Source organism: Thioalkalivibrio sp. ARh3, from assembly GCF_000377265.1.
Classification (GTDB): domain Bacteria; phylum Pseudomonadota; class Gammaproteobacteria; order Ectothiorhodospirales; family Ectothiorhodospiraceae; genus Thioalkalivibrio; species Thioalkalivibrio thiocyanoxidans.
Map to the genome: position 1 here is coordinate 721,619 of NZ_KB897947.1, position 52,722 is coordinate 774,340.

At 67.1% G+C, this 52,722-nt stretch carries 48 protein-coding genes and 1 riboswitch; of the genes, 27 read left to right on the forward strand and 21 right to left on the reverse strand.

All coding sequences use genetic code 11. The features are described 5' to 3' along the window. Window positions 1–470: 470 nt before the first annotated feature. Entirely contained in the window at window positions 471–1,154 is a 684-nt protein-coding gene (locus C995_RS0103425; RefSeq protein WP_018863602.1) for an HAD family hydrolase, read from the reverse strand. An 80-nt stretch (window positions 1,155–1,234) separates the two neighbouring features. Between C995_RS0103425 and C995_RS0103430 the strand changes: the two genes are divergently transcribed. Genes C995_RS0103430 through cysQ form a run of 3 tightly spaced genes read left to right on the forward strand, consistent with a single transcriptional unit; the run spans window position 1,235 to window position 3,401 of the window. Beyond that, on the forward strand, window positions 1,235–1,957 hold the full coding sequence (locus C995_RS0103430) for a hypothetical protein (protein ID WP_038080584.1): 723 nt from the start codon (window positions 1,235–1,237) through the stop codon (window positions 1,955–1,957). A gap of 7 nt (window positions 1,958–1,964) precedes the next feature. Next, a complete protein-coding gene (gene nudE / locus C995_RS0103435; protein ID WP_018863604.1) occupies window positions 1,965–2,510 on the forward strand; it encodes an ADP compounds hydrolase NudE in 546 nt (181 codons plus the stop codon). 57 nt (window positions 2,511–2,567) lie between these two features. Further along, entirely contained in the window at window positions 2,568–3,401 is an 834-nt protein-coding gene (gene cysQ / locus C995_RS0103440; RefSeq protein WP_018863605.1) for a 3'(2'),5'-bisphosphate nucleotidase CysQ, read from the forward strand. A 642-nt stretch (window positions 3,402–4,043) separates the two neighbouring features. On the opposite strand, the gene proC is transcribed toward cysQ, so the two are convergent. Continuing rightward, the gene (gene proC / locus C995_RS0103445) at window positions 4,044–4,862 is read right to left on the reverse strand and encodes a pyrroline-5-carboxylate reductase (protein WP_018863606.1); all 819 of its coding nucleotides are present in this window, start codon (window positions 4,860–4,862) and stop codon (window positions 4,044–4,046) included. Between the two features lie 14 nt (window positions 4,863–4,876). Further along, window positions 4,877–5,590 carry a YggS family pyridoxal phosphate-dependent enzyme gene (locus C995_RS0103450; protein WP_018863607.1) on the reverse strand — a complete coding sequence of 238 codons (714 nt, stop codon included), beginning with the start codon at window positions 5,588–5,590 and terminating at the stop codon, window positions 4,877–4,879. A gap of 143 nt (window positions 5,591–5,733) precedes the next feature. Between C995_RS0103450 and C995_RS0103455 the strand changes: the two genes are divergently transcribed. The 3 genes from C995_RS0103455 to C995_RS0103465 are packed head-to-tail and all read left to right on the forward strand — an operon-like array spanning window position 5,734 to window position 9,130. Beyond that, window positions 5,734–6,768, forward strand: a complete 1,035-nt coding sequence (locus tag C995_RS0103455) for a type IV pilus twitching motility protein PilT (RefSeq protein WP_018863608.1) — start codon at window positions 5,734–5,736, stop codon at window positions 6,766–6,768. A gap of 43 nt (window positions 6,769–6,811) precedes the next feature. Then, complete coding sequence (locus tag C995_RS0103460) at window positions 6,812–7,984, forward strand: PilT/PilU family type 4a pilus ATPase (protein WP_018863609.1); 1,173 nt, start codon at window positions 6,812–6,814, stop codon at window positions 7,982–7,984. 27 nt (window positions 7,985–8,011) lie between these two features. Further along, complete coding sequence (locus tag C995_RS0103465) at window positions 8,012–9,130, forward strand: PilT/PilU family type 4a pilus ATPase (protein ID WP_018863610.1); 1,119 nt, start codon at window positions 8,012–8,014, stop codon at window positions 9,128–9,130. Between the two features lie 106 nt (window positions 9,131–9,236). On the opposite strand, the gene C995_RS0103470 is transcribed toward C995_RS0103465, so the two are convergent. The 11 genes from C995_RS0103470 to gshB form a co-directional block, all read right to left on the reverse strand. Beyond that, window positions 9,237–10,136 carry a dihydroorotate dehydrogenase electron transfer subunit gene (locus C995_RS0103470; RefSeq protein WP_018863611.1) on the reverse strand — a complete coding sequence of 300 codons (900 nt, stop codon included), beginning with the start codon at window positions 10,134–10,136 and terminating at the stop codon, window positions 9,237–9,239. A 277-nt stretch (window positions 10,137–10,413) separates the two neighbouring features. Next, on the reverse strand, window positions 10,414–11,709 hold the full coding sequence (locus C995_RS0103475; protein ID WP_018863612.1) for a dihydroorotase: 1,296 nt from the start codon (window positions 11,707–11,709) through the stop codon (window positions 10,414–10,416). Continuing rightward, window positions 11,706–12,728 carry an aspartate carbamoyltransferase catalytic subunit gene (locus tag C995_RS0103480; protein ID WP_018863613.1) on the reverse strand — a complete coding sequence of 341 codons (1,023 nt, stop codon included), beginning with the start codon at window positions 12,726–12,728 and terminating at the stop codon, window positions 11,706–11,708. Before C995_RS0103480 ends, C995_RS0103475 begins: the two co-directional genes overlap by 4 nt. Further along, window positions 12,725–13,249, reverse strand: coding sequence for a bifunctional pyr operon transcriptional regulator/uracil phosphoribosyltransferase PyrR (gene pyrR / locus C995_RS0103485; protein ID WP_018863614.1), 525 nt, complete (start codon window positions 13,247–13,249; stop codon window positions 12,725–12,727). Before pyrR ends, C995_RS0103480 begins: the two co-directional genes overlap by 4 nt. Then, window positions 13,246–13,638: a Holliday junction resolvase RuvX gene (gene ruvX / locus C995_RS0103490; RefSeq protein WP_018863615.1), complete on the reverse strand. Its 393-nt coding sequence runs from the start codon at window positions 13,636–13,638 to the stop codon at window positions 13,246–13,248. Before ruvX ends, pyrR begins: the two co-directional genes overlap by 4 nt. 18 nt (window positions 13,639–13,656) lie before the next feature. Further along, the gene (locus tag C995_RS0103495) at window positions 13,657–14,235 is read right to left on the reverse strand and encodes a YqgE/AlgH family protein (RefSeq protein WP_018863616.1); all 579 of its coding nucleotides are present in this window, start codon (window positions 14,233–14,235) and stop codon (window positions 13,657–13,659) included. A gap of 58 nt (window positions 14,236–14,293) precedes the next feature. Further along, on the reverse strand, window positions 14,294–15,226 hold the full coding sequence (locus C995_RS0103500) for an energy transducer TonB (RefSeq protein WP_018863617.1): 933 nt from the start codon (window positions 15,224–15,226) through the stop codon (window positions 14,294–14,296). After that, complete coding sequence (locus tag C995_RS0103505) at window positions 15,201–15,746, reverse strand: Gx transporter family protein (RefSeq protein ID WP_018863618.1); 546 nt, start codon at window positions 15,744–15,746, stop codon at window positions 15,201–15,203. The genes C995_RS0103500 and C995_RS0103505 overlap by 26 nt, the downstream gene beginning before the upstream one ends. Before the next feature lie 95 nt (window positions 15,747–15,841). Further along, window positions 15,842–16,216 (reverse strand): NusG domain II-containing protein, encoded by a 375-nt coding sequence (locus C995_RS0103510; protein ID WP_018863619.1) that lies wholly within the window; start codon window positions 16,214–16,216, stop codon window positions 15,842–15,844. Further along, window positions 16,213–17,268, reverse strand: coding sequence for an FAD:protein FMN transferase (locus C995_RS0103515; RefSeq protein WP_026278922.1), 1,056 nt, complete (start codon window positions 17,266–17,268; stop codon window positions 16,213–16,215). The genes C995_RS0103510 and C995_RS0103515 overlap by 4 nt, the downstream gene beginning before the upstream one ends. A 12-nt stretch (window positions 17,269–17,280) precedes the next feature. After that, a complete protein-coding gene (gshB, locus tag C995_RS0103520; protein ID WP_026278923.1) occupies window positions 17,281–18,222 on the reverse strand; it encodes a glutathione synthase in 942 nt (313 codons plus the stop codon). A 203-nt stretch (window positions 18,223–18,425) separates the two neighbouring features. Between gshB and C995_RS0103525 the strand changes: the two genes are divergently transcribed. The 6 genes from C995_RS0103525 to C995_RS0103550 are packed head-to-tail and all read left to right on the forward strand — an operon-like array spanning window position 18,426 to window position 28,096. Then, window positions 18,426–18,845, forward strand: a complete 420-nt coding sequence (locus C995_RS0103525) for a PleD family two-component system response regulator (RefSeq protein WP_019623996.1) — start codon at window positions 18,426–18,428, stop codon at window positions 18,843–18,845. Window positions 18,846–18,883: 38 nt separating this feature from the next. Further along, window positions 18,884–19,249 (forward strand): twitching motility response regulator PilH, encoded by a 366-nt coding sequence (gene pilH, locus C995_RS0103530; protein WP_018863623.1) that lies wholly within the window; start codon window positions 18,884–18,886, stop codon window positions 19,247–19,249. After that, complete coding sequence (locus C995_RS0103535; protein WP_018863624.1) at window positions 19,246–19,824, forward strand: chemotaxis protein CheW; 579 nt, start codon at window positions 19,246–19,248, stop codon at window positions 19,822–19,824. The genes pilH and C995_RS0103535 overlap by 4 nt, the downstream gene beginning before the upstream one ends. 35 nt (window positions 19,825–19,859) lie before the next feature. Beyond that, on the forward strand, window positions 19,860–21,938 hold the full coding sequence (locus C995_RS0103540; RefSeq protein ID WP_038080597.1) for a methyl-accepting chemotaxis protein: 2,079 nt from the start codon (window positions 19,860–19,862) through the stop codon (window positions 21,936–21,938). A 15-nt stretch (window positions 21,939–21,953) separates the two neighbouring features. Next, on the forward strand, window positions 21,954–27,608 hold the full coding sequence (locus tag C995_RS0103545) for an Hpt domain-containing protein (protein ID WP_018863626.1): 5,655 nt from the start codon (window positions 21,954–21,956) through the stop codon (window positions 27,606–27,608). Then, entirely contained in the window at window positions 27,605–28,096 is a 492-nt protein-coding gene (locus C995_RS0103550; RefSeq protein WP_018863627.1) for a hypothetical protein, read from the forward strand. Before C995_RS0103545 ends, C995_RS0103550 begins: the two co-directional genes overlap by 4 nt. A 46-nt stretch (window positions 28,097–28,142) precedes the next feature. On the opposite strand, the gene C995_RS0103555 is transcribed toward C995_RS0103550, so the two are convergent. The 4 genes from C995_RS0103555 to metK all read right to left on the reverse strand — a co-directional run bounded on the left by C995_RS0103555 (window position 28,143) and on the right by metK (window position 32,586). Continuing rightward, window positions 28,143–28,910 (reverse strand): 16S rRNA (uracil(1498)-N(3))-methyltransferase, encoded by a 768-nt coding sequence (locus tag C995_RS0103555; RefSeq protein WP_018863628.1) that lies wholly within the window; start codon window positions 28,908–28,910, stop codon window positions 28,143–28,145. 6 nt (window positions 28,911–28,916) lie between these two features. Then, on the reverse strand, window positions 28,917–29,771 hold the full coding sequence (gene metF, locus C995_RS0103560; RefSeq protein WP_018863629.1) for a methylenetetrahydrofolate reductase [NAD(P)H]: 855 nt from the start codon (window positions 29,769–29,771) through the stop codon (window positions 28,917–28,919). A gap of 95 nt (window positions 29,772–29,866) precedes the next feature. After that, on the reverse strand, window positions 29,867–31,279 hold the full coding sequence (ahcY, locus tag C995_RS0103565) for an adenosylhomocysteinase (RefSeq protein WP_018863630.1): 1,413 nt from the start codon (window positions 31,277–31,279) through the stop codon (window positions 29,867–29,869). Window positions 31,280–31,298: 19 nt separating this feature from the next. Further along, window positions 31,299–31,380: riboswitch (S-adenosyl-L-homocysteine riboswitch) on the reverse strand. 33 nt (window positions 31,381–31,413) lie between these two features. Further along, window positions 31,414–32,586, reverse strand: a complete 1,173-nt coding sequence (metK, locus tag C995_RS0103570) for a methionine adenosyltransferase (protein ID WP_018863631.1) — start codon at window positions 32,584–32,586, stop codon at window positions 31,414–31,416. A 356-nt stretch (window positions 32,587–32,942) separates the two neighbouring features. Between metK and tkt the strand changes: the two genes are divergently transcribed. The 6 genes from tkt (at window position 32,943) to C995_RS0103600 (ending at window position 40,795) form a co-directional block, all read left to right on the forward strand. Next, window positions 32,943–34,943 (forward strand): transketolase, encoded by a 2,001-nt coding sequence (gene tkt / locus C995_RS0103575; protein ID WP_018863632.1) that lies wholly within the window; start codon window positions 32,943–32,945, stop codon window positions 34,941–34,943. A 50-nt stretch (window positions 34,944–34,993) separates the two neighbouring features. Further along, window positions 34,994–35,992 (forward strand): type I glyceraldehyde-3-phosphate dehydrogenase, encoded by a 999-nt coding sequence (gap, locus tag C995_RS0103580; RefSeq protein WP_018862624.1) that lies wholly within the window; start codon window positions 34,994–34,996, stop codon window positions 35,990–35,992. Window positions 35,993–36,121: 129 nt separating this feature from the next. Continuing rightward, window positions 36,122–37,300 carry a phosphoglycerate kinase gene (locus tag C995_RS0103585; protein ID WP_018863633.1) on the forward strand — a complete coding sequence of 393 codons (1,179 nt, stop codon included), beginning with the start codon at window positions 36,122–36,124 and terminating at the stop codon, window positions 37,298–37,300. Window positions 37,301–37,337: 37 nt separating this feature from the next. Next, window positions 37,338–38,768: a pyruvate kinase gene (gene pyk, locus C995_RS0103590; RefSeq protein WP_018863634.1), complete on the forward strand. Its 1,431-nt coding sequence runs from the start codon at window positions 37,338–37,340 to the stop codon at window positions 38,766–38,768. A gap of 69 nt (window positions 38,769–38,837) precedes the next feature. Beyond that, window positions 38,838–39,902 (forward strand): class II fructose-bisphosphate aldolase, encoded by a 1,065-nt coding sequence (gene fba, locus C995_RS0103595; protein ID WP_018863635.1) that lies wholly within the window; start codon window positions 38,838–38,840, stop codon window positions 39,900–39,902. Window positions 39,903–39,991: 89 nt separating this feature from the next. Next, window positions 39,992–40,795: a lipid-binding SYLF domain-containing protein gene (locus C995_RS0103600; protein ID WP_018863636.1), complete on the forward strand. Its 804-nt coding sequence runs from the start codon at window positions 39,992–39,994 to the stop codon at window positions 40,793–40,795. On the opposite strand, the gene bioD is transcribed toward C995_RS0103600, so the two are convergent. The 3 genes from bioD to rimO are packed head-to-tail and all read right to left on the reverse strand — an operon-like array spanning window position 40,723 to window position 43,721. After that, complete coding sequence (gene bioD, locus C995_RS0103605; RefSeq protein ID WP_018863637.1) at window positions 40,723–41,439, reverse strand: dethiobiotin synthase; 717 nt, start codon at window positions 41,437–41,439, stop codon at window positions 40,723–40,725. The genes C995_RS0103600 and bioD overlap by 73 nt on opposite strands. Next, window positions 41,436–42,332, reverse strand: coding sequence for a phosphoribosylaminoimidazolesuccinocarboxamide synthase (locus C995_RS0103610; RefSeq protein ID WP_018863638.1), 897 nt, complete (start codon window positions 42,330–42,332; stop codon window positions 41,436–41,438). Before C995_RS0103610 ends, bioD begins: the two co-directional genes overlap by 4 nt. A gap of 27 nt (window positions 42,333–42,359) precedes the next feature. Beyond that, window positions 42,360–43,721: a 30S ribosomal protein S12 methylthiotransferase RimO gene (gene rimO, locus C995_RS0103615; protein WP_018863639.1), complete on the reverse strand. Its 1,362-nt coding sequence runs from the start codon at window positions 43,719–43,721 to the stop codon at window positions 42,360–42,362. A 337-nt stretch (window positions 43,722–44,058) separates the two neighbouring features. Between rimO and rpmE the strand changes: the two genes are divergently transcribed. The 9 genes from rpmE (at window position 44,059) to C995_RS0103660 (ending at window position 52,612) form a co-directional block, all read left to right on the forward strand. Then, window positions 44,059–44,262 (forward strand): 50S ribosomal protein L31, encoded by a 204-nt coding sequence (gene rpmE, locus C995_RS0103620; protein WP_018138118.1) that lies wholly within the window; start codon window positions 44,059–44,061, stop codon window positions 44,260–44,262. 100 nt (window positions 44,263–44,362) lie between these two features. Then, window positions 44,363–45,139 carry a thermonuclease family protein gene (locus C995_RS0103625; protein WP_018863640.1) on the forward strand — a complete coding sequence of 259 codons (777 nt, stop codon included), beginning with the start codon at window positions 44,363–44,365 and terminating at the stop codon, window positions 45,137–45,139. Continuing rightward, window positions 45,136–45,993: a M48 family metallopeptidase gene (locus C995_RS0103630; RefSeq protein ID WP_018863641.1), complete on the forward strand. Its 858-nt coding sequence runs from the start codon at window positions 45,136–45,138 to the stop codon at window positions 45,991–45,993. The genes C995_RS0103625 and C995_RS0103630 overlap by 4 nt, the downstream gene beginning before the upstream one ends. Before the next feature lie 79 nt (window positions 45,994–46,072). Then, window positions 46,073–47,293 (forward strand): malic enzyme-like NAD(P)-binding protein, encoded by a 1,221-nt coding sequence (locus tag C995_RS0103635; protein ID WP_018863642.1) that lies wholly within the window; start codon window positions 46,073–46,075, stop codon window positions 47,291–47,293. A gap of 57 nt (window positions 47,294–47,350) precedes the next feature. Continuing rightward, window positions 47,351–48,274 carry a malate dehydrogenase gene (gene mdh / locus C995_RS0103640; RefSeq protein ID WP_018138114.1) on the forward strand — a complete coding sequence of 308 codons (924 nt, stop codon included), beginning with the start codon at window positions 47,351–47,353 and terminating at the stop codon, window positions 48,272–48,274. Continuing rightward, a complete protein-coding gene (locus C995_RS0103645; RefSeq protein WP_018863643.1) occupies window positions 48,258–49,205 on the forward strand; it encodes a 5'-3' exonuclease H3TH domain-containing protein in 948 nt (315 codons plus the stop codon). The genes mdh and C995_RS0103645 overlap by 17 nt, the downstream gene beginning before the upstream one ends. Beyond that, window positions 49,202–49,867 (forward strand): DUF1007 family protein, encoded by a 666-nt coding sequence (locus tag C995_RS0103650; RefSeq protein ID WP_018863644.1) that lies wholly within the window; start codon window positions 49,202–49,204, stop codon window positions 49,865–49,867. The genes C995_RS0103645 and C995_RS0103650 overlap by 4 nt, the downstream gene beginning before the upstream one ends. Continuing rightward, window positions 49,867–50,409 (forward strand): pseudouridine synthase, encoded by a 543-nt coding sequence (locus C995_RS0103655; RefSeq protein WP_026278924.1) that lies wholly within the window; start codon window positions 49,867–49,869, stop codon window positions 50,407–50,409. Before C995_RS0103650 ends, C995_RS0103655 begins: the two co-directional genes overlap by 1 nt. Window positions 50,410–50,551: 142 nt before the next feature. After that, window positions 50,552–52,612, forward strand: coding sequence for a transglycosylase SLT domain-containing protein (locus C995_RS0103660; RefSeq protein WP_018863646.1), 2,061 nt, complete (start codon window positions 50,552–50,554; stop codon window positions 52,610–52,612). The last annotated feature ends 110 nt before the right edge of the window (window positions 52,613–52,722 follow it).

Consider the following 52,722-nt stretch of genomic DNA (forward strand, 5'->3'; position numbering starts at 1 on the left):
CGAGCGCCTGGAGATCGCCATTTTCACGGGCGAGACCCTGCAGCTGAACTGGGCCGAGCCTGACTCCAGTCAGGCCGAGGGAAACACTGATCAATGTGCACACTCGCGCTCGAGTCGCTTTTGCGTGCGAACAAGGCGCGGTGACTGCCGTGCAGTCACTCTGCACAAAGGAGCCGCAACGCCGTGCGCGCGCAAAAGCGGCCGAGCCCCTTCGGGGTTGGCACCCCAGGTTCCCCGATCCTGCGTTGCGGCCCTTGCCGGTAGAACCACTACCGGCTGCGCACCGCGCCTTGTCTCGGAAAACCTGGGGTGCCAACGCGAGTGTGCGCATTGATCAGTGTTTCCCTAGCGGGGCAAGGTGACCCCGCGCGAGGTGCGCGAGGCGGACGGGTATCACTGGCTGGACGGCGAGTGCGAGGGGCGTGACGTACGGATCCGCCTGGATCTGATCCGCAACCTGCCGACCCCGGTCAAGTAGCGGGGCGTTGCCCGCCCGGCAGCCCGGGTAGCAGGTCGGCCAGTGATTCCAGCAGCAGGAAATCCCGCGAGTCCATCGGCTCCCCGCGTTCGTCCGGGTAGCGCATGCCGCGCAGCTCGGTCAGCCCCTGCCGGGCTGCGCTGGCCAGGGCCAGCAGGTTGTCGTCGACCAGCAGGGTGCGGGCCGGATCGTAGGGAGCGACACGCTGCAGGCGCTCCCAGAAGTCGGTGTCTTCCTTCGCGCACTCGAGATCGTGCGCGGAGACGATCGTGTCCAGGTGGTCCCCGATTCGCGTGAGCTGGTGCTTGAAGTTGTAGACCTTCGGATGGGCGTTGGTCACCAGGACACGCCGGCGGCCGGCGCGGGAGAGTGTGTCCAGCAGCGCCTCGGCATGCGGCTTGACCGTGACGTGGTGCGCCAGTTCACGCTTCAGTCCCAGTACGTCCAGGCCGGTGAACCGGGTCCAGTGGTCCACGCAGTACCATTCGAGCTTGCCGCGCACGCGCTGCATCTCGTCTTCCAGACGCCGGCGGGCGCATTCCGGGTCATCCGGCTGGCAGCGGATGTACTCGGCAGGGATCAGCTCGCGCCAGAAGCGGTTGTCGAAGTGCAGATCCAGCAGTGTGCCGTCCATGTCGAACAGCACCGTATCGATGCGCGACCAGTCGACATGCACCGAAGATTCCTGCGGATTCGGATTTTTTTCGGGGTTTTTGGGGTCCACAGCGAACGGAACCTCAAAGGAGGTGAATTGCGATGGCTTCCATAGTACCTGATTCCCGTATGGCCCCCGGTCCCCTGCTTCTGGCGCTGGTCTCCCTGGCGCTGTTGCCGCTCTCGGCGCAGGCAATGGACCCGGACGACCCCGATTACGATCCGCTCGAGGATGACAGCCTGTGGGGCGATACGGTATCGCCGGACGATACCCAGACGACCAGTCCGGAAATCAAGTTTTTGACCGAGGAGCCGGAGCAGGTGCCTCATCATCATCAGAATCAGATCACGCTGAGCCAGTCTTCGCTCGAGGACGGCTGGGTCGAGTTGCGCCAGTGCCACAACGACATCGCACCGATCCGGCGCATGGTCATTGCCTACAACGAACAGCGAATCGAGGACCTTCAGGTCGAATCCACCACCAACATCGACCAGGCCGAGGCGCGGGGCGACCGTGTCGATCTGCGTGGTGTACACAAGGACTCCGAAGTCTGTGTCACTGCGCGCATGCGCGTGATCGAGCACGAGGGTGATGGTGTCTACAAGATGGAGAACGGGCCTTTCGTGCGACGTTTCCTCGACGGCTACTTCCCCATGCGGGTCACCATAGCCTTAAACTGGGGGGATCTGGACCTGCGTCTCGAAGATACCGAGCCCGAGGCCCAGGAGGGTTTCGAGGTCGTCGAGTCCGACCATGGCATCATCCTGGACACCCTGTTCGAGGGCGAGCTGAGAACCCAGGTACGCCTGCGCAACGCTGAATGAACTGCCGATGAGCCGAGACAAACCGGATGTCCAGGGCCGCCGCACGGTGGCCCGCAGTCGGCTGTTCGAGGTCGAGGAGCTGGATCTTGAGTTCAGCAACGGGGCGCGCACCTGCTTCGAGCGCCTGATCAGCCGGGGTAACGGCGCGGTCATCGTCGCCCCGGTCCAGCCGGATCGCACCGTGCTGCTGATCCGCGAATACGCGGCCGGTACCCACCGCTACGAGCTCGGCCTGCCCAAGGGCCGGATCGAGGCCCGCGAGGACATCCTGGTGGCCGCGAACCGCGAGATCATGGAGGAGGTCGGGTATGGCGGTCACCGCCTGACCCACCTCGGCGCGCTGACCGTCGCGCCCGGCTACATGTCGCACGAGACCCACCTGATTGTGGCGGAGGAGCTCTACCCCCAGCGTGCGGAGGGCGACGAGCCGGAAGCCATCGAAGTGGTCCCCTGGTCGCTCGACCGGCTGGGCGAGCTGGTCGCCCGCGAGGATTGCACCGAGGCGCGCTCCATCGCGGCGCTCTACATGGTGCGTGATTTTCTCGACGCCTGAGCCGGGTTCTGCCAAGGTACGCGCATCCGGTACCAGTAGAACCACAAGGACGCCCCGATGAACGAACCGCCCAGGGATGCGGCCCTGACCGCCCTGATGCAGGAAGTGGGTGGCCTGGCCGAGGATGCCGGCCACGCCATTCTCGAGATCTACGAGACCCGCTTTGCGGTCACCGAAAAGGACGACCGCTCCCCGCTGACGGAGGCCGACCTGGCCGCGCATCGCGTGATTGCACAGGGCCTGCGCGACATTGCGCCGGAGTGGCCCGTCCTGTCCGAAGAGGGGCAGGATGTCCCGTTCGAGCGCCGCAAGCAGTGGCGGACCTACTGGCTGATTGACCCCCTCGACGGTACCCGCGAGTTCGTCAAGCGCACGGGCGAGTTCACGGTGAACATTGCCCTGATCCATGACCACGAGCCGCTGATGGGTGTGGTCTGGAGCCCGGTCCTGCAGCGTCTTTATGCGGGGCACGCGGGTGGTGGCGCCATCCGGCGCGATGGCATGGAGGCCCCGCGCACCATCGAGGTGGCGCGCGACCGTATCGACAGCGAACGGCCGCTGGTGGCCGGCAGCCGTTCGCACGGGGCCGAGCGACTCAAGGCTGTCCTGGAACGCCTGGGGCCGCACGACCTGGTGAGCCTGGGCAGTTCGATGAAGCTCTGCATGGTGGCCGAGGGGGCCGCGGACATTTATCCGCGGCTGGGGCCGACCAGCGAGTGGGATACCGCCGCCGCGCACGCGGTCGTGAGGGCCGCGGGCGGGCATGTGACGGATCTCCATGGGCAGGAGCTTCGCTACAACACGAAGGAGAGCATGCTCAACCCCGAGTTTCTGGTCTGCGCTCGTGACCCGGCGCGCTGGCTGCGCCGCCTCGGCCTCCCCGACGACTAGCCTTCTCCCGCGCGCCAGCTAGCGGGTGCTGATGTGCGCTGGTTGGCCCTCGGCGTCGTTGAGGCTGGGCCTGGTTCGGCCTCTGGAGTTTACGTGCCTTCGGCCTGCCGCCTGCCTGCGCTGTCTCGCCAGCGCGCCGCGAGGTACTTTCTTGCTTGCCCAAGAAAGTACCCAAAGAAGGGCACCCGGATTCCGCCCGGGGACCTTGCTCCAGGGCCCTCGGGCCGGCGGCGCTGAAACTCGCTACGCCTTCGGCTTCGCTCAGACAGTCAGCGCCTCTCTTCCGTCCCGAGGACCCTTCCGCAAGGGGCTTCATACGGGGGGATGAAGGTCAAGACAACGGCGGTTCTGACGTTCGCGCCAGTGGATGGAGGCTGGGTATTCGGACATCTTGGCACGCGCGGCCTACGGCCCTGGCGTGCCGCGCCCGCAAGCGGGCGCCAGACCCATCGTAGGATGCCGATGAGCGCAGCGAATCGCATCAGGGTTTCCCCCGGCGTCGGAACGGTGCGTTTCGCTACGCTCAACAGCACCCTACCAACAGCACCCTACAGCGCGGGACTTTTGGCAGGCGGTGGACCGAAGGCACGTAAACTCCAGATGCCGAACCAGGCCCAGCCTGAAACGCGGCGGACGAAGCCCCTACTGTCCGAGTTCGCGCGAGCGTTCGGCCGCCGCCGCCATCGCGCGGCGCATGAGACCGCGCAGGTCGCCGTCCTCCAGCACCTGCAGGGCGCGCTCTGTCGTGCCGCCCGGCGATGTCACGCGGTGGCGCAGTTCCGCCGGCGGCTCGTCGCTCTCGGCGGCCAGCCGGGTTGCACCCGCCAAGGTACCGAGGGTCAGTTCCAGCGCGGTGTCCGGTGGCAGCCCGAGCGACTGCGCGGCCTCCTGCATCGCCTCGATCATCAGAAAGACATAGGCCGGGCCGCTGCCCGAGGTCGCCGTGACCGCGTGCATCAGTTCCTCGTCCGCCACAGGGATCGCTCGTCCCACCGACTCCAGCAGGCGGGTGGCGGTGTCGCGGTCCTCGGGGGTGGCGGTGGGGGCGGCAAACAGACCGGTCACGCCGGCGCCGACCAGGGCCGGCGTGTTGGGCATTGCGCGGACGAGACGCGTGCCGTCACCCAGCCAGCTGGCCAGCTGGGCCGTGGTGATGCCGGCTGCCACCGAAATCACCAGAGGCTGCCCGCGGGTGACGGCCTCGCGCAGCGTGGGAGCCAGGTCCGGCAGTGTCTGCGGCTTGACCGCGAGCACCAGCGTGTCGCTGTCCTCGGCGAGCGCCTCGGGACTGGCGGCCTGCAGCCCGGGGTAGCGGGCCTGGAGATCGCGCACGCGCTCGGCACTCTTGTCCGCGATGGCGATGCGCTCGGCGTCGTGGCCGGACTGGATCAGGCCCTGCAGCAGGGCTTCGCCCATGTTGCCGGCGCCGATAAAGCCGACTTCGAAGCGGTGTTCCGTCATGCGGACTCCTGTTCTTACTGGTTTGTTGCGGGTTTGTTGCGGGGCCCGAACAGCGCGGTGCCGATGCGTACCAGGGTGGCACCCTCGAGGATCGCGGCCTCGAGATCGCCGGACATGCCCATGGACAGCGTATCCAGGTCATGTCCCCGCGCATTGAGCTCGTCCTTCAGCTGCCGCAGACGGGCAAACGGCTGGCGTTGGCGCTCGTGATCGCTCTCGGCGGCCGGCAGGGTCATCAGGCCGCGCAGCGTCAGCCCGGGCAGATTCGCGACGGTGTCGGCCAGCGCGGCGGCGGCCTCCGGCGGGACACCCGCCTTCTGGCTCTCGCCCGAGACATTGATCTGCAGGCAGACCTGCAACGGCGGCCGGTGTTCCGGACGCTGTTGTGACAGGCGGCGAGCAATGCGCTCGCGGTCGATGGTGTGGACCCAGTGGGCGCGTTCGGCCACGGGGCGCGTCTTGTTGCTCTGCAGTGCGCCGATGTAGTGCCACTCGAGCCGCAGGGGGTTCGGGCCGGTTTCGAGGGCATCGAACTTGTCGATGAGTTCCTGCACGTAGTTCTCGCCGAACGCCGTTTGCCCGAGGGTGTGCAGCGCGCGGATCTCGTCGGCCGTACGTGTCTTGGATACGGCCAGAAGGCGCACGCTGCAGGGATCGCGTCCGGCCTGTTCGCAGGCGCGAACGATGCGTTCGCGAACGGCCCTGAATGCGTGGTCTGGTGCGCTCATGGCCCTATGATATAGTCCGGTGAAACGTAAGGGCACCGCCGCCAGGCGGGTGGTGTCCGCCACACGCAGCGGGGCCCGGCAGGGCGTCGCCCGGGGCGGGGCGCTGGGGCTGGCGGCCCGTTCCCGGTTGTACAGGGGGATGCATGGATATCACGCAGCTGCTGGCCTTTGCGGTCAAGAACGGGGCCTCGGATCTGCACATCTCGGCGGGCATGCCGCCGATGGTGCGCATCGATGGCGATATGCGTCGCGTGAATGTGCCGGTCATGGACCACAAGGAGGTCCAGGGCCTGATCTACGACATCATGAACGACCGCCAGCGCAAGGACTACGAGGAGTTCCTGGAGACGGACTTCTCGTTCGAGGTCACGGGGCTGGCGCGTTTTCGTGTCAATGCGTTCAACCAGGACCGGGGCGCGGCCGCGGTTTTCCGTACCATCCCCTCCAAGGTGCTCACGCTGGAAGAACTGGCGGCGCCGCGCATCTTCGAGGAGATCTCCAACTATCCGCGCGGGATCGTGCTGGTCACCGGCCCGACCGGCTCGGGCAAGTCGACCACGCTGGCGGGCATGGTCAACCACCGCAACGAGAACGACTACGGCCACATCCTGACGATCGAGGACCCGATCGAGTTCGTGCACGAGTCGAAGAAGTCGCTGGTCAACCAGCGCGAGGTCCACCGCGACACCCACGGCTTTTCCGAGGCCTTGCGTTCCGCACTGCGCGAGGACCCGGACACCATCCTGGTCGGCGAGCTGCGTGACCTCGAGACCATCCGCCTGGCGCTGACCGCGGCCGAGACGGGTCACCTCGTCTTCGGCACCCTGCATACCAGCTCCGCCGCCAAGACGATCGACCGTATCGTCGATGTGTTCCCGGCGGCCGAGAAGGACATGGTGCGGGCGATGCTGTCCGAGTCGCTGCGCGCGGTGATCGCGCAGACCCTGATGAAGAAGATCGGCGGCGGGCGAATCGCCGCGCACGAGATCATGCTCGGCACGCCGGCGATCCGGAACCTGATCCGCGAGAACAAGATCGCGCAGATGTATTCGACCATCCAGACCAGCGCTGGCACCGGTATGCAGACGCTGGACCAGTGCCTGAAGGACATGCTGGCCCAGGGCGTGATCAGCCGCGAGGACGCCAAGCGCAAGGCCTCCAACCCGGATTCGTTCTGAGCCCGCGCCCCGTCCTGGGGGCCTCGGCAAGGGGAGAAGCACCATGGATCGTGACAAGGCGATCAAGTACATGCACGACCTGCTCCGCGCCCTGGTGGACCGCGGCGGTTCGGACCTGTTCATTACGGTGGGCATGCCGCCGGCGGCCAAGATCGATGGCCGCGTGGTACCGATGACCGAGCAGAAGCTCACCGCCTCGCATACCCAGGCGCTGGTGCGCGCACTGATGAACGACAAGCAGTCCGCGGAATACGAGCGCCATCAGGAGTGCAATTTCGCAATCGGTCTGCAGGGCGTGTCGCGCTTTCGCGTGAACGTGTTCACCCAGCGCGGCAGCCCCGGAATGGTGCTGCGCACGATCAACTCGGTGATCCCGAAGTTCGAGGACATCCAGATGCCGCCGCAGCTGGAGAAGATCACCATGGAGCGCCGCGGGCTGGTGATCTTCGTGGGGGGGACCGGCTCGGGCAAGTCGACCTCGCTGGCCGCGATGATTGGCCATCGCAATCGCAATGCCCCCGATCACATCGTGACCATCGAGGACCCGATCGAATTCGTCCACGAGCACGAAAAGAGCATCATCACCCAGCGCGAGGTGGGCGTGGATACCGAGGGCTACGAGATCGCGCTGAAGAACACCCTGCGTCAGGCACCGGATGTGATCCTGATCGGCGAGATCCGCGATCGGGAGACGATGGACTACGCGATCGCCTTTGCCGAGACCGGTCACCTGTGCCTGTCCACCCTGCATGCCAACAGCACTAACCAGGCGCTGGACCGTATCATCAACTTCTTCCCCGAGGACCGGCGCGAGCAGCTCCTGATGGACCTGTCGCTGAACCTCAAGGCAGTGATCTCGCAGCGCCTGGTGCGGCAGGAGAACGGCGAGGGCCGCGTGCCGGCGGTGGAGATCCTGATCAACTCCCCGCTGATGGCCGACCTGATGCTGAAGGGCGCGGTGCACGAGATGAAGGAGCTGATGTCGCGTTCCCGCGAGCAGGGCATGCAGACCTTTGACCAGGCCCTGTTCGACCTCTACGAGACCCGCAAGATCAGCTACGAAGAGGCCCTGCGCAACGCCGATTCGGTGAACGACCTGCGGCTGCGTATCAAGCTCGATTCGCAGCGTGCACAGGAGGACGGCGCACCGGCGGTGGCCGACGAGGGCGAGGGCCTGTCCGTGGACGACCGTCCCGAGGACTACAGTGTCCGCTAGCGGTCCGCACCCATCGGGAGACCAGCGATGAGCCAGCTGCAGATCGAACCGTACCTGAGCCTGATGGCGCAGAAGGCCGCCTCGGATCTGTTCTTCCTGACCGGCGCGCCCGCGAGCATCAAGGTCGATGGGGTCCTGCAGCCGATCTCGCGCAAGGCCCTCGCCCCCGGTCAGGCCGAGACCATCGCGCGCGAGATGATGAACGCGCATCAGGCCGAGATCTTCGAGCGCGAGACTGCGGTCAACTTTGGTATCTCGCGCGAGGGTCTGGGACGCTTCCGCGTGAACGTCTATCGCCAGCGCGGCGAGGTCGCGATGGTGATCCGCTTCATCCGCATGTCCATCCCGACCATCGAACAGCTCGGTCTGCCTCCGGTACTGCAGGATTTTGTCGCGCACCAGGACGGGCTGGTGCTGATTGTTGGCGCCACCGGGACCGGGAAGTCCACTACGCTGGCCTCGATGATCGACCATCGCAATACGCACTCCAGCGGACACATCCTCACGGTCGAGGACCCGATCGAATTTCTCTTTACCCACAAGCGCTCGATCGTCGGGCAGCGCGAGGTCGGGATTGACACGCCGAGCTATGATCACGCCCTCCAGGAAGGCATGCGCGAGGCCCCGGACGTGATCATGATCGGCGAGGTGCGTTCCCGCGAGACCATGCGCGCGGCGCTGACCTATGCGGATACAGGCCACCTGGTGCTGACGACCCTGCACGCGACCAATGCCAGCCAGGCCCTGGATCGCGTGATCAATCTCTTTCCCGAAGACAATCGTTCGCAGATCCTTTCCGATCTGTCACTGAACCTGCGCGCGATCATCGCCCAGCGCCTGTTGCAGACCAAGGACGGCCAGCGTGTGGCTGCGCTGGAGATCATGGTGAACACGCCGTATATCTCCGAACTGATCCGCGATGAGAAGATCAGCGAGATCAAGGAGATTATGGCCAAGGGCAGCTCGGTGGGGATGCAGACCTTCGATCAGGCCATCGTCAAGCTGTTCAAGGGTGGCCGAGTGATGCTGGACGAGGCCCTGAACAAGGCGGACTCGCGTGCCGATCTCGAATGGCGCCTGAACTTCGGCGGTGGTGTCGCCGCGGCCGACGAGGCCGAGGAAGACCTTGAACTCCCCGACAAGTAGGATGCGCTGAGCGAAGCGAACCGCATCACCTTCCGTCCTGCAACTCAGACTCCGGGTCGTCGCCGCGAGCTTTACGGGGTGAAGGCCTCGGTCCGGGTTTCGCTCCTCAGGCCGGTTCCGGGAACACGTCGGCGGCGGTGAAGACCGGGCCGTCCACGCAGACTCGCTTCATCGCGACCCCGTCGGGCGTGCGCACCGGTACCGTGCAGCCGGCGCAGCCACCCACCGCACAGGCCATGAATTCCTCCAGAGAAACCTGACAAGGCAGGTCGAACTCCGCTGCCAGTTCCGCGCAGGCCTCGAGCATCGGGTGCGGGCCGCAGGCGTAGAGCTCGACCTGGTCACGTTCCGCGGGCGAGAGCGTGTTGAGCCAGGCCCGGGCGAGATCGGTCACGAAGCCGTCATGGGCGCCGGGGATGCCGGCCTTCGAGGTCAGGCGGCAGGCCACACCCCAGTCCTCCAGCAGCGGCAGGGTCGCGATCGCGCCATCCGGCAGCCCTGGCCAGAGGATCTCCGAGGGCTTGGCGCGAAACGGGAACGGCACCTCGGAGCCGAGGATCGCGCGGGTCTGGCCCGCCTCGTCCTGGCGGCGCAGGTGATCGGCCAGAAAGATCATCGGCGGGATCCCGACGCCACCCCCGAGCAACAGCCGCAGCGGGCGTTCGGGATTCAGCCGGAACGGGACCCCGATCGGCCCCAGCACACTCAGAAAATCTCCCACCGGCTGTTGCGACAGCGCCCGCGTGCCGTCGCCCACGACCTTGTAGAGGAATTCGACCCACCCGGCCTCGCGGTCGACCCGCTGGATCGACAGGGGGCGCCGCATCGGCAGGTTCGGCGAGCACTGGATATGGGCGAACTGCCCGGGCGCGGCACGTTGCGCGCATTCCGGTGCCTGGACGCGCAGGATCCACTGCCCGGCCCCGGCATCCTGGTGATCGAGGATGCGGGCCGCCTCCTCGAAGATCGTGCCGCGGTGGGGGCGTTCGGCGTCGGTGGGGGTCATGCGTTGTCCTTAGGGAAACACTGGATAATGTACACGCTCGCGCTCGAGTCGCTCTTGCGTGCGAACAAGGCGCGGTGACTGCCGTGCAGTGACTCTGCACAAGGGAGCCGCAACGCCGTGCGCGCGCAAAAGCGGCCGAGCCCCTGCTTTAATGGCTTGTGGGGTTGGCATCCCAGGTTCCCCGATCCGGCGTTGCGCCGCTTGCGGGTAGAACCACTACCCGCTGCACGACGCGCCTTGTCTCGGAAAACCTGGGGTGCCAACGCGAGCGTGTACATTATTCAGTGTTTCCCTTAGTGGGCTGGGTCCAGGCCGGACGGCCCGCCACCCAGGTCTCGCGAACCTGGCCGGAGAAGGTCCAGCCGAAAAACGGCGAGTTGCGTCCGGTGCTCAGCCAGTCCAGCTGTCGGACCTCCTGCAGCGCCGCGGGATCATACAGCACGAAATCGGCCCGTGCGCCGGCACCGAGCCGGCCCTGCTCGAAGCCAAGGATCTCGGCGGGTCCGGACGTCACGCGTGCCAGGGCATCACCGAGACTCAGCAACCCGTCCTCGACCAGGCGCAGCGTCAGGGGCAGCAGGGTCTCCAGGGCCGAGATGCCCGGCTCGGTACTGGCGAACGGCCCGAGCTTGGCGTCCGCCTCGTGCGGCTGGTGGTCCGAGCAGATGGCGCTGATATCGCCGCGCGCGACGGCTTCGCGCAGGCCGTCACGGTCGCGCTGGGCACGCAGCGGCGGGATTACATGGCCGTTCGGGTCGAACTCGGCGACATCGACTTCGGTCAGGAACAGCTGGTGGGCAGCCACATCGGCGCTGATCGGCAGGCCCTCGGCGCGCGCCTTGGCGATCATCTCGGCCCCGCGGCGCGTCGACAGCCGCGCGACATGGACGCGTGCCCCGGTCTGTTCGACCAGGGCCAGGATGGCACCCAGCGCGGCGGTCTCGGCCGCCTCGGGGATGCCCGACAGGCCCAGGCGCGTGGAGACCGCGCCCTCGTGCATGCAGCCCGAGCCGGTCAGCGACAGGTCCTGAGCGGGCAGTACAGTCGTCAGGCCGAACGTGGTCGCGTATTCCAGGGCCCGGCGCAGCACCAGCAGGCTGGACAGCGGTTTGTGGGCGTTGCTCACGCCGCGGGCTCCCGCCTGTTGCAGCGCCGCCATCTCGGCGAGCTGCTGCCCCTCCAGGCGCTGCGTCAGGGCACCCAGGGTATAGACCCGCACCCCGCAGGCCTGCCGTGCGCGGCGTGCGATCAACTCGATCTCGGCCGGCGAGTCGATGGGCGGATCGGTGTCCGGGGGGATCACGACGCTGGTGATGCCCCCGCGCGCGGCGGCCAGGGTCTCGCTGGCGATGGTGGCCTTGTGCTCCTCGCCGGGTTCGCGCATGCGCGCGGACAGGTCGATCAGGCCGGGGAACACCCAAAGCCCGGTGCCGTCAATGCGCCTTCGCGGCTCGAAGCCGTCCGGTACCTGTCCGCGCGCGAGGATCTCGGCACCCTGCAGGCAGAGCGCCCCGACCTCGTCGTAGTCGTCTGCCGGGTCGATGATCCGTACGTTCTCGATCAGTACGCTCACGACTGATGCGCCCCCATCACCATGGACATCACGGCCTGACGCACCGAGATGCCGTAGGTCACCTGCTGCAGGATCACCGAGTGCGGCCCGTCCGCCACCGCGGACTCGATTTCCACCCCGCGGTTGGCCGGGCCCGGGTGCATCACCAGGCAGGTGGGGTGCGCGAGCTGCAGACGGCGCGACGTCAGGCCGAACAGCTGATAGTACTCGTGCTCGGAGGGGAGATGGGCGTGTTCCATGCGCTCGCGCTGCAGGCGCAGCATGATGATCACGTCGACGTCCTTCAGCCCGGCGTCGAGGTCGTTGTAGACGTGCACGCCGAGCTGATCGACATCCGCCGGCAGCAGCGAACAGGGCGCGACCACGCGCACCTCGCCGGTCTGCAGGATGTTGAGCGCGTGGATCTGCGAACGCGCGACGCGCGAGTGCAGGATGTCGCCGACGATCGCGACCTTCAGCTTGGTGAAGTCGCCCTTGTGCCGGCGGATGGTGAACATGTCCAGCAGGGCCTGGGTGGGGTGCGCGTGGCGGCCGTCGCCGGCGTTCAGCACGCTGATCCCGGGCGCAGCATGGCGGGCGATGAAATGCGCGGTCCCGCTCTCTTCGTGGCGCACGACGAACATGTCCACGTTCATCGCCTCGAGGTTGCGCAGGGTGTCCAGCAGGCTCTCGCCCTTGACCGCCGAGGAGGTGCTGATGTTGATGTTGAGCACGTCCGCGGACAGGCGCTTGGCGGCCAGTTCGAAGGTGGTGCGGGTGCGGGTGCTGGCCTCGAAGAACAGGTTGACGATGGTCTTGCCGCGCAGCAGCGGGACCTTCTTCACCGCCTTCTCGTTCATGTTTGCGAACGACTCGGCGGTATCCAGGATCTCGATCAGGAGGTCGCGGTTGAGGCCCTCGATGGTCAGCAGGTGGCGCAGCTGGCCGTCATCGGTCAGCTGCAGGCGATTGGGCAACGGGCCCGGCTCCGGCAGGCGGGTGGCCCCGGCCAGGGCCGGGGTGACCACGGTATCGCTCATGCGTCGGCGTCCCCGTCGGTCTCGAGGGTGACGCGCTCCAGGCGCAGGGGTTCGGGGCCGCGCAGCTTGATCTGTTCCCGGGTGCCCAGTTCCATGTGTTCTCCGACGATCGCGGCGGCGATCGGCAGCTCGCGCCCGTCACGCTCGACCAGCACGGCGAGCGTGACCGAGGCGGGACGCCCGTAGTCGAACAGTTCGTTCAGGGCGGCGCGGATCGTGCGCCCGGTGTAGAGCACGTCATCCACCAGCAGGACATGCACGCCGTCCAGGTCCTCCGGCAGCTCGGACGGGCGGACCTGCGGATGCATGCCGATGCGCGAGAAGTCGTCGCGGTAGAAGCTGATATCCAGCTTGCCCAGCGGCCTCTCCACCCCGAGGCGTTCGCGCAGGTGCTCGGCGATCCAGACACCGCCGGAGTGGATACCGACCACCATCGGGTTGTCGATGCCGTGCCTGGCCAGGTACTGGCGCGTCTGTTCGGCCATGCTGTCGAGCAGGGTTGGGACATCCGGCGTCTTCATGCGTTCTCCTGAAACCAGCCTTCGAGGATGACCGCGGCAGCGTGGGCGTCCAGCCCCGGGTCGTGGCGTCCCCGCCCGCTGCGCTCGCGGGCCAGGTGCGATGTCAGATGCTCGTCGTACCAGTATACCGGCTGGCCGTAGCGCGCTTCGAGAGCGGCCCCGAACGCGCGGATGCGTTTCGCCAGCGGGGTGGGTTTGCCGTCCGCTTGGGTAGGCCAGCCGACGACAAAGCCCTCGGGCGCCCACTCGCTCACCAGGCTGTCGATCACGGGCCAGAGCTCCGGTGAATCGGTATTGAGCGTGCGCAGCCCGCGCGCAGCACCGGTCAGCTCCTCGCCCACCGCGATCCCGATCCGTCGGCGGCCGTAGTCGAAGGCCAGAAGCCCCATGACGTTGCCGGGCCCGCCTCAGGCGTGGCCGGGCGCGGAACTGATCAGGTTGACGTCGATGCCGATCAGCTTCGCCGCCGCGGCCCAGCGCTCGGCGCTGGGGTGGTCGAACAGGATGTCGGCATCGGCGCGGGTGGTCAGCCAGGCGTTTTCGGCCAGTTCGCTCTCGAGCTGTCCCGGTCCCCAGCCGGCGTGTCCCAGGGCAATGAGGACACGGTTCGGGCCGCGGCCCTCGTTGATGGCCTCCAGGATGTCGCGCGAGGTCGTCAGCACGATGGAGTCGGTAATGGGTTGGCTCCCCCGCCATTCGGGCTGGCCGGTATGCAGCACGAAGCCGTGCTCGGGCTGGACCGGGCCGCCGCGGTAGACCGGGATCTCCGGCAGCTCGTCGCGAGGTTCGAGATCGACGTGTTGTAGCAGATCGCGCAGCGAAAGCTCGGTTGGCTGGTTGATTACCAGCCCCAGGGCCCCTTCGGCATCGTGATCGCAGATATAGGTGACCGCATGGCTGAAGTAGCCATCATTCAGGCTCGGCATCGCGATCAGGAAGTGATCGCGCAGGCTGGCCGCGCTCGAGCTGGAGGGGGCTTGCGTCATGTGCTCAGTATCGACGCTGCTCCGTTATGCCGCAAGGAACCGGGGCCCGGATGTTCCCCTAGCGAATCTGCTCTATCTGGTCGCGGCGGAAGGCCCAGGTCCGCGTGATCACGAGTTCGTCGTATTCCTCGCGCATCTGTTCGGTAAACGGGGCATAGGGGGCGGCGAGTTCCACGATGCGCATCGCCGCCTGGTCGAGCACCGGTTCGCCGGAGCTGCGGGCGATCTCGATGTCCATCAGCTCGCCGTCCGGGTTCAGGCGCACCGACAGCACCAGTGTGCCGGACAGGCCCCGGCGGCGGGCCTCGTCGGGGTAGTTCAGGTTGCCCACGCGCTCGACCTTGTTGATCCAGGCCTGCAGATACGCGGCCTCCGGCGCGCTGCGCGCGGCGAGGCTGTCGAGGTAGCGGGTGCGGGTGGCGCGGGTGGAGAACTCTCGGCGCTCTTCGGCCGGGGCCGCGCGCGCGGTGTCCAGGCCCCGGTTCATCAGCGCGGCGGCTGACGGGCGCTCCTCCGCCTCGGGCGATTCGATCGGCTCCGGTTCGGCGACCTCGGGGGCAGTCGGTTCCGCTTCGTCCGTCTCGGCCTCCACGGCCTCGGGTTCCGGCTCCGGTTCCGGTTGGGCGGGCTCCATGACCAGCGGCCCCGGGTCTGGCAGCGTGGCTTCGACGCCCTCGGGTTCCGGTTCGCCGACACCCTCGGTCTCGGCCTCCGGGGACAGCGCCTCCTGCACTTCCTCGCCTTCGCCGCTGGCGGCCTGGTCTTCGGTGGCGATGCGTTCGACCTCTTCCGGCTCTGGCGCCTGCGCGTCCGGGTCGGTCACCCAGGTCACGTCCAGGGGCTCGCGGGAAGGCGTGTCCAGTGGGTCCACGGCGAAGCCGATGCCGAGGATGATCAGGGCATGCGCGACCACGGCCAGAAACAGCATCGGGGCCAGCTGGCCGCGACGCTGCGGGGATTCGGGTTCAAGGATGCCGTGCGAGACGGACATGGCGCTGGATCCGGGGGTCTGCGAGCACGTGTGCGGCCAGTATACCGGTCACGCTGCCGGCAATCAGAGCGGCCAGCAATAGTGGGGGTAGCACCAGTGGCAGGTTCGGGTGGGGGATGATCACGCCCCAGGCCAGCAGGAACTGGCCGGTGATGTGCGCCATCGCCGCGGCGATGGCGAGGCCCAGGGCGCCGACATGTCGCGGCGCGAGCGGTCTTAGCAGGCCAAGCGCGGCCAGGGCGGCCAGGGCCCCGGCCAGCGACAGCCAGAAGGTGGGGCTCAGCAGTGTGCCGAGCAAGAGGGCGGCGCCGACGACCCGGATCAGGGTCACCGCGACCGCCGCGCGCCAGCCGAGGGTTAGCAGGGCGATCAGGGTCACGATGTTCGCGAGTCCCGGCTTGATCCCGGGCACCGGGCTCGGGATCGCCGCCTCCAGGACCTGGACCCCAATGGCGATGGCGGCCAGCGCGGCGATCGCACGGTCGCGCTGCGTCAGCGTGTCGTGGAAGGAGGCGGTCACGTCGTACCCAGGGAAACACTACCCGCTGCACGACGCGCCTTGTATCGGAAAACCTGGGGCACCAGCGCGAGCGTGTACATTGATCAGTGTTTCCCTTAGTAGTGAATACTGTCGTAGCCGGGGCCGCGGCCCTGGACCTGCAGGGTCAGCCGGTTGGGCAGGCTGACCGCGACCTCGCCGTGACGCTGCAGCCAGCCGCTGTTCTCGCAGATGTTGCGTGTGCCGGGGGAGTCGGCGCAGCGGGCCCGGCCCGGCTCGATCTGTACGCGGGTGATGCCGGCCGGGCCGTGGATCTCGATCTCGCGGGCTCGGTCCAGGGGCTCCTGCCGCGGCGGTTCTCCGGTCTGGGTGATGACCAGCATGGAGGCCTCGGTATCCGGCAGGTAGGCGAGGGCAAAGGCCGCAACCACCGCGCCGCTGGCCAGGGCGGCGATTACCCCGTCGCCCCAGCGCAGACCAGATAACGTCACGGCAGCCTGCGCTCCTCGAGCGCGGGCTGGTCGTCCTCCATGCGCACGCGCTCGGCCATCGCCGGCGTTGCCTCGATGCGGTCATCGAGTACCACGAGGGCGGCCTCGATGCCCATCTTGCGGGCATAGTGCGGCCATTCCTCGGGGCCGGCGATCATCAGCGTGGTCGCGGCGGCATCGGCCAGCGCGGGGTCGCTGTGCAGCACGGTGGCCCCGTGGACGCCTTCACTGGGGCGTCCGGTGCGCGGGTCGATCACATGGTGGATGTGTTCACCTTCCCATTCATAGCCGCGCTCGTAGTCGCCGGAGCTGAACAGGGCCTCGGCCGCGTCGAGTTCGATACTCCCGAGAATGCCGCCCTGCGGATGGCGGATCGCGACTTGCCAGGCTCGATCCGCGGGTCGCCCGAGGCTCATCAGGTCACCCCCGGCGTTGAAGATCGCGGCCTCCACGCCCTGATCCTGCAGCAGGTCGAGCATGCGTTCGACGGCGAGGCCCTTGGCGAGGCCGCCGAAGTCCAGCTGCAGATCCGCGTGCTGGCCGCGCAGGCGCACGCCGTTGCGCTCGATGTCGCGCATGCTGGGCGGGTCTTCGAGCAGCGCCTCCAGGGTTTCGGCGTCCGGCGGCGGGCCCTCGGGCTCGTCCTGGTGAAATCCCCAGGCGGCGACAAGCTTGCCCAGCGCGGGATTGAACAGGCCGTCGCTCAGCGCCTCCATCTCCTTTCCGCGCTCGATCAGCGGCAGCACGGACGGGGGGGCGCTGAACTCGGCCTGCAGCGCCAGCAGTTCGTTGGTGCGCCCGAGTGACCCGGGCTCCCAGGCATGCCAGGAGGTGTGCAGGATCTCCAGCTCGGCCTGCAGCTCGGACTCCAGCGCCTCGAGGTCGTAGGCCCCGGCGGGGTAGAGCGTGATGTCCACGATCGTGCCGAAGGCAAAGAAGTTCAGCGTCTCGGTGTCCGGTGTGTCGCGGTCGCATCCGGCCAGGGCCAGCGCGGCGAGCAGGATCGGCCCGAGAAGGGCCTGGCGGGTGCGCAGGGGGATCGGCATGGGCATCACCTCGCGGGGTCAGGGACGGGTCAGGTAGTCGATGAACTGGCCGGCGAGGTCGTCGCCGCAGGCGGCATCGAGCTCGCGTACGCCGGTCGGGCTCGTCACGTTGATCTCCGTCAGGTAGTCGCCAATCACGTCGATGCCGACGAAGTCCAAGCCGCGGCGTTTCAGTTCCGGGGCGATCTGCGCACAGATCCAGCGGTCGTGATCGGTCAGGGGTACGGCCTCGCCGCGCCCCCCGGCGGCCAGGTTCGCCCGGGTCTCGCCCTCGGCCGGGATCCGCGCCAGCGCGTAGTCGTAGGGTTCGCCGCCGATCAGGATGATGCGCTTGTCGCCGGCGGTGTATTCCGGCAGGAAGCGCTGGGCGACGATGGTGCGCTGGTCGAATTCGGTCATGGTCTCGAGGATCACCGAGAGGTTGGGGTCGCCCTCGCGGATACGGAATACCGAGGCCCCGCCCATGCCGTCCAGCGGCTTGACCACGATGTCGCCCTGACGCTCGAGAAAGGCGCGGATACGCGCGCGGTCGCGGGTGATCAGGGTGGGTGGCCCGCAGTCCGCGAAATGCGTGGCAAAGGCCTTCTCGTTGACATCGCGCAGGGCGCCGGGCCGGTTGACCACGCGCACCCCGTCCCGCTCGGCGAGGTCCAGGGCGTAGGTGGCGTAGATGTATTCGAGGTCGAACGGCGGGTCCTTGCGCATCAGCAGGAGATCGAAACGACTGGCGTCGCCCTCGTCTTCCGGCCCCAGGGTGTAATAGCCCTCGCGCTGGTCCCGCACGGTCACCGGGCGACTTCGCACCTGGGCGCGTCCCGCGTCGATCCACAGGTCGCCGGGTTCCAGGTAGTGCAGGCGATGCCCGCGGGCCTGGGCGGCGAGCAGCATGGCGAAGGTCGTGTCTTTCCACGGCTTGATGCTGGCGATGGGGTCCATCAGGACAGCGATGTCATGCGCCACGAGCGGTTCCGGGGTGTCGGTGTGCCCCGAGTATGCCACGCCATCGGGGTGTTCATGGATTCCCGGATCAAGGGCGTCTGCAGGGTGCTCGTTGTAGGCTGCCCACTGCCGGGGGTGCCGCGGCAATATCATTGTGTGCTGTTTGTCACGGACTCGCGCTTCCGCTAGATTCGAGGGCGCAGAGAGCCTTCGGGGGGAACAGGGTGGCGAACGCACTGGCAGAGGCGGACTCGGCTGCCGAGTTTCAAGGGCTGAAAGTCATGGTCATCGATGACAGCAAGACCATTCGGCGCACCGCCGAATCCTTGCTGCAAAAGCACGGTGCGGACGTGATTACGGCCGTGGATGGTTTCGAGGCCCTGGCCAAGGTGGTCAATTCCAATCCCGACATCATCTTCATCGATGTCATGATGCCGCGTCTGGACGGCTACCAGACCTGCGCCCTGATCAAGAACAACAAGCGGTTTCGGGCCACGCCGATCATCATGCTGTCGAGCAAGGACAGCGTGTTCGACAAGGCCAAGGGCCGTGTGGTCGGGTCCGAGGATTACCTCACCAAGCCCTTTACCCGGGATGACCTCCTGGGCGCGATGCGCCAGTACACCCGCCCGGCAGGAAGCTGAAACCCGCCGCACCACAAGATGCCGACAAGGAATGACCCATGGCCCGCATCCTGATCGTTGACGATTCACCGACCGAGATTCATGTCCTGCGCACCATGCTGGAGAAGCATGGCCACGCCGTGACCACGGCCGAAAGCGGCGAGGAAGGCGTCGCCGCGGCTAGGGCGCAGGTTCCGGATCTGGTGCTGATGGATGTGGTGATGCCGGGCCTGAACGGCTTTCAGGCCACCCGCGAGCTGTCGAAAGCCGATGAGACCTCGCATGTGCCCGTGGTCGTGGTGTCCACCAAGGACCAGGCCACCGACCGTGTATGGGCAATGCGCCAGGGTGCCCGCGACTACATCACCAAACCGGTGGCCGAAAAGGATCTGCTGCAGACCATCGGGAAGTATCTGAACCCATGAAGGTCGATCGGTCCACGCCCTATGCCTTGCTCGCGAGTCTCGATCGCGAAGGGCGCCGCGTGAACCGCGAACTGCGACGGGATATCGGCACGGGCTGGCGCGGGGTGTTGCTGCGCGTCGCCGATTTTCGTTTTCTGGTCGACATGGATTCGATCGCCGAGGTTGCCGACCCGTTGTCCCTGACGCGCGTGCCACTGGCGGATCCAGCGGTGCTGGGGGTGGGGAACCTGCGTGGGCTGGTCCTGCCGGTGTTCGACATGGGCAAGCTGCTGCTGGATTCGCCCCTGCCGCATGACGCGACCGGGCAGCGCGTCGTGGTGGCACCCCAGGGACACGGGATGGCCGGGCTGCTGGTGAGTCAGGTCGAGGGCATGCGGCGCTGTATCCCGTCGCAACGGCGACTGGAAGTGTCGGTGCCCGACAGTGTTCGCCCCTTTATTACCGGCGGGTTCGATCTCGGGCACCGGCTGCACCCGGTGCTGGATCTGGACCTGCTCTTGAATGACACCAATCGCTTTGCCGGCATGGAGCTGGCCGGGGCACCGAATACCGAACAGACCGCGGCTGCTGTGTAAGCGGAGGCGACGGGCTGCAACAGGGGGTATGACGTATGGGATCGAGTCGCCGATTGCGCAATATCGTCCTCGGGGGGCTGCTGGTGCTGGCCCTGATCGCGACGGGCGTGGCCTTTACCTATCACGAATTCGAACAAAGCCAGTATCGCGATCGCATCGCCCTGGCGAGCGAGATGCAGCTGCTTTCGCAGCGGCTGGCCACCGGTACGCTGGAGGCGGCCGGGGGTTCCGAGCAGGCGATCTCGGATATCACGGAGCTGCGCAACCGCTTCGATGACCAGGTCGAACGGCTGCGTGATGGCGGCGATGGCCTGTTGCCGCTGCCCGATGCGGTATCCACCGAGCTCTCTGCCGTCAATCGCGAATGGTCGCAGTATCGCGATGATGTCACTACCGTAATCGTCGGTTCCGACGATATCGAGCAGGTGACGGAATTCTCCGAGGCGGTGGAGGCCTTCTCGCCGGAGCTGGCACGTCTGTCCGACGACGTGGTACGGCGCATGGTCCAGATCGGCGAATCCCCCGAGCAGGTCTATGTGGCCTCGCGCCAGACCATGCTGATCCAGCGGATCGCCAACAACCTCAACCAGGTGCTGCAGGGTGGCACGGCGGCTGCTACCGCGATCGAACGTTTCGAACGCGACGCCACGCTGTACGGGCGCGTCCTCGACGGGCTGATCGAGGGCTTCGAACCGCTCGGTGTCGAACGCGTCGATGACGCCGAGACGCAGCGCATGCTGCAGGAGATCGCCACCTTGTTCATCGCCTTCAGCGAGGCGGTCGAGGGGGTCCTGGATACCTCGTCGCAGATCTTCGAGATCAATGCGGCGGCCTCCTCCGTCGAGGCCCGCTCCGGAGTGATGCTGGAGGTCACCGGCGACCTGGAGGCGGCCCTGAACCGCGAGGCCGCGCAGGCGGGCGTGATCGCCCTGGTCGGTTTTGCCCTGGGTGCTCTGGCGCTGCTGCTGCTGATCGCGATGGGCCTTTTCCTCTATCGCGATACCAAGCGCGAGCTGGCCGAGACCGAGGCGCAGAACGAACGTAACCAGCAGGCGATCCTGCGCCTGCTGGACGAGATGATGAACCTCGCCGACGGGGACCTCACCGTCAACGCGACCGTGACCGAGGACTTCACCGGAGCGATCGCGGACTCGATGAACTACGCGATCGAGAACCTGCGTACCCTGGTCGCGACCATCAATACGGTGGCCGCGGATATCAGCGAATCGTCGGCCGCCACACGCTCGCAGGTGCTGGGGCTGGCCGAGAAGTCCGAGGAACAGGCCCGCGAGATCCAGCAGGCGAACGATGCGATCGACGAGGTGAGTCAGTCGGTCGACAAGGTTGCGCAGGATGCCGGGCAGTCGGCCCAGGTAGCACGAAACTCGGTGGAGATCGCTTCCAAGGGGGCGGCCACAGTGCGCCGCTCGATCGAGGGGATGGATACCATTCGCGAGCAGATCCAGGAAACCGCGAAACGGATCAAGCGCCTGGGCGAATCCTCGCAGGAGATCGGCGACATCATCGGGCTGATCAACGACATCGCCGAGCAGACCAACGTGCTCGCGTTGAACGCAGCGATCCAGGCCTCCGCCGCGGGCGAAGCGGGCCGCGGCTTCGCGGTGGTGGCAGACGAGGTCCAGCGCCTCGCGGAGCGCTCCTCCGGGGCGACCCGACAGGTCGAGGGGCTGGTCAAGGCGATCCAGGCGGATACCAGCGAGGCGGTATCGTCGATGGAACAGAGTACCGCCAACGTGGTGTCCGGGGCCGAGATGGCCCAGGCCGCGGGCGAGGCGCTGGCCGAGATCGAGCAGGTTTCCGCGGACCTGGCGGACCTGATCGACGGGATCGCGAGCTCGGCACGCCAGCAGTCCGAAATGGCGCGCAACGTGACCTCGATCATGGGGGAGATTCGCGAGATCACCTCGGAGACTACCCAGGGTACCCAGTCCACCGCGGCCGCCATCGGCGATCTGGCGCAACTGTCTGCGCAACTCCAGTCCTCGGTGTCGGACTTCAAGCTCCCCGATCCGACGCTGCCCGAGCCTGGCGAGGCCCCCGCCGAGCCCGATGCGTCGCCCGAGGAGACCGTCCCGAACGAGCAGCGCGCCTGACGTCGGGCCGCGGATATGGCACCCAGCGCACTGAATTGGGTCCGCGACGAGCTCGACAAGCTCTTTGTCGAGCTCCAGGACGCCCTGCGTCGTTATGCCGAGGACCCCGCCTGTGGCGAGTGTCTGGATGAGGCCCGTGCGATTCTGGATCAGATTCGCGGCACCCTGACCATGGTGCAGGTCGAGAGTGTCGTCCTGATCTGCGACGAGATGCTGCAGGTGATGGATCTGCAGCAGGGCGCGGAATCCCTTGGACCTGAGGCGACCGAGGCATTATTGCGTGCCGCTTTGCAGCTGCCCGACTACCTCGAGCAGGAGGGTGATACGGAGCGGCCATCGCCGATGATCCTGGTGCCGCTGCTCAACGAGCTGCGGGCGGCGCGGGGCGCGACCCTCCTGATGGACGTTGCGGCCTTGATGCCGGATCTTCAGGCCGTGGACGACGACCGGGTCGGGTCGGGTGGCGATGCGCCGCAGCCGAAGGAGCGGGCGCGGCGCCTGCAGGAGGCCCGCCGGGGCTTCCAGCGCGAGCTCCTGGAGCTGGTACGTGGTGATGTAATGGCGGCCGCAGCCCGTCTGCAGCCCATCGCTCACCAGATCGAGGAGCTGGTCCCGCCCGGCGATCTCCGGCGCCTGTTCTGGATTGCCGGCGGCATCCTGGAGTCACTCGCCGATCAGGGACTGGAGGCGAGTACCGACATTCGCCGCCTGATTGGGCGCGTGGACCGGGAGCTCGGGCGTTATCTCGGCATCCTCGCCGAGCATTGCGAATCCAGCGATGATGGTTCGGAGCCCGAATACGCCATCCCCGATGACCTGATCAAGACCCTGCTGTTCCATATTGCGGGAGCGAGCTCCGACGGCGAGCAGACGCGCGCCGTGCGCGAGGTGTTCGGCCTGCAGACCCTGAACAGTGACCAGGACGGGGGTGTTGGCCATGCGGTCTACCAGAATCTGCGTGCCGCCCTTGAAGATGATCTGGCCGAGGTCCGCGAGCGTCTGGATGTCCTGATGCGCTCGCCGCAGCGCAGCCACGAGGAACTGGCCAGCCTGAGCGAACAGGTCGAGCGAATCGGCTCGACCCTGAGCCTGTTGGGACTCGAGGCCGGCCAGCGCCATACCGAGGCCCTGATCGAGGCCCTGAACCCGGAACGGGCCGGGCAGTCTGACGAACAGGTCGACATGGAACTGGCCGAGCACCTGCTGGCACTGGAGTCGCTGCTCGAATCCGGTCTGCGCCGGCGGGCGGCCAGCGGCCCGCGCGCCGACTTCGATCGCCATCTGGCGGCCGCCATCTACCAGGAGGCCCTGGTGGATGTTCGGCGCGTGCGCGATACCCTGCTCGGATACCTGTCGGGGGAAGGCGCGGACCACGGGTTGCGCGAGGCTCGCAGTGCACTGGAACGGGTCGACGGTGCGATGTCGATCGGGGGGTTCGAGACGCTGCAGGCCCTGCTGCAGCCATTGATCCGCTATCTGGATGCCCGTGTCGACACCGGGGTCACAGCGCAGGAGTTGGGCGAGGACGAGGTCGAGGCCCTGGCCGAGGTGCTGAGTTCGATCGAGCTGGCGCTCGAGTCGTCCGGGCAGCCCTGGCGCGAGCTGGACAGTGTCCATGAGCGGGGCGTGGCCGCGCTGCAGCGCCTGGGTGCAATCTCCGGTGGCGATGCGATCGAACGCCCCGTTGCGCTGACCGACGTGCCGGCGCCCGCAAGCGAGGGGGAGGACAGCCCGGCCCGCCAGGTCGAGGAGGCCGTGCAGGAAGAGCCGCTGGCCGCCACGTTCGGCGAGGCCGCGGGAGCCGAGGAGGCCGAGGCGCCCCCGGAACCGGAGGCTGCAACCGAAACCCCTTCGTCACCATCGTCAGTGGCGCCGGTCCAGGGCGCGACCCGCCTGCACTACGACGAGTCCGTGCTGTCCTCGCAGGTCCGGGGGCCGGATATCGACCCCGAGATCCTCGACATCTTCCTGGAGGAGGCCGACGAGGAAATCGCGAGCCTCGGCGAGCAGTTCCCGCGCTGGCAGGCTGCACCCTCCGACAGGGATGCCCTGACGGTGATCCGCCGCTCCTTTCATACGCTCAAGGGCTCCGGGCGCCTGGCCGGGGCCCTGCGTCTGGGGGAATTTGCCTGGGTCGTGGAGTCGTTCCTCAACCGTCTGCTGGAAGGCGGCGACGAGGCCGATTTCGCGACCATCCAGGCACTCGAGGATGCGATCGGGGTGCTGCCGGGCCTTGTGGCCGAGGTCCGCGACGATACCGGTCCGGACACCCCCGTGCTGGACATCGCCCTGCGCCTGCAGGCGTTACTGTCCGGCGCGATGGAGCCTTCGGAGGAACCCGGTGAGGTGCCGGCCGGTGTGGAGGATGACTTTGCCGAGCTGGCGCGCAGTATGGATGCGCTCGAGCCTGCCGGCGAGGACGAGGGCGAATCCGAATGGCCGACAGTCCCCATCCCCGAGGCCCCGGAGGGCGAACTGGAGGCGGCGCAGCCGCTGTCCGCGGGTGCGCAGGAGCTGGAGGAGCCCCTGGAAGCACCCGGGCCCGAGTCTGACTCTGAGCCCGAGTCCGAGTCCGAGTCCGAGTCCGAGTCCGAGTCCGAGTCCGAGTCCGAGTCCGAGTCCGAGTCCGAGTCCGAGACTGAGGACGAGCCGGATGCCCCGCTGGAACCCGTGCTGGAAACGAGCGACGAAATGCTCGATGTGCCCGCGGATACGAGCACCGATCCGCAACTCTGGCAGGTGTTCGCAGCCGAGGCCCGCACCCATCTCGCAACGCTGCGCGCATGGATCGACGAGTCCGGGAATCGGCCCGACCGGGTGCCGAACCACGAGCTCGAGCGCGCGCTGCACACCCTGAACGGCAGCGCCCGAACGGCTGACATCCGCGGTATCTATGCTGTCTGCGGGCCCTTCGAGCGCATCGTGCGCATCCATAAGGAGATGGGGTGGCCGCTGTCCGCGCGCGCCCAGACCTTGCTCGCCGAGCTCGAGGGCTACGTGGCGGATGCGGTGGCCGACGAGCAGCCCGATCCGGTCAAGACTGAAGCTCCCCCCGCCTGGTCATCCGAGGTCTATGACCTCCTCGATCACGCGACCGCCGAGCAGCTGCTGCGCGCCGCGGACGATGACGCCGCCGAACAGATGCCCGCGCCGCCACGACCGGATGAAGACGCGCCGGATCTCGACCTGCCGCCTCTGGACGCCGAGGAGACACAGCCGCTGGATTCCGCGCCGGCGATGCCCGAGCCGGTTGCCGGCGAACCCAGCGACTTGGGCCCGGCGGAACCACAGGACACGGGTCTGGAGCCCGAGCCCGAGCCCGAGCCCGAGCCGGAAGAGGAGATCGATCCGGAGTTTGCCGAGGTCTTCATCGAGGAGGCCCGCGATATCCTCGATGCGGCATTTGCGGCCCTCGCGGCGTGGCGCCAGGCCGGCGGCCGCCCGGGCCCGGATCAGAATGCGTTCCAGCGCGAAGTGCACACGCTCAAGGGCAGTGCGCGCATGGCCGGCTTCGAGGTGGTCGGGGCCATCGCCCATGCCCTCGAGAGTGCGCTGGGCGTGGAGACCGAGACGGGGCTGGAGCCTCGCGAGGGTTTTTTCCGGCTGGTCGAACGCGCACTGAGTGATGTTCAGCGCCTTGTGGAACGCGGGGTGGGCGGCTGGCAGACGGACGAGGATGCCAGCGAGACCCTTCCGGCCCTGCGCGACTGGGCCTCCGGTGGCGGCGACGAGTTCGAGAGCCCGTCGCCCGCATCCAGCGACGACGAGGCTGCTGCGGGCGGGGCCCGTCCGGAAGAGGACACGTCGGCGGCGGCCTCGCCAGCTGTTCCGATGGAGGAGGCGCGCCGCATCCAGGATCAGGTGCGCATGGACGCCGAAGTGCTGGACGCGCTGGTCAACCATGCCGGCGAACTCGCCACCTTCCATCGCCGTTTCGAACAGACTGTGGGCCGGGTCGAGGGCGAGGTCGATGAACTCGAGCGCACCATTGCCCGTCTGCGCGAACAGCTGCGCAAGCTCGAGATCGAGACCGAGGCACAGATCCTGTTCCGGGTGGAGAAGGAGAGCGGCGACGAAGCGGTGGATTTCGACCCGCTGGAAATGGACCGATATTCGGGCATCCAGCAGCTCTCTCGCGCCCTGGCCGAGAGTGTCAGTGACCTTGAGGCATTGAAGCAGGACGTCGCCGACGAACTGCAGAATGCGAGCGGCATCCTGCTGCAACAGCGCCGGGTGGGTACGGACTTGCAGGACCAGCTCATGCGTCAGCGCATGGTGCGGTTTGCGCGCATGGCTCCCCGCCTGCGACGGGTGGTCCGCCAGGCGAGCGATGACCTGGGCAAGCCGGTGCGGGTGGAGTTTTCCGGTCAGGGCGCCGAGCTGGATCGGGCTCTGCTGGAGCGCCTGGTCGCCCCGCTGGAGCATCTGCTGCGTAACGCGATTGCCCACGGGATCGAGGACCCGGAATCACGTCGCGCGGCCGGCAAGTCGGAAACGGGGCATATTGCGGTGTCGCTGGAACAGTCGGGAAGCGAAATCCGCCTGCAGGTGACCGACGACGGTGCCGGGATCGATGCCAATGCCATCCGCGCCCGGGCCGTGGAGCGCGGCCTGCTGTCCGCCGACGCGCAGATCACCGATCCGCAGGCGTTGCAGTTGATCCTGCAGTCCGGGTTTTCCACCGCCTCGAAGGTCTCTCAGGTGGCCGGGCGCGGTGTGGGCCTGGATGTGGTCAACAGCGACGTCAAACAGTTGGGCGGTACGCTGGACATCGACTCGACTCCGGGGCAAGGCTCGCGCTTTACCATGCGCCTGCCGTTTACGCTGGCCATTTCGCAGGCGCTGCTGGTGCAGGTGGGCGAGGAGACCTTCGCCGTGCCGATGGCCTCCGTGGAAGGCGTGGTGCGCGCACATGCCGAGGAGGTTGTCACCCGCGACGATGGGCGCGTGACCTATCCGTACGCTGGCCAGGACTACGCCGTGCGGGCCCTTGGCGATCTGATGGGCGTCGAGACGCAGGCCAGTGCGAGCCATCTGCCCGACCATGCGTTCCCGTTGTTGCTGGTACGGGCCGACGATCAGCGTGTGGCGCTCCGGATCGACGGTTTGCTGGGGAGCCAGGAGGTGGTGGTGAAGTCGGTGGGCCCGGTGCTCAGCCGCATCCCGGGAGTTGCCGGCGCTACCCTGCAAGGGGATGGTTCGGTCATGCTGATCCTGGATCTGAGCATGCTGGTGCGTTTTGCGGCCGCCACGGCGGCGATCGGCGAGGCCGGCCCAGTGGCGGATGCCGCCAGCGCGCCGCGCATCATGGTCGTCGACGACTCGATCACGATCCGCAAGGTCACCGCGCGCCTGCTCGCCCGTCACGGCTATGACGTGGTGACCGCCCGGGACGGGCTGGACGCGGTGGCGATGCTGGAAGAGCGGCGACCGCAGCTGATCCTGCTGGATGTGGAGATGCCCCGCATGGACGGCTTCGAGTTCGCCGCCCATGTCCGTGATCACCCGGAGCTGAGCCAGGTGCCGATCATCATGATTACGTCGCGCAGCGGCACCAAGCATCGCGAGCGCGCCTCGCGCCTGGGCGTCAACGGCTATCTGGGCAAGCCGTACCTGGAGAATGACTTGCTGGAAGAGATCCGGCGCCATCTCGAGGAGGTCGCCGTATGAGCGAGGAGATCCGGGACCCGTCCGTCGAATCCGTGATCGTGCAGCTGGACACCGGGTCCATCGTGCTGCCGCGTAGTTGCTTTCTCGAGGTCACGACGCGGGCGGGGGCCCTGCAGACCGATCACGAACATACGGATATCCCCTGGCTGGAGCCCACGCTGATCTGGCAGGACGTCCAGGTGCCGGTGATCAATGTCCACCGCTTGTTGTATCCCGAAGAGCCTGCCGAGGATGCCCAGCGCCGGTTTACCCGTCTGCTGGTCATGCAGGCCATTACGCAGCCCGAGCGGTTGCCGTTCTATGCGCTGGAGGTGCGTGGCACCCCGCATCCGGTACGGATCACGCCGCAAAACATCTATGCGGTCGATGACGCGGATGCCTCGCCCTGGGCATGGCGCGTAAAGGCGTCGGGTGTGACCAGCCACCTGCTGCGGCTCGATGCGATCGAAGGCCGCTTGCTGGAACTTTCGCGGCCAGAGACGGCGTAAGTCGTTCCCGGCCGATCACGGGAAGCGGGGGACGTCCGGCGTTCGCCTAACTTGGGCCCGCGCCGCCGTCGAGATCGCCCAGCTGCCACTGCACCAGGGTCAGCAGGCTGATCGCCGCCGTCTCGGTGCGCAGGGTGCGCGGGCCGATGGACACAGGGCGAAATCCGCCCTCGCGCGCTTGGTCGCGTTCCTCGGCGGTGAGCCCGCCCTCCGGCCCGATCAGTATTCGCACACGCTGGGGCGACCCGGTCTTTCCGGACGGTCCGAGAACCACGGACAATGGTGGCCCGTCCTCGTCGGCCATCAGGTCGAGCGCGGGTTCCGCGGCGTTCAGGGCATCAGCCAGCTCAACCGGCTGGGCAAGGAGCGGGAGTTCGTTACGGCCGCATTGTTCGGCCGCGGCCTGGATGATCCCGGTCCAGTGGGCGTGGCGCTTGTCCAGCCCGCGGTGCGCGGCGGCCGAGCGGCTCCGTGCGCAGAGCACCGGCCGAATCACGCTGGCACCCAGTTCCACCGCCTTCTGCACGGCCAGGTCCATATGATCTCCGCGGGCGATGCCCTGGAGCAGTTCAATGGGGCGTGCGGGCGTGGTGGGAGCGGCGGCGTGTTCGCCCAGGTGAAAAGTGCCGCTGCGGCGTCCGGTGATCTCCAGACGGGCGTGGAATTCGTTGCCCTGGCCGTCGAATACCCGGCAGGCGGCATCGTTTTTCAGGCGCAGGACGTTGGTGGCGTAGTGCAGCCGGTCCTGCGGGGCGGAAATGGACTGCCCCGCGGCCAGATCCGTGTCGGTGATCAGCAGCCGGGGGCAGCGCATCGGGCGTTACCGACGGTTGTCCAGGTCCAGATTCTTCCAGATGGTCTCGGTCGGACCGGCCTGGTTCATCGAGTAGAAGTGGATGCCCGGGGCACCTTTTTCGAGCACGTCGTCGGTCAGGCGCGTGGCGATCTCGATCCCGAATTTGCGGATCGACTCCTTGTCGTCGCCGTAGGCCTCCATCCGCTTGCGGATGTAGCGCGGGATCTCGGCGCCGCACATCTCGGAGAAGCGCACGATCTGGGTGTAGTTGGTGATCGGCATGATCCCGACAATGATCGGGATGGTGATGCCCATCGCCTGCACCCGTTCCATGAAGGCCTCGTAGGCGTCCACGTTGTAAAAATACTGGGTGATCGCGGCGTCGGCGCCGGCATCCACCTTGGTCTTGAAGTTCTCCAGATCCTTCTCGGCATTCGGGGCCTGCGGATGGAATTCCGGATAGGCCGCGACCTCGATCTTGAACTGGTCGCCGAACTCGGCGCGCACGAACTCCACGAGCTCGGAGGCGTAACGGAAATCACCGCCGGAGTTCTTGGTGCCGGATGGCAGATCGCCGCGCAGCGCGACAATGCGGTTAACCCCGATGTCACGGTAGGTCGCCAGCAGGTCATACAGCTCGCCTCGGGTAGAGGAGATGCAGGACACATGCGGGGCGGCCGGGATGCCGTCCTTGTCGATGATGTCCCTGACCGTTTCCAGGGTGCGGTCGCGGGTGGAGCCGCCGGCACCAAAGGTCACGGAGTAGAACTCGGGTTTCAGGGTGCCCAGACGCTTGCGGGCCTTCGCCAGACGCTCGGCCCCGGCCTCGTCCTTGGGCGGGAAGAATTCAACGCTGAAGACGCGTTTTTGGTCAGACATGTTTGTCCTCCAGACAAAAAGAAGGCGGACCGCACGAACATGCGGCCCGCCCCGGCGTTCACATTAACAACGAATTGAAATGTGAGGCTGGCCGATCAGTAGCGGTAGTGTTCCGGCTTGAACGGACCATCCACCGGCAGACCCAGGTACTTGGCCTGATCGTCGGTCAGACGGGTCAGGTTGGCACCCAGCTTCTTCAGGTGCAGCTGCGCGACCTTCTCGTCCAGGTGCTTCGGCAGCACGTAGACGTTCTTGTCGTACTGGTCACCCTTAGTCCACAGCTCGATCTGAGCCAGGGTCTGGTTGGTGAAGGAGTTGGACATCACGAAGCTCGGATGACCGGTGCCGCAGCCCAGGTTCACCAGGCGGCCTTCGGCCAGCATGATGATCCGGTTGCCGTTCGGCAGGATGATGTGGTCAACCTGCGGCTTGATGTTTTCCCACTCGTACTTGCGCATCGCGGCCACGGCGATCTCGGAGTCGAAGTGACCGATGTTGCAGACGATGGCCTGGTCCTTCATGCGGGTCATGTGATCTTCGGTGATCACGTCCTTGTTACCGGTGGCGGTAACGAAGATCTCGGCCTTGTCGGCGGCCTCGTCCATCGTGACCACGCGGAAGCCTTCCATCGAGGCCTGCAGGGCGCAGATCGGGTCGATCTCGGTGATCCACACGGTGGCACCCAGGCCGGCCAGCGACTGGGCGGCACCCTTGCCGACGTCACCATAACCGGCGACCACGGCGATCTTGCCCGCGATCATCACGTCGGTGGCGCGCTTGATGGAGTCCACGGTGGACTCGCGGCAGCCGTACAGGTTGTCGAACTTGGACTTGGTGACCGAGTCGTTGACGTTGATCGCCGGGAAGGCCAGCTCGCCATCCTTCGCCATCTGGTACAGGCGATGGACACCGGTGGTGGTCTCTTCGGTCACGCCCTGGATCTTGGCGAGTTGCTCGGAGTACCAGTTCGGCTGCTTGGCGAGACGATCCTTGATCGAGGCAAACAGGGCGATCTCTTCTTCGTTCTCCGGGTTGGAGATGACGGACTGGTCCTTCTCGGCCTTGGCGCCGATGTGCAGGAGCAGCGTGGCGTCACCACCGTCGTCCAGGATCATGTTGGCGCCGCCGTCGAATTCAAAGATGCGGTGGCAGTAGTCCCAGTACTCTTCCAGGGTCTCGCCCTTCACGGCGAACACGGGGGTGCCGTTGTCGGCGATCGCGGCCGCGGCATGGTCCTGGGTGGAGTAGATGTTGCAGGAGGCCCAGCGCACGTCGGCACCCAGGGCTTCCAGGGTCTGGATCAGGACCGCGGTCTGGATGGTCATGTGCAGGGAACCGGCGATCTTCGCGCCCTTCAGCGGTTTGGAGGCCGCGAACTCTTCGCGCGTCTGGATCAGACCGGGCATTTCGGTCTCGGCGATCGCAATTTCCTTGCGGCCGAACTCGGCAAGGTTAATGTCCTTGACGACGTAATCGGTCGTTTTCTTGTCGTTCATCACAGCATTCATGGATCAACTTCTCCGTCTATCTGGATGAGCGCCGTGTTCACGTTTCAGGGGAACATCCGGCTGAGCCTGACGGTTAAACCGCTGCAGCGCTCCTCAGCCGGATGGGTATTTCGCTTACAAAATGTCGGGTGCTCTTAGAGGCCCGCCATCTTCTTAAGTTCCTCGGCCTTGTCGGTGCGCTCCCAGGGGAGGTCGACGTCTTCGCGGCCGAAGTGACCGTAGGCGGCAGTCGCCTTGTAGATCGGGCGCAGCAGATCCATCATCTGGATCAGGCCCCACGGACGCAGATCAAACACTTCGCGCACGAAGCCTTCGATCTTGCGGTCGTCGACCTTGCCGGTGCCGAAGGTGTCGATGGTGATCGAGGTCGGCTCGGCCACGCCGATGGCGTAGGAGACCTGGATCTCGCACTTGTCGGCCAGGCCGGCGGCCACGACGTTCTTGGCCACGTAGCGGCCGGCGTAGGCAGCGGAACGGTCCACCTTGGACGGGTCCTTGCCGGAGAACGCGCCACCACCGTGACGGGCCATGCCGCCGTAGGTGTCGACGATGATCTTGCGGCCGGTCAGGCCGGCGTCGCCCACGGGGCCGCCGATCTCGAACTTGCCGGTCGGGTTGATGTGGATCTTGTCGTCGGAGACCTGGCTCAGCCATTCGTTCGGCAGCACCTTCTTGAAGATCTCTTCGTAGATCGCTTCCTGCAGGTCCTTCTGCGAGATTTCCGGGCTGTGCTGGGTGGACAGGACCACCGCGTCCAGGCCGGCCGGCTTGCCGTCTTCGTAGCGCAGCGAGACCTGGGACTTGGCGTCCGGGCGCAGCCACGGCAGCTTGCCGCTCTTCATCAGTTCGGACTGGATGCGCACCATCTTGTGGGCGTAGAAGATCGGGGCGGGCATCAGGGTATCGGTTTCGCGCGCGGCGTAGCCGAACATCAGGCCCTGGTCACCGGCACCCTGGGTGGCACGGTCGGAGACGTCGCGGTCCACGCCCATGGCGATGTCCTGGGACTGTTCACCCAGCACGTTCAGCACGGCGCAGGTCTTGCCGTCGAAGCCGACGTCGGAATCGTTGTAGCCGATCTCGACCACCGTCTCGCGCACCAGCTTCTCGTAGTCGATCTGCGCGCCGGTGGTGATCTCGCCCAGCAGCATGACCATGCCGGTCTTGGTGGCGGTCTCGCAGGCGATGCGAGCGTGCGGATCCTGCTCGATGATGGCGTCGACGATGGTGTCGGAAACCAGGTCGGCCATCTTGTCGGGATGGCCCGCGGAAACCGATTCCGAGGTGAAGATGTAATCGTTGGACATTAGCGTTCCTTTGTGGGTCGTTTCGATTTAGTTTTGCGCAAAACGACCAGTACTGTAACGCAACTCGACGAGATTTTCTAAGCCCCCCTCCCGGTGTTTCTGCAGCCCCGGGCAGCGCGAATGACTTCGAGACCGCGTTCTGGTGCGCCCTGGCGTCGACTTGCCCCGATCGCGGAAAGTGGCCAAAATGCATCGCCTTTGCTGGGGCTGCTCGGGCCGTTCCGTGTCTTTGAGCGCCGGCAGGATCTGAGTGCCCTCGATCGGTCGACCTGTCCGGGTCCGGCCGCCGCTGGCGCCCCGCGCCGCTGATCGCCGCCAGCCGACCCAACACTATTTCGAAAGAGCAGGAGTTCAGCATGCCGACCCGTAGAGAGCTTGCCAATGCCATTCGCGCCCTGTCGATGGATGCCGTCCAGAAGGCCAATTCCGGCCATCCGGGCGCGCCGATGGGGATGGCGGACATCGCCGAAGTGCTGTGGAACGACTACATGCAGCACAACCCGGCCAACCCGCACTGGCCCGATCGCGACCGCTTCGTGATGTCCAACGGCCACGGTTCGATGCTGATCTACTCCCTGCTGCACCTGACCGGCTACGATCTGCCGATGGACGAACTCAAGCAGTTCCGTCAGCTGCACTCCCAGACCCCGGGCCACCCGGAGTACGGCTACACCGCGGGTGTGGAGACCACCACCGGTCCGCTGGGTCAGGGGATTTCCAACGCGGTGGGCATGGCGCTGGCCGAAAAGATGATGGCTGCGCACTTCAACCAGCCGGGCCACGACATCGTCGATCACCACACCTACGCCTTCCTCGGCGACGGCTGCATGATGGAAGGGATCTCCCACGAGACCTGCGCGCTGGCCGGCACCCTGGGCCTGGGCAAGCTGGTCGCCTTCTGGGATGACAACGGCATCTCCATCGACGGCGAGGTCGAGGGCTGGTTCACCGACGACACCCCGAGCCGCTTCGAGGCCTACGGCTGGCACGTCGTGCGCGGCGTGGATGGCCATGACGCCGATGCGGTCAAGGCCGCGATCGAAGAGGCACGCAAGGAAACCGGCAAGCCGAGCCTGATCTGCTGTCGCACCGTGATCGGCTTCGGTTCGCCGAACAAGTGTGGCAAGGAAGAGTGCCACGGCGCCGCCCTCGGCGAGGACGAAGTCGCGCTGACCCGCAAGGAGCTGGGTTGGAACCACGCCCCGTTCGAGATCCCGGACGACATCTACGCCGGCTGGAGCGCGAAGGACAAGGGCGCGCAAGCCGAGGCCGAATGGAAGGAGCGCTTTGCCGCCTACAAGCAGGCGCATCCGGAGCTGGCCGCCGAGTTCGAGCGCCGCATGGCCGGCGACCTGCCGTCCGACTGGAGCGAAAAGGCCAACGCCCATATCAAGGAGACCGTCGAGAAGGCCGAGAAGGTCGCCTCGCGCAAGGCCTCGCAGAACGCGATCGCCGGCATGGCCCCGGCCGTCCCGGAACTGCTGGGCGGCTCCGCCGACCTGGCCGGCTCCAACCTGACCATGTACAGCGGCTCCAAGGGCGTCAGCAAGGATGACGCCGCCGGCAACTACGTCTACTACGGCGTGCGCGAGTTCGGCATGGCCGCGATCATGAACGGCATCGCCCTGCACGGCGGCTTCATCCCGTATGGCGGCACCTTCCTGATCTTCTCCGACTACGCCCGTAACGGCATCCGCATGTCCGCGCTGATGAAGCAGCGGGTGATGTACGTGCTGACCCATGACTCCATCGGTCTGGGCGAAGATGGCCCGACCCACCAGCCGATCGAGCAGACCCCGAGCCTGCGCCTGATCCCCAACCTGAACGTCTGGCGCCCCTGCGACGCAGTGGAGACCGCGGTGGCCTGGAAGGCCGGCATCGAGCGTACCGACGGCCCGTCGGCGTTCATCCTGTCGCGTCAGGGTCTGCCGCACATGGAGCGTGATGGCGAGCAGCTCGCCAACATCGCCCGCGGTGGTTACATCCTGAAGGACTGCGACGGCACCCCGGACCTGATCTTCATCGCGACCGGCTCCGAGGTCGAGCTGGCGGTGAAGGCGGCCGAGGAGCTCGCCGGCGAGGGCAAGAAGGCGCGCGTCGTCTCCATGCCCTGCGTCGAGCTGTTCGAACAGCAGGATCCCGCCTACCGGGAGGCCGTACTGCCGGCCGCCGTGCGCAAGCGCGTGGCCGTCGAGGCCGGCGCCACCGCCACCTGGTACAAGTTCACCGGTCTGGACGGCGCCGTGTTCGGCATGGATCGCTTCGGCGAGTCGGCCCCGGGTGGCGCCTTGTTCGACTACTTCGGCTTCAAGCCGGAGAACGTCGCCCAGATCGCCCGTGACGTGCTGAACGGCTAAGCTTACGTCCGCATCGATTTCGCATAAGCAAGTAAGAGAGGAGACATCCCATGTCGATCAAGGTTGGTATTAACGGCTTCGGTCGTATCGGCCGCATGGCCTTCCGCGCCATCGCCAAGGACTTCCCGAACCTGCAGGTGGTCGGTATCAACGACCTGCTGGATCCGGAGTACCTGGCCTACATGCTGCGCTACGACTCCGTGCACGGCCGCTTCGAAGGCGACATCAGCGTCGACGGCGACCACCTGGTGGTGAACGGCAACCGCATCCGCCTGACCGCCGAGAAGGACCCGGCCGCGCTGAAGTGGGGCGACATCGGTGCCGACATCGTGATCGAGTCCACCGGTCTGTTCCTGACCGCCGAGACCGCCCAGAAGCACCTGGACGCCGGCGCCAAGAAGGTCGTGATGTCCGCGCCGTCCAAGGACGACACCCCGATGTTCGTCTACGGCGTGAACCACGGCGACTACTCGGGCCAGAACATGGTCTCCGCCGCCTCCTGCACCACCAACGCCCTGGCGCCGGTGGCCAAGGTCCTGCACGACAACTACGGCATCAAGCGCGGCCTGATGACCACCGTGCACGCCGCCACCGCGACCCAGAAGACCGTTGACGGCCCGTCCATGAAGGACTGGCGCGGCGGCCGCGGCATCCTGGAGAACATCATCCCGTCCTCCACCGGTGCCGCCAAGGCCGTGGGCAAGGTGCTGCCGGACCTGAACGGCAAGCTGACCGGCATGGCCTTCCGCGTGCCGACCTCCGACGTCTCCGTGGTCGACCTGACCGTGGAACTGAACGGCGAAGCCAAGTACGACGACATCTGCGCGGCCATGAAGAAGGCGGCCGGTGGCGAACTGAAGGGCGTGCTGGACTACACCGACGAGCTGGTCGTATCCACCGACTTCCGTGGCTACACCGCCCCGTCCGTGTTCGATGCCGGTGCCGGCATCCAGCTGGACTCGACCTTCGTCAAGGTCGTCGCTTGGTACGACAACGAGTACGGCTACACCTGCAACATGCTGCGCATGGTGGAGCACGTCGCCAAGTAAGGCCTGACGGCCGGGCCCAGCCGGGGTCCGGCCGTGTTTCTCTTCCCGGGTCCAGAGGCCTGGGGCCAGTCCCCGCGGGGGCTAGCCCGAAGCCTTTTTCCTTTTCAACGAATTTCGAGAGGTACTCCCATGTCTGTCATCAAGATGACCGATCTCGACCTGAACGGCCGCCGCGTACTGGTGCGCCAGGACCTGAACGTGCCGGTGAAGGGCGGCAAGGTCACCTCCGACGCCCGTATCCGTGCGAGCCTCGAGACCGTGCAGAAGGCGCTGGACGGCGGTGCTGCGGTGATGCTGATGTCCCACCTGGGCCGCCCGACCGAGGGCGAGTTCTCCGAGGAGGATTCCCTGGCCCCGGTTGCCGAGCACATGGCCGGCCTGCTGGGCCGCGAAGTGCGCCTGGTGCGGGATTACCTCGATGGTGTGGACGCCCAGCCGGGTGAGGTCATCCTGCTCGAAAACGTCCGCTTCAACGCCGGCGAGAAGAAGGATGACGAGGCGCTCGCCAAGAAGTATGCGGCCCTGTGCGACGTGTTCGTGATGGATGCCTTCGGCACCGCCCACCGTGCGCAGGCCTCGACCCATGGCGTGGCGAAGTTTGCGCCGCAGGCCTGCGCCGGCCCGCTGCTGGCCAAGGAGCTGGAGGCGCTGGGCAAGGCGCTGGAGACCCCGAAGCGTCCGCTGGTGGCCATCGTGGGTGGCTCCAAGGTTTCGACCAAGCTGACCGTCCTGGAGTCGCTGTCCAATGTGGTGGACCAGCTGATTGTCGGCGGCGGTATCGCGAACACCTTCATCGCCGCCCAGGGCCACGGGGTCGGCAAGTCCCTGTACGAGGCCGATCTGGTCGACGAGTCCAGGCGCCTGATGGAGGCCGCCCGCGCCAAGGGCGGCGAGATCCCGGTGCCGACCGACGTGACCGTGGGCAAGGAATTCTCCGAGTCGACCCCGGCCGAGACCAAGTCCGTGGATGCGGTGGCCGATGACGACATGATCTTCGACGTCGGCCCCGAGACCGCGGCGACCTATGCCGAGGCCCTGCGCAATGCCGGCACCATCGTCTGGAACGGCCCGGTCGGCGTGTTCGAGTTCGACCAGTTCGCCGCCGGCACCAAGGCCCTGGGTGAGGCGATCGCCGAGAGTAATGCGTTCTCCATCGCCGGTGGTGGTGACACCCTGGCCGCGATCGACAAGTACAACCTGGCCGACCGCATCAGCTATATCTCCACCGGTGGCGGTGCCTTCCTCGAGTTCCTGGAAGGCAAGACCCTGCCGGCCGTCGCCATCCTGGAAGAGCGCGCCCGCGGCTGATGCCCGGCGCGCTCTCCGCTGACGGAGAGCGACGCGGATGAGACGTACCAAGATCGTGGCCACCCTCGGGCCGGCCACGGATACCGACGAGGCCATGGAGGCCATCATTCGGGCCGGCGTGGATGTCGTCCGTCTGAACTTCTCCCATGGCGATCCGGACGACCACCGTGCCCGTCTGAAGCGCCTGCGCGCCGCGGCGGGCCGTGTTGGCCGCTGCGTCGGCGTCCTTGGCGATCTCCAGGGCCCGAAGATCCGTATTGACCGCTTTCGCGAAGGCAAGGTCCTGCTGCAGGAAGGCGCGCCGTTCGCGCTGGACGCGGATCTTGATCGCGATGCGGGGGATGAGACCCAGGTCGGGCTGACCTACAAGGAGCTGCCGCAGGACGTCCGCCCCGATGACGTCCTCTTGCTGGACGACGGGCGTATTGTGCTCAAGGTGAGCGCGGTCAACGGCGGGCGGATCGAAACGACCGTCGTGGTCGGGGGCGAGCTGTCCAACAACAAGGGCATCAACCGCCAGGGCGGTGGCCTCTCCGCTCCGGCCATCACCGACAAGGATCGCGAAGACATCCGCCTGGCGGCCGAGCTGCAGGTGGACTACCTGGCGGTCTCCTTCCCTCGCTCGGCACAGGACCTGCACCTGGCGCGCAGCCTGCTGCAGGATGCCGGCTGGGAGGCCGGGGTCTGCGCGAAGATCGAGCGTTCCGAGGCCCTGGACGTGATCGACGAGATCATCGCCGCATCCGAAGTGATCATGATCGCCCGCGGAGACCTGGGCGTGGAGATCGGAGACGCCGAGCTGCCCGGGGTGCAGAAGACCCTGATCTCGCGGGCGCGTACGCTCAATCGTCTGGTGATTACAGCGACCCAGATGATGGAGACCATGATCCAGAACCCGATCCCGACGCGCGCCGAGGTGTTCGATGTCGCCAATGCGGTGCTCGACGGGACGGATGCGGTGATGCTGTCGGGTGAGACCGCGACCGGTCGCTACCCGGACCGTGTGGTCGAGAGCATGCACCGAATCTGCGAGGCTGCCGAGCGCCAGCGCGCCGCACGCCAGTCGGACCATCGCATGGACTCGACCTTTGGCCGCGTGGACGAGGCCATCGCGATGGCTACGATGTACACCGCGAACCACCTGGACGTTGCGGCGATTGCCGCGTTGACCGAATCCGGCGCCACCGCCCTGTGGATGTCGCGTATCAGTTCCGGCATTCCGATCTACGCGCTGACCCAGCACGAGTCCACCAGCCGCCGCATGACACTTTATCGCGGGGTTTATCCGGTCATCATCAGCACTATGCCCCAGAGCCACGAGAGCGTGAACCGTGAGGCGGTCAACTTGCTCCAGGCCGAGGGCGTCGTGCAGGATGGCGGGCTGGTTATCATTACCAAGGGTGATCTGCAGGGCGAACATGGTGGAACGAACGCCATGAAGATCGTGCGCGTTGGCGACGAGCTGTGAACGCGCGACTCCCCCTGGCAAACCCGAGATTTTTCACTACATCAGTCCGATCCCGTTAAGGAGGAACCCATGGCACTGATCTCCCTTCGCCAGCTACTGGACCATGCCGCCGAGCATGGCTACGGCATGCCGGCCTACAACGCGAACAACATGGAACAGGTCCACTCGATCATGGAAGCGGCCGCCGCGGTCGACTCCCCGGTGATCATTCAGGCCTCCGCCGGTGCGCGCAAGTACGCCGGCGAGCCCTTCCTGCGCCACAACATCATCGCCGCCATCGAGCAGTACCCGGACATCCCGGTCGTGCTGCATCAGGACCACGGTTCCGAGCCGGCGGTCTGCCTGCGCTCCATCCAGTCCGGCTTCAGCTCGGTGATGATGGACGGCTCGCTGATGCCCGACATGAAGACCCCGGCCAGCTACGACTACAACCGTGACGTGACCGCCAAGGTCGCCGAGATGGCGCACTCCTGCGGCGTGTCCGTGGAAGGCGAGCTGGGCTGCCTGGGTTCGCTGGAAACCGGCATGGCCGGCGAGGAAGACGGCTCCGGTGCCGAGGGCAAGCTGTCCCACGACCAGCTGCTGACCGACCCGGACGAGGCCGCCGACTTCGTGAAGAACACCAAGTGCGATGCCCTGGCGATCGCCATCGGTACGTCTCACGGCGCCTACAAGTTCACCCGTCCGCCGACCGGTGACATCCTGGCCATCGAGCGCATCAAGGAGATTCATAACCGCATCCCGGATACGCATCTGGTCATGCACGGTTCTTCCTCGGTGCCGCAGGAGTGGCTGGAGATCATCAACAACTACGGCGGCGACATGGGCGAGACCTATGGCGTGCCGGTTGAAGAGATCCAGGAAGGCATCAAGCACGGCGTGCGCAAGGTCAACATCGACACCGACCTGCGCATGGCCTCCACCGGCGCGGTGCGCAAGTTCCTCGCGGAAAACCCGAAGGAATTCGACCCGCGCAAATTCCTGAAGGCCTCCACCGCGGCCATGAAGGACATCTGCCAGGCCCGTTACGAGGCCTTCGGTTGCGCCGGCATGGCGTCCAAGATCAAGCCGATCTCGCTGGACGACATGGTCGCTCGCTACAAGAGCGGCGAGCTGGATCCGAAGGTCAACTGATCTGCGGATCGCAGCACGGAAAAGGGGGCTTCGGCCCCCTTTTTTTATGCGATGATGTCGCCCACCGAACCATCCGGAGCGTTCATCCAATGCCGCGACTGATCCACTTTTGTCTGACGGTTCTGGTGGTGGCTGCCCTGTCCGCGACCGCCCACGCAAACCCGTTCAGCCGCGAGGTTGATCCGCAGGACGTTGTCGATCGGGCGAAGGTCACGCTGGAGCGTCTCGCCACACACCCCGAATACGAGCACCTCAAGGAAGACCTGCGCACCGCCCGCGGTGTCGTTATCTTCCCGCGTATCGCTCGTGGTGCCTTCCTGGTGGGCGGCTCCGGAGGCCTGGGGGTGTTCCTGGCCTGGGACGAGGACAAGGGTGACTACTCCCCGGTCGCCTTCTACTCCATGGGGTCCGTGAGCTTCGGCATGCAGTTCGGCGGTGACGCCGCCGAGGTGGTGATGGTCGCGCGTACCCAGGATGCGGTCGACTCGATGTTCGGTTCGGCCATCCGCCTCGGGGCCGATGCCTCCGTCGCCGCCGGGCCGGTAGGGGCCGGGCGCGGGTCCACACCAACCGCGGACTTCCTGTCCTATTCGCGCGCGCGAGGGGCCTATCTGGGCATGAGCTTCTCCGGCTCGCGCCTGACCGTACGCGACGATTTCAACGAGGCGTACTACGGCGAGGCGCAGCGACCGGTGCACATCATCGAGAGCCGCCGCGTGGATCACGCCGGGACGCGCGAGCTGCGCGACCTGCTGGCCTCGTTCCGTCAGTCCGAAGAGGCCGCAGAACCCGGTGCCGGGGACGGTGACATGCGCCCGGATCAGACCCTGGACGAGGTCACGCCGGGCGAAGGCGGCATCCGCCAGGACGACTTCCAGGTCGAGAGCTTCTGAGTCGCATCCTCCGGGGTTATCCCCTCCGGCAGCGAGAGGATGGGCGCGGGGGTGTGCCGGGCCAGTGCGCTCGCGTTGTCCAGCAGGGGGTCGGCATCGGCGCGGCGCCGGTTGAGCACGATCCCGGCCAGTTGCAGGCCACGCCGTTCCAGGGCCTCCAGCGTCAGCAGACAGGTGTTCAGAACGCCCAGCCGGTCCTCGGCGACCAGCAGCACCGGAAGGCCCAGCGCCTGCGCCAGATCGGCGTTCAGGCCATCGCTGCACAGCGGCGAATAGAACCCGCCCGCGCCCTCCACCAGCCGGGGGGCATCGCCCGGTGCCTCGCAGGCCCGGGCCAGTTCTGCGACCGTCAGCTGCACACCCTGGCGCGCAGCGGCCTGATCGGGTGCCAGTGCATCGGGGAACCGCCAGGGCGTCACCTGCTCCACGGCGCTCGCAGAAAGCCCGGCCGCTGCGGTCAGCGCTGCGCCATCCTCGGGGAACAGCACGCCGTCGCGTTCCGGACAGCCGGATTCCACCGGCTTGCGCGGCTGTGGAGACAGGCCCTCGGCGCGCCAGGCCGCCAGCAGGGCACAGCCGACAAAGGTCTTGCCGACCGCGGTATCGCTCCCGGTAACGAACAGGCCCTGTGGCACGTCGCTCATGCGTCGCGGGTCAGCCGTTCCAGGGCCTCGCGGTAGCGCGCGGCCGTCTGGTCGGCGACCTCGGCCGGCAGCTCGGGTCCGGGGGCGGTCTTGTCCCAGTCCAGGGTCTCGAGATAATCGCGCACGTACTGCTTGTCGAAGGACTCGGGGCTGCGGCCTGGCGCATATTGATCGGCCGGCCAGAAGCGCGAGGAATCGGGCGTGAGGACTTCGTCGATCAGGTGCAGGGCCCCGTTCGCGTCCACCCCGAACTCGAATTTGGTATCGGCGATGATGATCCCGCGCTCGGCCGCGTAGTCGCGCGCCATCGCGTAGATCGCCAGTGCGGCGTCGCGTACCTGTCGGGCCTGTTCCTCGCCGATCGTGTCCACCACGGTCGCGAAGTCGATGTTCGCGTCATGATCGCCGACCGCCGCCTTGGTGCTGGGGGTGAAGATCGCCTCCGGCAGCTTCGAGGCCAGTTCCAGACCAGTGGGTAGCGGGATGCCGCAGACCGCGCCGCTGGCCTGGTAGTCCTTCCAGCCGGACCCGATCAGGTAGCCGCGCACCACGGCCTCCACCGGCAGCGCCTCGAGCCGGCGAATCACCAGACTGCGGCCCTCCAACGGTGCCCGGATCGCCGGGTCGGGGACCACCTGCTCCAGCGGGATGTCGGTCAGCTGGTTGGGGATGCCCAGCTCGCGTTCCACCTTGTGCATCCAGAACTCGGTAATCGCGGTCAGCATGCGCCCCTTGCCCGGAATGGGGGTGGGCAGGATCACGTCAAAGGCCGACAGGCGGTCGGTGGTGACCATCAGCCAGTGGTCGGCATCGATCGCGTACAGGTCGCGCACCTTGCCGCGATGGACCAGTTCGAGATCGGGGATTTGGCTTTCCAGCAGGGCGTCGCTCATCAGTGCTTCCGTTCGGTCGGCTTGTGGTCAGTCGTCTGGCAGTTCGGCGATCAGGTCGTGCTCGTCGGTGTCGGTGATCGCGACCTCGATGAAGTCCCCGATATCCACCGACTCCGGGTCGACCCCGGCCACGCGAATCACGCCGTCGATCTCCGGGGCTTCCGCGGCCGAGCGGGCAATCACGGTCCCGTCCGCGTGCACCTCGTCGACCAGCACCACCGGCTGGCTGCCGATCCGGCGGCGCAGACGCTCGGCGCTGATCCGGGCCTGCACGTCCATGAAGCGCGCCAGGCGCTCCTCGCGCACGGCCTCCGGCACCGGGTCCGGCAGGTCGTTGGCCGCCGCGCCCTCCACCGGCGAGTAGGCAAAGGCCCCGACGCGGTCGAGCTGCGCCTCGCGCAGGAACTCCAGCAGGGTCTCGAACTCGGCCTCGGTCTCGCCCGGAAAGCCCACGATAAAGGTCGAGCGCAGGGTCAGGTCGGGGACCTGCTCGCGCCAGCCCGCAATGCGTTCCAGCACGCGCTCGGCGGCGGCCGGGCGGCGCATCGCCTTGAGTACCCGGGGGTGGCCATGCTGCAGCGGCATGTCCAGATACGGCAGGATCCCGCCGTCCTCGCCCGAACCCATCAGCGGGATCAGCCGATCCACATGCGGGTAGGGGTAGACATAGTGCAGGCGCACCCAGATGCCGAGCTGGCCCAGCGCCTCGGCCAGGCGGGCGATGTCGGAGCGGACCGGGCGCCCGCCATGGAAGCCGGTGCGGTACTTCACGTCCACGCCATACGCCGAGGTGTCCTGCGAGATCACCAGGATCTCGCGCACGCCGGCCGCGGCCAGGCGTTCCGCCTCGGCCAGTACCTCGCCGATCGGGCGGCTGACCAGGTCGCCACGCAGGCTGGGGATGATGCAGAAGCTGCAGCGGTGGTTGCAGCCCTCGGAGATCTTCAGGTAGGCGTAGTGGCGCGGGGTCAGGCGGATGCCCTGCGGCGGCACCAGTGACTCGAACGGGGTCGCCGGCGGCGGCAGGTGTTCGTGCACCGCGCCGACGACTTCCTCGTAGGCATGCGGCCCGGTGACCGCGAGCACACCCGGGTGGGTCTCGTGGATGCGTTCGGCATCCTTGCCCAGACAGCCGGTGACGATTACCCGGCCGTTGGCATCCAGGGCCTCGCCGATCGCGTCCAGGGATTCGGCCACCGCATCGTCGATAAAGCCGCAGGTATTGACCACGACCAGGTCCGCGCCGTCGTAGTCGGCGGCGATCTCGTAGCCCTCGGCGCGCAGGCGCGTGAGGATCTGCTCGGAGTCCACCAGGGCCTTCGGGCAGCCGAGGCTGACAAAGCCCACGCGCTGCGCGCTGTCAGGGGACGGGGTGTTGCTTTTGTTCACAGTGCGTTATCGCCTTCTGGGGGTTGCTCCAGGCGCGCCGAAACCCGGGCGCGCGGGCTGGTTTTTACCCAGATTGTTCTTTTGGTTTAACGGGTTGCGTAGGCCGGTCGCCGATCAAGGGCCGACTCCGGTGTGTCCCGTGGCCCCTTGGTTGGCAGCCGCTGACAATTCGTCCACAAGGTTATCCACAAGCCGCCCTGGGCCCCTCGAAGGGGCGGGGTCTTCAAGGACTTGCGTCCGCGAGACCCGCAACTCGCCCTCCAGGGCGGACCTTGCAACGCCCCCGGGAAGGCGGCTATGCTATCGCACTTTTCGCCAGAACACGCGTGAGCCGACCATGAAAGCCGACATTCATCCGAACTACCACAACGTCAAGGTCATCTGCAGCTGCGGTGCGCAGTTCGAGACCCGCTCCACCCTCTCGAAGGACGAGATGCATTTGGACGTGTGCTCGCAGTGCCATCCGTTCTACACCGGCAAGCAGAAGATCGTTGACACCGCCGGTCAGGTCGACAAGTTCAACCGCCGCTTCGCATTCTAAAGTGCGTTCGCGCCTGATGGCGCGAGGCGGGTTCTGGCGGGGCGTCCAGTGGATGCTCGCGCCACTCAACGAGGGCGTCCTGCGGGGCGCCCTCGCTTGTTTGGTCGCGCTGTCGGTGTGGCTGTTCGCCCCGGGGGCAGCGGCGCAGTGTGCGCTGGAGGACCACGACTCCCGCGATCTGCAGCGCGTGACGGTCGAGCGCGTCTGGGCGCCGGATGCCCTGGAGCTGGAAGACGGGCGACACATCCGCCTGCTGGGGCTGGCGCCGGCGGCTGCGCGCCCGTCGGTGGCGCCACACCTGCTGCCGGTCGGCTTCGGGCTGGACCTGCATGGCGCGTTGACGGAGCACCTGCGCAGCGCCGAGCACCGCCTGGTGCTGTTGCCGGGGCGTCCGGCCCGCGACGTCTACGGGCATCTGCGCATGCATGCCTGGATCGACGACGGTCCGCTCCTGGCGGCCAGCCTGATCGGGCAGGGCCTGGCGATGCCGCGTCCGGGGCCGGAACCGGGACCCCTGGACGAGTGCTACTACGGGGCCGAGGCCGCGGCGCGCGAGGAATCGCGTGGGCTCTGGCTGGAGCGGCCAGCGGCCTTCCCGGTTGGCTGGCTGGCCCCCCCGCGCGAGCGCTCGCAGGGCCGGCTGCGGGTCCAGGGCGACGTGATCGACGTGCGGGTGCGCGAGCCGCACTGGGTCCTGGTGCTGGACGGCCCGGTGGACCTGCTGATCTCCGGGGATGATCGTGAGTTTTTCGAGGATCTGGAACCACGCTCACTGCTGGGAAACACCGTGGTCGCCCGCGGTGCAGTGTATCCTTGGAGGGAGCGAGGGCGGATGCGTATCCGCCACCCCCTTGATCTCGAGGTGATCGATCCATGAACGCCCTGTCCCGCCTGTTTCCCCGTCGCTGGGCGGCGCTGGCCCTGACGCTGCTGATCGGCGCGGGCCTGGCCGTCGCGCTGCCGGGGTGCACCACCAACCCGGTCACCGGGCGCTCGCAGCTGATGCTGGTCTCCGAGAATCAGGCGATCGACGCCTCGCGTACCGCCTATGTGGAGATGCTCGCCCCGGCGCGCGAGGAGGGGCGGGTGGATGCCGACCCCGAGATGACCGCGCGCGTGCAGCAGATTACCGAGCGCGTGGTGGCACAGGCGGTCAAGTATCGCCCCGAGACCGCCGACTGGGAGTGGGAGATTCGGGTGATCGAGGCACCGGACACGGTCAACGCCTTCGCCATGGCCGGTGGCAAGATGGCGATCTACTCCGGCATCATCGAGCAGCTGGAGCTGACCGACGACGAGCTGGCGCAGATCATCGGCCACGAGATCGCGCATGCACTGTCCGCGCACACGGCCGAGAAGATGTCGGTGGCCCTGGCCAGCAATCTCGCGGTGGCGGGCTACGCGATGACGGGTGACCGCTCGCCCGTGGCGCTGACCGGCGCCGCCCTGGGGGCCGCGCTCGCGGTGCAGCTGCCGCACAGCCGCCGGATGGAGGCGGAGGCCGACCGCATCGGGATCGAACTGGCGGCGCGGGCCGGTTATGATCCGGACGCAGCCGCGAGCCTGTGGCGCAAGATGGCGGAGCAGGCCAACGGACGCCATCCGGTGTTTCTGAGCACGCACCCGGCGCCCGAGTCGCGTCAGCGCGACCTGACCCGCATGGCCGACGAGTTCCGGCCGCTGTACGAACAGGCCCGGGGCTCCTCGGTCCCAACCCACCCGGTCAACTGACGGGTTACGCGGGCGGCTGGATCGGCCCCGTAACCCCGCTGCATTCTGACAGTCACTGCTTGAAAGGCCCCGCAACTCCATGTCCAACGATTTCACCCAGCGCGCGCTGGATTACCACGAACAGCAGCCGGCCGGGAAACTGGCCATCCATATCACCAAGCCCACGGCGACCCAGGATGATCTCTCCCTGGCGTATTCGCCGGGCGTGGCCGCGCCGGTGCGCGCGATTGCCTCCGATCCGGAGCTGGCCTACCGCTATACCGGCAAGGGCAACCTGGTCGCGGTGATCACCGATGGCACGGCGGTGCTGGGACTGGGCAATGTCGGCGCGCTGGCAGCCAAGCCGGTGATGGAGGGCAAGGGCGTGCTGTTCAAGGCCTTCGCCAATATCGACGTCTACGACATCGAGGTGGATGCGCCGCAGCCGGAGGACTTCATCAACACCGTGGCCCGCATTGCCGGGGGCTTTGGCGGGATCAACCTCGAGGATATCGCCGCGCCGCACTGCTTCGAGATCGAGCGCCGCCTGTCCGAGCGCCTGGATATCCCCGTCTTCCACGACGACCAGCACGGCACGGCGGTCATTACCGCGGCCGGTCTGGTGAACGCCCTGGAGATCCAGGGCAAGAAGCTCAGTGATGCGAAGATCGTCTGTGTTGGTGCCGGTGCGGCCGGCATCGCCTCCATGCAACTGCTGCTGCGCCTGGGGGCGAGCAAGAAGAACCTGTTCATGGTGGACCGCAAGGGCGTGATCCACAGCCAGCGCAACGACCTGAACGAATACAAGCAGATCTTCGCCGTCGATACCGAGGCACGCACGCTGGAGGACGCCTGCGAGGGTGCGGATGTCTTCATCGGGCTGTCGGGTCCCGATCTGCTGACACCCGAGATGCTGAAGTCCATGGCGCCGAAGCCGGTGATCTTCGCGCTGTCCAACCCGGACCCGGAGATCCGTCCGGAACTCGCGCACGAGACGCGCGACGACCTGATCATGGCGACAGGCCGCTCGGACTACCCCAACCAGGTCAACAACGTGCTGGGCTTCCCGTTCATCTTCCGCGGTGCGCTGGATGTGCGCGCGCGCCGGATCAATGACGAGATGCTGGTCGCGGCCGTGCATGCGCTGGCCGCGCTGGCCCGCGAGCCGATCCCGCAGGCCGTGCTGGACGCCTATGGCCTGGAGGCACTCGAGTTTGGTCCGCACTACATCCTGCCGACCCCGTTCGATCCGCGCCTGATCGATACTGTGCCGCAGGCGGTCGCGCAGGCCGCGCGCGACAGCGGGGTGGCGCGTCGCTAAGGAAACGCTGATTGATCAGCGTTTCTCCAAACTCCACCTCCGTCAGACGAGGGAAGCATGCAGAAAATCGCCATCATCGGAGCCGGACGCGTCGGCGAATCCACCGCCCAGTTCCTGGCCCGGCGCGATGTCGCCCGCGAGATCGCGTTGCTGGACGTGCGCGAGGGGGCGGCGGCCGGTGCGGCGCTGGACATCCAGGAGACCGCACCCCTGCTGCGCTTCGATACGCGCCTGGTCGGTAGTCACGAACCCTCGGTGATCGCTGGCGCGGAACTGGTGATCGTCACGGCCGGGCTGCCGCGCAAGCCGGGCATGTCGCGCTCCGATGTCCTGGACAAGAACGTCGAGATCCTCGACCAGATCCTGCAGGACATCCTCGTCCATGCGCCGCAGAGCCGCATCCTGGTCGTGTCCAACCCGGTGGACGTGCTGACCTACCGCGCCTGGCAGAAGACCGGCTGGAGTCGCGACCGGATCTTCGGGCAGGCCGGGGTGCTGGATACCTCGCGCATGGAGGCCTTCATCGCCCTGGAGACGGGGCTGTCCACCCACGACATCCAGGCCCTGGTCCTGGGTGGTCATGGCGATGCGATGGTGCCGCTGTTGCGCTATTCCAGTGTCAACGGCGTGCCGCTGCACCACTTCATGGACCAGGCGACGCTCGACAACATCGTCGAGCGTACCCGCCACGGGGGTGCCGAGATCCTTGCCCTGAAACAGACCTCCAGCGCCTATGGCGCGCCCGCAGCGGCCATCGCCGAGATGGTCGAGGCGATCGCCGTGGATCGCCGGCGCGTGCTGCCGACCGTGGCCCTGCTGGAGGGTGAGTACGGGGAACGCGATGTGGCCATGGGTGTGCCCTGCATCCTTGGCCAGGGCGGCATGGAACGGGTGATCGAGCTGGAACTGGACGCGGATGAACGCGCGGCCTTCGACCAGTCCATCGCCGGGGTGCGCAAGGACCTTGAGCGCCTGCACTGAGTCGCGCCCGGGGCTGCCGTGCCCGACCCTGACGCTGGTCGACTCCAGCATCTTTGTCTTTCGTGCCTGGTTCGCGCGCGGCCTGGACCTGGATCCGCTCGGGCGGCCGGGAGGGGCCGTGCACGGGCTGGTGCATTCGCTCTGCCAGTGGCTGCCCGCCTGCGCCCCGGGTCCGATCGCCTTTTGTTTCGACGAGAGCCTGCGCCGGGGCTTTCGCCACCGGCTCGACCCCACCTACAAGGCCCACCGCCCGCCGGCGCCACCGGAGCTGCGCGAGCAGTTCGCGCGTATCCGGGAGCTGCTTGGTCAACTCGGCTTCCGGACCCTGGCCCATCCCGAGTACGAGGCCGACGACCTGATCGCCAGCCTGGCGCGTGTCGGCCGGGCCGCGGGCTGTCGCATCGAGGTCAAGAGCGCGGACAAGGACCTGACCCAGGTCATCCTCGGTGACCAGGACCGGATGCATGATCCGGAGCGCGGGACCGCGCTGGATCGCCGTGCGATCGAGAAGCGCTTTCGCATCCGTCCGGAACAGGTTGCGGACATGCTCGCCCTGGCGGGCGATGCCAGCGACAACATCCCGGGTATCGAGGGCGTGGGCCCCAGGACCGCGGCGCGGATCCTGCGCCGCCTGGGCGATCTGGACACAGTGCTGGCCGAACCGCAGGCCGTGGCGCGTTGCAATATCCGCCGCGCTGATGTCGTGGCCGCGCGCATTGCCGAGCAGTCGGACCGGCTGCGCCTGTCGCGCCGCCTGACCGGGCTGGCGGACCGCATCCCCGACCTGCCGGGGCTCGAGGCCCTGCACCCCACCGGACCGAAACCCGATGCCGCGCGCTGGCTCGCGGAACTCGGGGTGGCGCGCGATTATCATGGTCGCCTGCTGGCGGCCGCCGGTGCCTGGCGGTCCACGACCCCGGAGATTGCATGAGCCCACGTTCCCTTCTCTACGCCATCCTTGCCGCGGGCCTGGTGTGGCTGCTGCTGATCAGTGCGCCGGTACAGGCGCATCCGCATGCCTGGATCGACCTGGAGATCACGCTGGAGCGCGATGGCGAGGGGCGCATCACCCACATGCTGCACCGCTGGCGCTTCGACCCGACCTACGGGCAGTACCTCTACGAGGATGCCCTGGCGCATCAGGAGGGCGCGACCGAAGAGGAGAAGCTGCAGGCGCTGGCCCGCGAGATCCTCGGCAACCTCGAGGAATACGAGTGGTACAGCCATGTCGAGGCCGGCGGGCGCGAGATGGGCGTCGCTGCCGAGCCCGATCCCTCGATGCGCATGGAAGAGGGGCTGCTGTTCTTCCGTTTCCGACTGGCGCTGGACGAGCCAGTCGATGTGGGTTCCGAGACCCTGACGTACAAGGTCTACGACCCGACCTATTTCATCGAGCTTCTGCACGAGGAGCCGGCCGGTACGCGCATCGTCGAGGCCGACGGGCTCGCGGCCGCGGGCTGCAGCGCGGAGCTGGAGCGCCCCCGCCCGGATCCTCAGCTCGTCGCCAAGGCCATGATGCTCGATTACGGCGCCACCGTGGACTACGACCTGGGCCGCCATTTCGCCGAGCGCGTGACCGTGCGCTGCGATTGATGCACCGAATCGTTTTGTTCCACAAGCCTTGGGGTGTGCTGCCGCAGTTCACCGACCCGGAAGGGCGCCCCACGCTGGCGGATTACATCGACATCCCCGGGGTCTACCCGGCCGGGCGCCTGGATCGCGACAGCGAGGGGCTGATGGTGCTGACCGACGACGGGCGCCTGAATGCGCGGCTGACCCAGCCGCGCCACAAGACCAGCAAGACCTACTGGGTACAGGTGGAGGGCGAGCCCGATGACGCCGCGCTGGAGGCCCTGCGCACCGGGGTGGAGCTGAAGGACGGCCGCACGCAGCCGGCGAAGGTCGAGCGCATGGCCCCGCCCGACCTGCCGGAGCGCGATCCGCCTGTACGCTTTCGCAAGTCCGTCCCGACCACCTGGCTCGCGCTGACCCTGCACGAGGGCCGCAACCGCCAGGTGCGGCGCATGACCGCCGCGGTGGGGTATCCGACCCTGCGCCTGGTGCGCTACCGGGTGGCCTCCTGGACCCTGGACGGCCTGGAACGCGGCGCCTTTTCCGTGATCGAACGCGGGTGATGCCGACTGCCGGTGGCCTGTCGGCGGACCCGGGGATTATCTGGGAATGCGGCCGGTACGGTGCGAAATCACCACAAAACCATTGCGCCCGCCACAGGTCGTGCGGAATATGAACGGATCAGACAAGCGAGAACGCAACCCGATGCGCCTGCCCAGGATACTCACCACGGGTCTGACCGGTCTGGTCATGGCCTTCGCCGCCGGCGCCCCGGCGGCTAACCCGGCCCCGACCGGGATGGTCTTCGAACGCAGCCTGTTCCTGCATGCCGAACGCGCCCTGAGCCGTGGCGACATGACGGCCTATCGCAATGCCCGCAGCACGCTCGAGGGCTATCCGCTGACGCCCTATCTGGATCATCGCGAACTGGCGCGCGACCTGGGCCGCGCGGACCCCGATGCGGTGCGCGCCTTTATTGAGGAGCACGACGACACCCCGCTGGCCGGCCAGCTGCGCAGCAATTACCTCTCCTATCTGGCCCGCGAAGAGGCCTGGTCGCGGTATCTCGACTTCGCCGACGACGGGCGCGATCTCTCCGTGACGCAGGATTGCCAGCGGCGCAAGGCACTGATCGAGACCGGTGACACCTCCGCGGCGATCGAGGACATGGACTCCATCTGGCTGCACGGCCAGTCCCGTCCCAGTGCCTGTGATCCGGCGCTCAAGGCCTGGCGCGAGGCCGGCGGGCTGACCGACGAGCTCGCCTGGGAGCGTTTTGCCCTGGCGATGCAGGCGCGCCAGACCGGGCTCGCCCGCTACCTGCGTCGCTACCTGGCGAGCGCCGATCGCGACTGGGCGGAGCGCTGGCTGGAGCTCGAGTCGCGCCCGGCGCGGGTGGTCGAGGTCGACTTCCGCGCGGACGATCACCGCTCGGCCGAAGCGATGCTGGAGCAGGCGTTCAAGCGCTGGATTCCGCAGGACCTGGATGCGGCACTGAAGGGCTGGGAGGAACGCGGCAAACGTCTGGGCTTCCCGGCCGAGACCGCCCGCGAGATCGAACATGCGCTCGCGCTGCGCCTCGCTCTGCGTTTCCGCTCCGAGACGCTGGAGTTCATGGAGGGGCTGGACGCGGAGGTCTTCGACGACCAGCTCCGCCAGTGGCAGGTGCGTGCTGCCCTCCATGGCCGCGACTGGGAGACGGTCAAAAGCGCGATCCGGTCCATGAGCCGAGATGCCCGCGAAGAGACCGCCTGGCAGTACTGGTACGCGCGGGCGCTGGAGCAGCTGGACGATGCCGACGAGGCGCGCTTCTTCTACGAGCGGGCGGCGCGCGAGCGCAACTTCCACGGGTTCCTGGCCGCCGACCGTCTGGGTCAGCCCTACCGGATCGGGCACCAGCCCCTGCAGCTGGCCAACGACGCGCGCGAATCCATCATGGACCGCCCATCCATGCAGCGCATGCGCGAACTGGTGGCGCTGGATCGCTATGCCGAAGCGCGCCGTGAGTGGACCCGCACGGTGGCCAACATGGAGCCGCCCGAGCTCGAGGCCGCGGCCGCCGAGTTTGCCGACTGGAACTGGTACGACCGCGCGATCTTTACCATTGCGCGGGCCCGCAATTGGGACGATATCGAGCTGCGCTTCCCGCTGGCCTTCGATTCCGTGATCGTCCCGGGCGCGGAGAAACAGGGCATCGACCCGGCCTGGGCGATGGCGATTGCCCGCCAGGAGAGCGCCTTTCTGCATGACGTGCGCTCCGGGGCCGGTGCGTTGGGGGTGATGCAGGTCATGCCGGCGACCGGGCGCTCGATCGCCTCCAGCGCCGGGGTCCGGGTCAACTCCGATTGGGACATCCTCGACCCGGCGACCAATGCGAAGCTGGGTACCTATTACCTGCGGCGTAACCTGGACCGCTTTGGCGGGCACAGCCTGCTGTCCACGGCGGCCTACAACGCCGGGGCGCATCGCGTGCGCTCCTGGCTGCCGGACGACGGCGAGATGGACGCCGATATCTGGGCCGAGCTGATCCCGTTCTCGGAGACGCGCGATTACGTGCGCCGGGTGTATGCCTACCAGATCGTCTATGCGGTGCGTCTGGGGCAGGACCCGCCGTCGCTGTCGCAGGTGCTGTTCCCGGTGACGCCGGAATCCAAGCTCGCGGCGAGCCGCGAGGATCACCTCCGGGCACTGCGCAACATGCGCGAGGACCTCGCGCTCGGCCGCGCCTTCTGCGACGCGCCCGGTTACACCGAAAACGCCTGCTGACGGGCTGGGGCATCTTCACACGCTGAGGCTGGGCCTGGTTCGCCCTTCGGTGTTTACGGTGGCTTCGGCTGGCCGCCTGCCATGCGCTGTCTCGCCAGCGCGCCGCGAGG

Excerpts from the sequence above, each read along its gene's own strand:
- C995_RS0103495 (WP_018863616.1), bottom strand. The coding sequence starts at position 14,235 with ATGACGCAAGCCCCCTCCAGCTCGAGCGCGGCCAGCCTGCGCGATCAC.
- gap (WP_018862624.1), top strand. The coding sequence starts at position 34,994 with ATGTCGATCAAGGTTGGTATTAACGGCTTCGGTCGTATCGGCCGCATG.
- C995_RS0103470 (WP_018863611.1), bottom strand. The coding sequence starts at position 10,136 with ATGACCCCCACCGACGCCGAACGCCCCCACCGCGGCACGATCTTCGAG.
- rpmE (WP_018138118.1), top strand. The coding sequence starts at position 44,059 with ATGAAAGCCGACATTCATCCGAACTACCACAACGTCAAGGTCATCTGC.
- ruvX (WP_018863615.1), bottom strand. The coding sequence starts at position 13,638 with ATGGGGCTTCTGGCCTTCGACTACGGCCGCCGACGGATCGGGATCGCG.
- bioD (WP_018863637.1), bottom strand. The coding sequence starts at position 41,439 with ATGAGCGACGTGCCACAGGGCCTGTTCGTTACCGGGAGCGATACCGCG.
- C995_RS0103655 (WP_026278924.1), top strand. The coding sequence starts at position 49,867 with ATGCACCGAATCGTTTTGTTCCACAAGCCTTGGGGTGTGCTGCCGCAG.
- metF (WP_018863629.1), bottom strand. The coding sequence starts at position 29,771 with ATGTCTGACCAAAAACGCGTCTTCAGCGTTGAATTCTTCCCGCCCAAG.
- C995_RS0103600 (WP_018863636.1), top strand. The coding sequence starts at position 39,992 with ATGCCGCGACTGATCCACTTTTGTCTGACGGTTCTGGTGGTGGCTGCC.
- C995_RS0103550 (WP_018863627.1), top strand. The coding sequence starts at position 27,605 with ATGAGCGAGGAGATCCGGGACCCGTCCGTCGAATCCGTGATCGTGCAG.
- fba (WP_018863635.1), top strand. The coding sequence starts at position 38,838 with ATGGCACTGATCTCCCTTCGCCAGCTACTGGACCATGCCGCCGAGCAT.
- proC (WP_018863606.1), bottom strand. The coding sequence starts at position 4,862 with ATGACGGAACACCGCTTCGAAGTCGGCTTTATCGGCGCCGGCAACATG.
- C995_RS0103630 (WP_018863641.1), top strand. The coding sequence starts at position 45,136 with ATGAACGCCCTGTCCCGCCTGTTTCCCCGTCGCTGGGCGGCGCTGGCC.
- C995_RS0103540 (WP_038080597.1), top strand. The coding sequence starts at position 19,860 with ATGGGATCGAGTCGCCGATTGCGCAATATCGTCCTCGGGGGGCTGCTG.
- pyrR (WP_018863614.1), bottom strand. The coding sequence starts at position 13,249 with ATGAAGACGCCGGATGTCCCAACCCTGCTCGACAGCATGGCCGAACAG.
- C995_RS0103535 (WP_018863624.1), top strand. The coding sequence starts at position 19,246 with ATGAAGGTCGATCGGTCCACGCCCTATGCCTTGCTCGCGAGTCTCGAT.
- C995_RS0103460 (WP_018863609.1), top strand. The coding sequence starts at position 6,812 with ATGGATCGTGACAAGGCGATCAAGTACATGCACGACCTGCTCCGCGCC.
- C995_RS0103465 (WP_018863610.1), top strand. The coding sequence starts at position 8,012 with ATGAGCCAGCTGCAGATCGAACCGTACCTGAGCCTGATGGCGCAGAAG.
- C995_RS0103480 (WP_018863613.1), bottom strand. The coding sequence starts at position 12,728 with ATGAGCGATACCGTGGTCACCCCGGCCCTGGCCGGGGCCACCCGCCTG.
- ahcY (WP_018863630.1), bottom strand. The coding sequence starts at position 31,279 with ATGAATGCTGTGATGAACGACAAGAAAACGACCGATTACGTCGTCAAG.
- pilH (WP_018863623.1), top strand. The coding sequence starts at position 18,884 with ATGGCCCGCATCCTGATCGTTGACGATTCACCGACCGAGATTCATGTC.
- mdh (WP_018138114.1), top strand. The coding sequence starts at position 47,351 with ATGCAGAAAATCGCCATCATCGGAGCCGGACGCGTCGGCGAATCCACC.
- C995_RS0103515 (WP_026278922.1), bottom strand. The coding sequence starts at position 17,268 with ATGCCCATGCCGATCCCCCTGCGCACCCGCCAGGCCCTTCTCGGGCCG.
- C995_RS0103585 (WP_018863633.1), top strand. The coding sequence starts at position 36,122 with ATGTCTGTCATCAAGATGACCGATCTCGACCTGAACGGCCGCCGCGTA.
- C995_RS0103545 (WP_018863626.1), top strand. The coding sequence starts at position 21,954 with ATGGCACCCAGCGCACTGAATTGGGTCCGCGACGAGCTCGACAAGCTC.
- C995_RS0103610 (WP_018863638.1), bottom strand. The coding sequence starts at position 42,332 with ATGAGCGACGCCCTGCTGGAAAGCCAAATCCCCGATCTCGAACTGGTC.
- C995_RS0103430 (WP_038080584.1), top strand. The coding sequence starts at position 1,235 with ATGGCTTCCATAGTACCTGATTCCCGTATGGCCCCCGGTCCCCTGCTT.
- C995_RS0103635 (WP_018863642.1), top strand. The coding sequence starts at position 46,073 with ATGTCCAACGATTTCACCCAGCGCGCGCTGGATTACCACGAACAGCAG.
- C995_RS0103500 (WP_018863617.1), bottom strand. The coding sequence starts at position 15,226 with ATGTCCGTCTCGCACGGCATCCTTGAACCCGAATCCCCGCAGCGTCGC.
- C995_RS0103660 (WP_018863646.1), top strand. The coding sequence starts at position 50,552 with ATGCGCCTGCCCAGGATACTCACCACGGGTCTGACCGGTCTGGTCATG.
- cysQ (WP_018863605.1), top strand. The coding sequence starts at position 2,568 with ATGAACGAACCGCCCAGGGATGCGGCCCTGACCGCCCTGATGCAGGAA.
- pyk (WP_018863634.1), top strand. The coding sequence starts at position 37,338 with ATGAGACGTACCAAGATCGTGGCCACCCTCGGGCCGGCCACGGATACC.
- tkt (WP_018863632.1), top strand. The coding sequence starts at position 32,943 with ATGCCGACCCGTAGAGAGCTTGCCAATGCCATTCGCGCCCTGTCGATG.
- C995_RS0103650 (WP_018863644.1), top strand. The coding sequence starts at position 49,202 with ATGAGCCCACGTTCCCTTCTCTACGCCATCCTTGCCGCGGGCCTGGTG.
- C995_RS0103450 (WP_018863607.1), bottom strand. The coding sequence starts at position 5,590 with ATGAGCGCACCAGACCACGCATTCAGGGCCGTTCGCGAACGCATCGTT.
- metK (WP_018863631.1), bottom strand. The coding sequence starts at position 32,586 with ATGTCCAACGATTACATCTTCACCTCGGAATCGGTTTCCGCGGGCCAT.
- nudE (WP_018863604.1), top strand. The coding sequence starts at position 1,965 with ATGAGCCGAGACAAACCGGATGTCCAGGGCCGCCGCACGGTGGCCCGC.
- C995_RS0103455 (WP_018863608.1), top strand. The coding sequence starts at position 5,734 with ATGGATATCACGCAGCTGCTGGCCTTTGCGGTCAAGAACGGGGCCTCG.
- C995_RS0103555 (WP_018863628.1), bottom strand. The coding sequence starts at position 28,910 with ATGCGCTGCCCCCGGCTGCTGATCACCGACACGGATCTGGCCGCGGGG.